This is a genomic window from Psychrobacter sp. Ps7 (genome assembly GCF_022129225.1).
Lineage (GTDB): Bacteria > Pseudomonadota > Gammaproteobacteria > Pseudomonadales > Moraxellaceae > Psychrobacter > Psychrobacter immobilis_A.
On sequence record NZ_JADQAH010000029.1, the window covers coordinates 1 to 42235 of the forward strand.

A 42235-nucleotide genomic window follows, 5' to 3' on the forward strand; every position below is an offset into this window, starting at 1 on the left:
TGAAATTGATGGGTGTCGAAGACGCGACCAGCTATGCGCAATCGCTATTTAATGATGGACGCGCGGCAATCATTCGTGAACTGAGTCATCATAAACCAAGCGGTAGCGAGCTTGGTAATGACGCAAACAATGATGCTTTACTGGCATTAATAGAATGGCTATGGGCACGTAAAAAATAGCCAAAAATTTAATCATCAAAGAACAGCAGTGAGTGGTCAACATGGACAGTAACCCTACCCCGCGTATTTACCTCGGCACTGGCGGCTATAGCGATACCGACCTACTCGGCACGCTGTACCCAACGAGCACCAAAAAGACGGACTTCCTACGTGAATATGCCAAGCAATATGGTGCGGTAGAGATTAATAGCACCTTTTACGCACCTATCGGACAAAAAGCCTTTGCAGGTATGGTCAATAAAGCCTATGCCGAAGCAAATAGTGAATTGAAATTTGCAGTCAAACTCCATCAAGACTTTACTCATGCACGTAAAGGCACTGCCGAGCACGCGCAAGCTTTCTTGACTGCGCTAACCCCACTTATCGAAGCCAATGCTCTAGCTCCACTACTATTACAATTCCCACACGGCTTTGATCGTACCCGTGAGCATCGTTTATATCTGGCAAATCTCGTTAGTTGGTTTAAGGATTATCCATTAGCCATCGAGTTCCGTCATAACGGCTGGCATACCCCGCAAGTGGTCGATAGCTTCGTCAAGCAAGGTTTGATTTGGTGTAGCGTCGATTATCCTAAGGTCAGCGGTCTGCCGCCATCACGATTGATATTTACCGAGCGAACTGGTTACCTGCGTATGCATGGTAATAATCTAAACTGGTGGGATGCGATGAGCGCTGCTGACCGCCATGATTATCGTTACTCTGAGGCTGAAATGAACGACTGGGCGCAAGCGATTGCCAATCAGCGTCAGCACTTTGATACGCTATATATCTTCTTTCAAAACACCGTCAATGCGCATGCTTATTATAATATTGCAATGCTGCGAGAAGCGTTGGATAATTTTGGGTTTGAGGTGTTGTGAAATTATATTTTCATATGAAATAAAATTGAGAATAATAAAATAATGAAACTTTAGTTTGCTATCTTACTCAATAAGGATCGTTTATGAAAGACGTACAACACTCAATATCAACGAAGTTAACAGCTGATGTGTTTAAAGCAATAAACACGGGAAATTCTGCTAAAAACATAATCAAAAAAAACAAAAGTATGCCTGATCGACTATTAAATATGGCAGGTCGACATGTGGGTATAAAGGAAGAACACTTGCCTATATATCGAAAATTAGTACGTGGTGAAAATAATGAGTTTCTTGAAAAACTGAAAGGTTTTAACCATCAATTACAACCCGGCGACTTAATTCTTGTTACTGGTATTGGCACATCTTCCAAGACACTAGTTAAATTGCAAAAGAGTTTCTATGAGAAAGCAAGGTCAAGTCATATTGCAGTAGCTCATTCCGAGTTTGTATGTGTTGATGCCATACCAAAAACAGGGGTCTCCTTAAGATTGGTTCCAGAAATACTTAGAAACGTTGAAAATAACTGGCGTGTCATTCGCCTAAAAAATATACCAGAATCAAGTTTTGAAAATATTAGTAAATCATGTATTTATTATACTGAACAACCATATTTAATATTTCTAAAACGTAAACCAGCTAAAAATTATTCTTACTGCTCTGAACTTGCTCGTAAAATATATATCAGTAGTGACATTAAGGAATGTGGTATCCCAAACAAACCTATCATAAAACCTTGCGATTTTGATAACCTCGCCGATAGAAACAGTGAATGGGAAGATATAACTGAATCGGTTAGAAGCTATATCGAATTCTGTGTAGAGTATGAAGGTTTTTTGATGTTTATGAGTAAATTACTACTAAACGGAATAAACCTTAACCGCCAAAGATTTGATGAGCGTATAGAAATTAAACGCAAGATAAGTAGGATGGTAAAGAAAGGTGAAATCACATCTCAAACTGCATCCAAAGTTAATGAAAATATAAAAACACGCGAAGACTCATTGAACTATAAATTTTGGAATAAATAGTTGAAATAGCAGTCTTATTTAACAGAATAAAAACCAAAAAAAAGGACGCCTCTCAGCGTCCTCTTTTTTAATCAAATACTTAGTTGTTAAAGATTACTCTTCAACACCAGCATCTTGACCTTTGTATTTAGCATTTGCGTAGTCCCAGTTCACTAGCTTGTCTAGGAACGTATCAACATAATCAGGACGACGGTTACGATAATCGATGTAGTACGCATGTTCCCATACATCACAAGTCAATACCGCGATTTGGTCATGTGCAAGTGGTGTATCAGCGTTAGCAGTTTTGGCGATTGACAGTTTGCCACCGACTTTATCAGCGACTAGCCATGCCCAACCTGAACCGAACTGAGTCAATGCTGCGTTTTTGAACTCTTCACGGAACTTGTCATAGCTACCGAAATCTTCTTCGATTTTCGCTTTTAGATCACCAGTAGGTTCGCCGCCGCCGTTAGTTGGCGTCATGCAGTTCCAGTAGAACGTGTGGTTCCATACTTGGGCTGCTTGGTTGAACATACCTTGCTTGCTGTCATCTTTAGCAGTTGCTACGATGATTTCTGGCAATGTTTTGTCTTCTAGACCAGAACCTGGTAGCAATTCGTTAAGCTTAGTCACGTAGGCGTTGTGATGCTTGTCATGATGGTATTCTAGCGTCTCGGCACTGATGTGTGGCTCTAGTGCGTCTTTTGCGTATGGTAGCTCTGGTAAAGTAATGTTTGACATAGTTATTTTATCCTTGCTGTTTTTAGCCGTCATTTGATAAAAACTCATTATAGAAACTGAATTTTACGCTATTTTTACATGATAAAAAACACTATAAAATGGCGGACTAAATTGGCTGAGTTTATTGTTTGAAATGAATATTATTGCTTAATACCGTTTATTGTTTAACACAGTATCACGTATTATTATGAATCCAAAATTAACTTACTTTTGTTACAGTTTGCTCAAAAGCCAAGTGCTTGACTTCATAAGCATTTATTAACTTAATATTCACAAGCCATAAGATATCATTCACTGTAGCTTGGCGGCTATTATAGCAACAGTGGCGACAAATATCAGTTACCAAATGTTATGGATAACACTGTTAGTATAGCCTTTGGTTGTCTATAGACTAAGCGCAGAATGCCTTGCCATGCCAATCGTGCTAGGGCACTTAGCTGACTGATAAACTGATGAAATTGGCATTAAGATACCGCTATAATTTAAAAACTGACCATACTTTCAATAATGATACTTTCACTAACCATATTCTTAATAATGACATAACGGAATAACCCTATGAGCACCACGAATACCTCACGATCCTCTACCCAATCGACCCTTGATAATCAATGGGTGCTCGCCAGTAATAATAAAGGCAAACTGGCTGAGTTTAAAAGGCTGTTTGCCGAGGCAGATTTGGATGTGACGATCATCCCGCAAGGTCAGCTCAATATTGACGATGCGATAGAAGATGGGTTGAGCTTTGTAGAAAACGCCATTATCAAAGCACGTCATGCCAGTCGAATTAGTGGTCTACCTGCGATTGCAGATGATTCAGGACTATGTGTGCCAGTATTAGGTAATGCACCCGGCATCTATTCTGCTCGCTATGCTGGTGAGCATGGCAATGATGGCAAAAACAACGCCAAACTCATCGCTGATTTGCAACCTATTCGTACTGAGCACGCTAACGAGCCTATTAAAGGATTATTTGTTTGCGTACTGGCGATGGTGCGCCATGCTGATGATCCGCTACCGATTATCGCGCAAGGTCTGTGGCAGGGTGAGATATTAGAGACAGCGCATGGTGACGGCGGTTTTGGTTATGATCCGCTGTTTTGGTTGCCAGAGTTGCAAGCTAGCGCCGCGAGCTTAAGTGCTGCTGATAAAAATAGCATTAGTCATCGGGGGCAAGCGATTCAGCAATTATTGACGCAGTTGCCGTTGTAGATAACCCTTAAATCTTATAGTGGATTCAATTTATTCCTTTAGCTATTAATGCTAATACAAGAAAGTCTAGCGCAGAGGTAAAAATCGTAGTTTAAGCGAGATTGACGATGTAGCAGATTCAAAGTGAATGGACGATAAAGAGATAATTTTTACTTTAATAAACAGATAGATTATACTGTTCTACTTTTAAAATTTTGTTGAAAGCCGTTATTTGTCTGTATAATTCACCAAAAAGCGTTATTATGCGGTGCATTAACGGTTTATGATTGATATCTGATAGCGCCTATCACTAAGATAACCGTTTCACATTTTAGTATCAGTCAGCGCCAGTGGTGACCAAAGGCGATTGCTCAAGGTACTGACATTGCGCGCTATCGCTATCCCCTATTTATTCCAACGGCAACCCATGGTACACGCCCGTAATTTGAGGCACGGTTTGTCTATTACCATTTAACCCTAAGTACTATTTAATCAAACGTACTATTTAATCCTAAAGGTGTAATTAACATGGCTACAGATTTACAAGTCACAACCAACAAGCTATCTAATAAAGAAACCCAGTTGACAGTTAAAGTACCTGTCGAAAAAATTCAAAACAAAGTCGAAGGTCGTATTCGCCAAGTTGCGAAAACTGCCAAGATTGACGGTTTCCGTAAAGGTAACGTCCCTATGTCACATATCCGTTCACAGTACGGTGCTGGCATTCAACAAGAAGTCATCAACGATGTGATCCGTGATACCGTTTTTGAAGCGATCAAATCTGAAGACATCCGCGCGGTTGGCATGCCTAACATCGACGACGTAAAACTTGAAGATGATTTCTTGGTTTATCAAGCCACTGTTGAAATCTTCCCAGAAGTAGACGTGCAAGGTATCGATGAGATCGAAGTTGAGCGTCACACGGCTAAAGTAAGCGAAGAAGACGTCGACACTATGATCGAAAACCTTCAAAAGCAACGTGAAGAATTCGTTGAGAAAAAAGGTAAAGCGGACAAAGGCAATCAAGTAACTTTTGACTTTGAAGGCTCTATCGATGGCGAAAAATTCGAAGGCGGTTCTGCTGAAGACTTCAAACTGGTTATCGGTAGCAACCAGATGATTCCTGGTTTTGAAGCGGGTATCAAAGGCATGAAAGCTGGCGAAGAGAAAGTTATCGACGTCACTTTCCCAGAAGATTACCAAGCTGAAAACTTAGCGGGTAAAGAAGCTCAGTTCAAAATCAATGTAAAATTGGTTGAAAAATCTAAGCTACCAGAAATCAACGAAGAGTTCCTTGAGCTATTCGGCGTGAAAGAAGGCGGCGTTGAGAAGTTGAAAGAAGACGTTCGCAAAAACATGGAACGCGAAATCAAAAACGCGGCTCGTAGCCAAGTTAAGCAAGCGACTTTTGACGCATTGCTAGAAAAGAACGAATTTGACGTACCAAATGCTATGCTAGAGCAAGAAATCGAGCGTCAACGCAACATGATGATGCAACGTTTTTCTCAGCAGTTTGGTGCCAATGCTGATAGCTTCGATAAAGACATGCTACCAAATGAGCTATTTGAAGAGCAAGCGCTACGTGCTGCTCGTCTTGGCATCATCGTTGCTCGCGTTATCGATACCAAAGGCTTAGAAGTCGATCAAGAACGCGTTGAAACCTTCATCAAAGAAGCCGCTGAAAACTACGAAGATCCAAGCGAAGTAATCGAGTATTACACCAATGACAAGCAGCAGCGCGCGAACATTGAGTCTGTAGTACTAGAAGACCAAGTAGTTGATTATTTAATCGAGCAAGGTAAAGTAACTGACAAAGAAGTTAGCTACCAAGACCTATTAGCTGCACAGCAACAGCAGCAAGGCATGTAATTTAGTGAGATAACTTAGCAATTTGCCATTCAATGGCAAATTGCTAATCTCAATCTAAACATGCTCTAACATAATGCTCTAACGCAATGCTCTAACATATGTGTTAGGGCATTTTTATTGGGGATTTATATGCTATCTTTATGGACAGTTTATAACCAAGCCCCTTGATAAATGGTTACAGACGCCTTATTAATAGCGAGTCAATCATTTTATTAATAGCACTCATGTTATAAATAGAAAATTATTTTTCACATGAAAAAGTTACTATTGCCTCAATAAAAAAGTTACCATTAGCTCAATTATTTTTAGCGATATCTAGCGCTTATTATTTCAGCCAGCGAATATTATTAAAAAGCGGCAACATCTAGCATGATGAGCAGCCATACAAGCGTAGCCGCTCGCTAGCTTCAATCCCTTTATTTTATGTACTTATAAACAGGACATCTTTATGACAGATTATGATCGCATCACTGCCAACCCACATTTTGATATGCTGATGAGTGCGCACAATGACGCACAAGGCATGCAATATACCCAAAGCGCCCCTCAAGCTGCGCATGCAGCATTAGTGCCAATGGTCGTTGAACAATCCTCTCGTGGTGAACGCTCGTTTGATATTTTCTCTCGTCTATTGCGTGAGCGCGTTATCTTTTTGACCGGTCAAGTCGAAGACCATATGGCCAATCTAATCGTCGCACAGTTGCTATTTTTAGAAGCAGAAAACCCAGACAAAGACATTCATTTGTATATCAATTCACCAGGCGGCTCAGTGAGTGCAGGCTTGGCAATCTTTGATACCATGAACTTTATCAAACCTGAAGTATCGACCATCTGTATGGGCGGCGCTTATAGCATGGGCTCGTTCTTGCTCGCGGCTGGTCAAAAAGGCAAGCGTTACTCTCTTGCCAATGCTCGTGTCATGATTCATCAGCCTTCAGGCGGCGCGCAAGGTCAAGCAACCGATATCGAAATTAATGCGCGTGAAATTCTAAAAACGCGTGCCCGTTTGAATGAGATTTTGGCAGAACGTACTGGTCAACCATTAGAGAAAATTGAAAAAGACGTTGAGCGTGACTTTTGGTTAGATGCGAAAGAAGCCAAAGAATACGGTCTGGTTGATGAAGTATTAGAGCGCCGCCCTACTTCTTTATAATTACCGCATAAGAGCAAAAGCTTTGATGGGCATCAAAAGCCTGAGCGTTATACGTTTTGGCTTTGATGTAAAAAATCAAAATATTTGTAAGTTTTAAATTTTAGGAGCGCCTTTTATGGCAGAAGATAACACCCCGCATTGCTCGTTTTGCGGCAAAGCCAAAAGCGATGTACAGCAGCTGATTGCCGCTGACGATGCCAATATCTGTAATGAATGTATTGAGCTATGTACCGATTTAATCGCTGATAGCGCTGAAGATGGCGATGATGACAGCGACATTGATACTTCTTGGGTCAATAAAAAGCTACCAACGCCAAAAGAGCTGCGTGCCAAGCTTGACGAATACGTCATTGGACAAGACGCTGCTAAAAAAGCCTTAGCAGTTGCCGTCTATAACCATTATAAGCGTCTAAAAGTTAGCCAAACCTTAGCCAATGACAGCAAAAAAGCGAAGATTGGCGCTGACGATGCCATGGTTGAATTGGCTAAGAGCAATATCTTGTTGATTGGCCCAACGGGTTCTGGTAAGACCTTGCTGGCGCAAACCTTGGCGCGTCTACTGGATGTGCCTTTTGCGATGGCCGATGCGACGACCTTGACCGAAGCAGGTTATGTCGGCGAAGATGTCGAAAACATCGTGCAAAAACTTTTGCAAGCATCAGATTATGATGTGAGCAAAGCGGAACAAGGCATCATCTATATCGATGAGATTGATAAAATCAGTAAGAAAGGCGACAATCCGTCTATCACCCGTGATGTGTCAGGCGAAGGCGTACAGCAAGCGTTGCTAAAGCTTATCGAAGGTACGGTCGCTGCCATTCCGCCACATGGTGGTCGTAAGCATCCACAGCAAGAGCTGATCCAAGTTGATACGAGTAACATTTTAATCATCGTCGGCGGGGCGTTTGCCGGTCTTGATGCGGTTATTCAGCAGCGTACAGAAAAAGGCGGTATCGGCTTTAACGCCGATGTCAGCTCAAAAGACGATAGCAAACGCAGCTCAGAATTACTGCAACAAGTAGAGCCTGAAGATTTGATCAAATTTGGTCTTATTCCTGAGCTCATCGGTCGTCTTCCTGTTCTTGCTGCGCTCACAGAGCTGGACGAGGACGCATTGGTGCAGATATTGACAGAACCAAAAAACGCTTTGGTTAAGCAATATAAGTATCTATTCGATATGGAAGGCGCTGACATTAGCTTTACCAAAGAAGCGCTCGATGCGATTGCCAAAAAAGCCATGGCGCGTAAAACAGGTGCTCGCGGACTGCGCTCTATCGTCGAAAATGCGCTCCTTGAGACCATGTACGAGTTGCCTTCTATGAAGAACGCCAAGACTGTCATCGTCGACGAGCAAGTGATTAATGAAGGTAAAACACCTGAAATCATCTTTTCTACCGACGACTCAGAGCAAACAGCAATCGACGCTTAGCGGTGGTTATCAGCTTTATTAAAACTGTCATTGAAGTAAAGGCGTCTAGCATATCTTATGCTAGACGTTTTTTTATGGCTGCTCACTTATGATCTTTTTATGACAGCCAATGTATGGGTAAAGTGACAGCGGCGTCTATCAATCGTTCATAGCTAAAATCACAAAGCATGCTAAGGTAAATGTGCTACCAACACCTATCACTGATGAAACAAAGGACTGTTTATCATGCTTAACAATGTTACTTCTATCGCAACCTCATTACGTCAACACTTGCCTTTTCATACCACGATAGACCAAGATATTACTCCTTATTATCATAATCATGTCGCGGCTATTACGGGTGCTGGCTCTGGTATGGGGCGCGAGCTGGCTATTCATTTGGCAAAGATGGGCTGCCACGTGGCGCTCTCTGATATCAACGCGGTGCAACTGGCACAGACCAAAGAATTGCTCGTCGGTTATGACATCAAAGCGACCATGACAGTACTTGATGTCTCAGACTATAAAGCCGTGGAAGCGTGGGCAGATAGCGTCATGGTAGACCATGGCAAAGTGAACTTCATCTTTAATAATGCAGGCGTGGCGCTATATTCGACCGTAGAAGGCAGTAGCATTAGCGAGCTTGAATGGGTAATGGACATCAATTTTTGGGGTGTGGTCTATGGCACCAAGGCATTTTTGCCATTGATTAAAAATAGTGTCAAACACAGCGAATCGCCGAATGGCAGCAAAAAAAACAAAACGCGCCAATTTAACGAGCATGGTCACATCATTAATATCTCAAGCCTGTTTGGCTTGACCGCGCAGCCGTCACAATCTGCGTATAACGCCAGTAAATTTGCTGTACGCGGCTTTACCGAAAGCTTGCGTCAAGAGTTAGATATTCAGCGCTGCGGTGTATCAGCGACCTGCATCCATCCCGGCGGGATTAAAACCAATATTGCCAATAGTGCCCGTGGCAATGATAGTATCAATGATATTGGCATGCGTACTGGCCCCAAAGCCATTCAGAGCTTTAATAAATTCCTGAAATTTGATGCAGGCAATGCCGCTTTGATTATTTTGCAGGCTGCCGCGACCAATCAACCGCGCTGTCTTATTGGCAATGATGCCAAAATAATCGACGCGGTACAGCGTGTCTTTCCAGCGACATACAGTCAAATATTGAACGATGTCCATACGCTCTCTCGTAAGCTCAAGCCACGCCGCCATAAAAAATCAAGCACGCCAAAATAGTATGTTTTAAGAGTATTTGCCCACAAAAAAGCGCTTAAATATTATCAATATTTAAGCGCTTTTTTGATCGATAGAATTTCAATACTGTCTTTCAATATCGTTCTTCATACGGTATGAAATTAATTCATATCTCTTTAAAGCCAAAACACTTTATCTATTTATATACTTTAATTATTTAATATTTGGTACAATTATGTTTCTAGCAACTTACAGATTGATGACTCATTCAGATTTTTTGCACAAAAATTAAGATTACTTCTGTCACTCTGACAGCTAAATTATCATAAAAATATATTATTACATATTATTTTTGATAATAAGGATATTCCAATGAAAATACTTTTAAGGGTCAAACCCTCTTCCTCCGTTTTACTGGCTGCTATCTTTGCTATTGGTGCGGTTAACCTGTCAGGCTGTAGTGAATCAGATACCAAGGCCGTTGACCGTGTCGAAGAAGCTGAAGCGTTAGCCCGTGTTAAGTCACTTGAGGCACGTGCCGCAGAAATTAAAGACGAGATGGCTGCAAATCCAAGCGCCAAACTGAGCGTTAGCATGCCAGATGAATCCACTATTCCAGATGATGAGTTCGGCGCAGCAGTACGTCGCGGCTTACAAATCGCCAATCATACTTATAAAGAAATGCCTGACAATGTCGGCAACCAGTTGAATTGTACCAGCTGTCACTTGGGTAACGGCTCAGAGGCCTATGCGGCGCCTTGGAATGGCATGCCGGGCATTTATCCTATTTATCGGTCACGTGCTGGTCGCGTGAATTCAATACAAGAGCGCATCAATGGCTGTTTTGAACGCTCAATGAATGGCAAAGCACTTGATCTAGGTTCAGATGATATGAATGCGATGGTGTCTTATATGAGCTGGCTATCGCAGGGCTTGCCTTATGGTGTCTCGCCTGAAGGTCGCGGTTTTGTTAAGGTAGACAAAACTTTAGAGCCAAATACGGACAATGGCAAAAAGCTGTTTGCTGAAAAATGTAGCGTTTGCCATGGTGAAAATGGCGAAGGTCAATATAACGACGATGGCACTTATATCTATCCAGCAGTAGCCGGAGACAAGTCCTTCAACGATGGCGCAGGTATGGCACGAACTTATACAGCAGCGGCCTTTATCAAGGGCAAAATGCCCTTTGGTCAAGGTAACTCGCTTAGTGACCAAGAAGCGGTCGATATTGCTGCTTACTTTACCCATCTGCCGCGACCTATCAAAGCCAACAAAGACAAAGATTGGCCCAATGGTGATGCCCCTAAAGATGTACGCCGCTAATTAAAACAAGCTCATAATTTATATAGTAAAAAAGCCCAGCTATTTAAATAGCTGGGCTTTTTTATTATTGATAGTTAGGACAGTTTGCGTCCTTTATCTTTAATTTAAGGCAATTTCATATCACCATCAACCAGCCAGCCCATGCGGCGCATTACATAAGCGACCACACCTGCAATTAGCGCAGGTAATACAAACATCAACAGGATAATCGCTGTCCATAATTGACCCGTACTCATGATGTCTTGTGACGCTTCAATCACTCCAAATACGCCGACCAATCCAGCGGTACCCATACCCGCACCCGTTGCCGTACATGCCAGTCCAAAACCTACTGTCGCAATAGGACCAACGATGGCGCTGGCAATCACAGCAGGCAACAACACCAGCGGTTTTTTTAACACATTAGGAATCTGTAGCATACTGGTGCCCAGACCTTGAGATATTACGCCACTGACGCCGTTGTCTTTAAAGCTTGCAACGGCAAAGCCAATCATGTGTGCCGCACAGCCTACTACTGCTGCCCCGCCTGATACGCCGCCAAGCCCAATTGCGATACAAATAGCAGCGCTGGACGTTGGCAATGTCAATAAAATACCCACTACCACTGCAATCACAATACCCATTAACAGAGGCTGTAACTCAGTGGCCGCTTGAATACCTTGACCAATGGCAGCGACCGCAGCGACGATAGGTGGATTCAATAGGGCGCAAACTGCTAATGCTACCGCGCATACCAATAAAGGAACCAATAGAATATCGAGCTTGGTTTTGCCAGCGACCCAAGTACCAGCACGACAAGCAAATACCGAGGTCAAATACGCCCCTATCGGATTCCCCGGTAAGGCGGCAAAGGTCGCAGGTCCACCTACTTGGGGCGTAAATAACGTCCCTGCCATTAATGCTTCAGAGTGTGCGCCAAGCATACCCGCCACCAAGCAGCTGAGCATGACGAGCGTCGGTGCTTTAAGGTAATAGGCGATACCTACTCCGATACCCGCACCCATTAGTACTGAGGCAAGCTTGCCCACCGCAACCAATGCGGGCAAATCTAACCAGCCACCGATTTGCGAGATGATTAGACCAGCAATCAACGTGACAAATAGCCCTAAAGCCATGCCAGTAAACGCATCAATAAAATACTTTTGGAAAAATGCTTTAATGAAGCTGGTAGGCGGTGTTGCTAAATGAGAGACAGTCATAGCCACGCTCTTTATAAAATTTTTGATGAAAGGTAATAAACCAACAGAAAAATAACTTTGCTAAAAATCAGAGATAAAAAAAACGTCATTGCGACGCTTTTTTTATTATTCATAAAGAACTATAACTGTTATTAAACAGCGCAACTTAACGACGCTGTTCAACGATGATGGAATCAATACCGTTATTCTGTAGGCGCTGCTGAGCAGTGGTTACTGCTTGGCGGTTATTCATCGGGCGAGAAATAACTTGATAGATTGGCAAACCATTACCCGTCGTATTCTTGACCACGCGAGCGTCTACACCTGCCATCAACACTTGAGCACGGCGGCGATCTGCTTCATCCGCATCACCGAAGCTGTTGATCTGCAAAATATAAGTTGCCGCAGGTTTTGCAGCCTGAACGCTAGCAGTACCTGCGCCTGCATTATTGGTGGACGTATTATTGCTACTAGCAGGCGTCGATCCATCATAGGTCGCGTCTTCTTCAACGATCACAATGTCATCGCCGCTATTACTGGTAGCAGCGTTATTGCCACGACTGGGCGCAATAACCGTGTTTTCAGAGATACCAAAGTTACCAGTATCATCATTGCGACTGGCTGAGCCATCCTCAGGTTGAGTCACCACCACATCAGGCTCAAAGGCACTGATATCCCCTATGCGATCATTGCCTGTCTCAGCAATATCTTCATCAGGAATAGTCGCCATCTCTTGATTGGGCAAAATATCATAGAACTCATAATCACCATTATCAGTATCAGTGTCGACACGTGGCTGCACCTGACGATCAGGATCATTACCAGCGGTGCTGTCAGCGGGACTGAAATCAAATAATGGTGACAAGTATATAAATACCCCTATCATAAGGGTCAATACCGCCCCGACAAACATCCACAATAAGCCTGATACGCTACTTGTTTTGCGTTTTTCAGTCGCACCTTTAGGTTTTTTGGCTAGCATGGATCTGTTTCTCCCTACTGAATCTAACTATCATCAAATTATGGCTGGCAGTCATCTATACTCATACTACATGTTAGAAAGTTACTATATACTAGAAAAAAACTACATGCTAGATGGTGCCGACAACCCTAACAAACTAAGACCATTGGCCAATACTTGACGTACGGCTTTAGACAAACGCAAACGGGCTTGCATCAATTCCATCTCATCCGAGCTTGGTGTCTCACCTGAGGTCAAACTCACTGGCAAAATGCGATTACTGTCATACCAACCATGAAATAGCGCTGCCAACTCTTTAAGATAGTTGGTCAAGACATGTGGCTCATAACCCGTCGCGGCGCGTAATAATGTCGCTGGATATCCTGCTAATAATTTAATCAGCTCGTCTTCGTTTGGTGCACTAAGTAAGTTTTGGTGTTCTAAACCAATCGCATCATCTACCACAAGACCACTGTTTTGTAGTTTTTCTAATACTCGGCAAACACGAGCATGCGCGTATTGAATGTAATACACTTGATTGTCTTTGCTTTGTGATTTAGCCAGCTCCAAATCAAAATCAATATGCACTTCAGGCTTACGGGCGACATAATAAAAACGCGCGGCGTCGTTACCAACTTCGGTACGTAAATCACGCAGGGTGACAAATTGACCTGAACGCGAGGACATTTGCACTTTTTCACTACCACGCCATAGTGCAACAAATTGCACAAGCACCACATCTAAACGATCAGCATCAATACCAAGCGCCAATAAAGCAGCTTTTACGCGTGGCACATAACCATGGTGATCGGCACCCCAAACATTGACCACTTTATCAAAACCGCGATCAAATTTGTTTTTGTGATAGGCAATATCAGAAGCAAAATAAGTAGATTGACCATTGGCACGGCGCACAACACGGTCTTTTTCATCACCAAAATCGGTTGATTTAAACCAAATATTACCGTCTTTTTCGTATAGATAGCCTTTTTCATCTAAGGTTTGCAAGACTGGCTCAATATCGCTATCAATAGACCGTTCGCTAAACCAGCACTCGTAGCGCACACCAAAGTCATTTAAGTCATCTTTGATATCGGCTAAAATACTGCTCAATGCCGCATTTAAAAACAGCTCATAACCTTCACCAAGCAAGGCTTTACTGTTGGCAATCAAGCCATCAATATGCGCTTCTTTGTCACCTGATAGCAGTGTTTTTTCGCCGTCCGCATTGATCTCAAACTCAGCATCTGCTGGCACATCTTTAGCGATTGCTGCAAAGCTATGAACGTAATGATCACCGTGTTGCGCTTTTAACGTTTGGGCGATGTCACTGACATAATCACCTTGATAACCATTGACTGGGAAGATTATTTGCTCGCCATTGGTTTCCAGATAACGCAAATAGGTACTGGTCGCCAAGATGTCCATCTGCCGACCCGCATCGTTGACATAATACTCACGCGTGACGTCATAACCAATCGCTTCAAGCAGGTTTGCCACGCTCATACCGAACGCTGCACCGCGACCATGCCCAACGTGCAAACTTGACGTTGGATTGGCAGAGACAAACTCAACCTGAATTTTTTGCCCGTCAAACTGATCGCTTAAACCAAAGCGATCTTGCAAGGCAAAGATATCATCTAATACCGCAAATTTGGCTTCCGCATTTAAGAACACGTTAATAAAGCCTGGACCTGCAATTTCTACTTGGCGAATGTCTTGGTTTTCAGGCAGCGCATTGACGATTTTTTCGGCAAGCTGTCGTGGATTGACCTTGGCAGCTTTGGCCGCTGTCAGCGCGATATTACTGGCGAAATCACCATGGCTTAAGTCTTTAGTACGGGTGATTTGGCTATTATTTTGCCAATCGCTTGGTAACGTGCCATCTGCTTGTAGGGTTTGAATCGCATCGTTAAATAGTGATGCAAGTGTATCAATTTGGGCTTGTGACATAAGGATTTGAACTCAGTTAAATAAACAACAAAAACGGTATAAAAATGTGGCGAATGCGAGCAGCCAATAACTGCCTATTATAATAGCGACCGACATTGCAGGGGATAAAATAATACAAAAAAGATAAGTAACCTGTAAATATAACAATCTTTGCCCTGCATTGCACTATGTGCACCAAAATTAGCACTAAAATCTTACGGTTATGACAGTTAACACTGATAATTTAGGTGACTAGGGCGTGTCCTCATTGTAAAAATGGTGATAAAAAGGAGATAAATTGCCGTTAAATAAGGAAAGTAGCGCAAATAATATCGAGATATTGATAAGCTATTTGACGATGTTTGGCAAAATTTAGCCATTTTTAGCCATTTTTATCCCATTTAGAGGATAATCGATTGAATTGGAGACACGCCCTAACAGGCGTTGTCTGTGCTTTCATTCACGATAAGTCAGATTGAAATGCTTTAAATAGATCAGGATTTAGCGCTGTTACCGATCAGTCAGCCCTGCAAATTGTAGCGTTACTGTTGTCTCATACTTAGCAGCAGTTTATACCTGCTCGCTTCCGCGTTATAATAACGGTTTGTATTGCTGCCTGCTTTTTTCTGACTTATTTTATGGATTACTGCTTATATCATGAATGGTGATACTTCATTTTGAAGGCAATTATTATCAAAAGATCCATAAAATAATATAAATAAAGGCGGCGTTACTACTTTATAGGATTATGCCATGTTTGCTATTGCTGCCAGTACGGTTACCAGTTGGGGATTGTATGTTTTACTACCCATATTCATCGCCTTCTTATTTTTTATTATGTGGGATATCTCTAAAGAATCTCAAGCTGGGCGCGCGGGTACATTTTGGATTTTCTTAGCACTAGGCGCAGGGTTTGTGGGATTCTTACTCAAGCTATTGTTGGAAGTCGCTTTTAAAAGGTGGTTGATATAATTTTTATATAACTGGGCCGTGTCCTCACTGTCAATGATAGGTAATAAATAACTCACCTATCACTGATAAATAGACAGTTAAATGATCAATTAAAAAATGCATGGCTCATAACGGCTTCACTTTATAGTGTGTCAATCATTCCTATCAAAATATCACTCACTGAGCCTTGCTATCATTTTTTACGACTTCACTCACGTAAGTTGGTAAATCCCACGCACCACCAGCAAAACCGCGACACATTCCTGAGCTGGAATCTTCTGATTTGGCAAATGTTTGACCATTCCAAACCCATATCGCATGATTCCAGCAATCACCAACCCCTCGATCTTTATGTGTTGCCCAAATCTCGCCATCAGAATAGTCATTGCCTGCCGTAGTGATCAGTTTTGGCTTGCTTGGTTTGTCATGATTAATAAGCCAATAACCCGAACTCTCATTATAGGCGCCTTGCCAGCACAGATGGCTAGCAAGCGTATGGAGGGCATCTACGGGTGTAAACGTCCAATTCAGTCTATCAGAACCATACTCTTGCATTCGTTGGTACGCGTCGGTCTTTGGATTAATCAGCTCACAGTCTCCCATATCATCTTCAGAGCCTATAAGCTCCTTGGCATCAATATCGATCCACTTATTTATATTCGCTTGAAAATAGGCCCACTTTGACGAATCCAGTTGCTTATTGTCAGCATAGGCATATGCTTTTTTAATCACAGGTTTCGCTTTAGCAGATTTGGGTATTTGCTTACTAGCGTGATTTTTACTTACCAATGCTATTGGCGTGCCCACTCTGCCTTGTACCTCATCAAGTTTTAGCAGCACGGCACTCATGCCTTTGTCACTAACAGACCAATTTTTACCACCTGCTTTTATCTCTATCTTAGTATTTTGACGCGCATGGTTAATAAAGTGTTGCGTTTGCTTGGCGGTTAAATCGTACGCTGAACCATCAGCATCTGGTTGTAGCATGCCTTGGTTTTTGCCATTTAACCACAGTTCAGCACTATGGTAGGTTTTGTCTGAGGTTTCTGATAAAAACTGGATTTGGGCAATCGGCAAGGCTTTTTTGGGTATGACGGTTAATAAAATAGAAGCTGGCGTATCGAACATACTCTCATCTGCATAACCTGCTGCGCGACAAGTCAATGTATTATCACAAACCACTTGCCAATCGTCCTGCACAAAGCCCCACCCTTCAAATGGCGTACCATAGGCAGCATGAGCTGATATGGACGTCAATGGCAGCAAGCCCTTCATAGCGCTGAGCAAAATCGTTAATTTTTTCACTGTCCATATTCCTTATGAGTGATACAGTACGCACGCGCTACTTTTTGGCAATCAAAGTCGCACGCATCGGCGCAGGATAGCCTTCAAGCGTTTTGCTAGCATCATTAGGATCTAAGAAGTCGGCCAGCGAATGATAAGTCATCCATTCCGTTTTACGCTGCTCATCGATAGAAGTCGTTGCCACATCGACACAACGTACCTCTGAGAATCCTGCTTTTTCTAGCCAGCCTGTCAATGCCGCGACTGATGGTAAAAAATACACGTTATTCATCTGGGCATAGCGGTCGTGTGGCACCAGTACGGTATTGGCATCACCTTCGATAACCAAGGTTTCAAGCACCAACTCACCGCCTTTGACCAACTGCCCTTTAAGATGTTGTAAATGCTCAAACGGCGATTGGCGATGATAGAGCACCCCCATGCTAAATACGGTATCAAACAGCTGACTGTGCTCGGGCAAGGCTTCAAGTGGTACGGGGATATAATGCGTTTTATAGCTATCAGCAGCCCCGACAAAATGACGAATCGCCATAAACTGATGATAAAATAAGCAAGACGGATCAATGATAATGACTGTATCCGCGCCAGCGCCAGCCATACGCCAGCCGTGATAGCCAGAGCCACCGCCCACATCTAATACGCGACGACCTTTTAAATTACCCAAATGCGGTGCGACTCGCTGCCACTTCCAATCACTGTGCCATTCGGTATCAATCAATATTGGCGCGGCTTGTTGGTCTTCATTCTGACCACTATCAATTTGATTTTCGAGCTGACCACCAATTTGAAAAGGCCCTTTGCGCCACGGCATCAGCTGTTTTAATAATGCCATTGTTTGTTTGCGCTGAGACTCACTAAGATTTGCCTCAATCGTCAGGACATCACTGTTCAGATCGACATGATTGACCGTCAAATTCGGCAAGCGTGCTACCGATGCTTGATAAGCAGGTGCATGCGCGTAGTTGGCTTTGTCTTTGATATCATTTAACCATGTTGGCAAGCGCGTAAGCCATTCATAAGCACTCGGCTGCTGCTGTGCTAACTCCAACAAAGTTAAATATAATTCGCGTTCAGCGTGAGTAATAGTGTCGTTAAGCATAAGATTTCAGTTCGAGTTGATTTATATTTAAATGAATAAAATTAAGAAAAGGTTAAAATAAAAGAAAATGCACCTCAATATATGAATTCTTCAGAGGTGGTGAAATATGCGTGGCATAGGTTATCTATCTTTAATAACTCAGTTTACGTTTTGTTGTTACCTAATCTTAAGGTTTAAACTTATATATTATTCAAATGCCATTATATTTGCCGTTTCTAAAATTTGAGCTACAGCTCTATCTCTATATGGAACTTCTTCCATATAGCTGACATATCTCATGTATGAATTCCATTTTTTTTGCTGATCTTCTGATATAGCATAGTTAACCTTATTTTCATTGAAGTCGGTAGTCAGAGAAGCCATGATAAATTCGCATACTTCAGGTATTTCACGACCGCCCTCTTCAAGGTAAGGTAATTTTTTTACACCCAAGAAATCACCGAGCAAATCAGCATCAACAACGCCTTTTCTAATCTCTCTTAAAATATCAGGTCTAAAGCAAACTAGCATAACACCAACTAATCTCAACAACGAATAACCAATATATTCGTCAGGAATAAAACGATTCGAATTGGATAGTACTTGTACAACTTCTATATGTAGAACTAATGTCTCTATCTCTCTGAGAGAAAGACCTTGATGACCAATGAATTTTGCAATAAATTTTTTCAAAAGGGTATTTGATAGCAGGCTACTAGATAAGAAACCTTTTTCTCCTATCAGCTGGTAAAAGTAAGCATTAGCAGCTAAAACGGGATTTGTCATGTGTCGTTGAGAATGCGGTGACAACTCAAACCTAAATTTTATAAATTTATCCAAGTAGCGTTGTGCATCAACTGCCTGACCATAGCAATGGTTTATAGAAGCTCTCAACTGCTGAGTATTAGTAACAAGTACGAAGCTAACACCTTCAACATCAAAAGTATGCTTGATTATCTCAAGCATATCGACTGCGAAGTTTGGTCTACAGCGATCAAGTTCATCTATAAATATAATAATAGGGTCTTGGGATGCAATGGCAGTTAGAGCGGTTTGTAATGTTTTTAAACTCTTTTCTGCCTCCACATGATCTTTGAGTATCAACTCTGCTGCTTTATCTATTGAATCATCAGCTGTTTTTTGAATTACTTCATCAAAATCATTTGCAACGTCAGCAAAATCTTGTCTCAGAAGATGAGAAACACCAGCTTTAGCAACTGTTTTTAGGGTGTACCGTACAGCTGGCAATACTCTGTTTATAAAAGCTTTTCTACGTGGCCCTTCAGGTAAGATTTTAATAATTTCTGCTAATACAGTCATCAAAGGCTCATCAACATGATCAGCTTTGAAAGCGTCAATATAAATTATATTGTGTGTATCATCTTGCTTCATTAGATTTATAAGTTTATGGCAAAACTCGGTTTTACCTGTGCCCCAGCTGCCATCAATAACCATTGGTGAAATATCTATATTAGATTTTAGGAGCTTAATAGCTTTTTCAGCGATATTTTTACGTTGAAATTCGTCACGCCCACCTTGTCCATCGAATGTTTTTGCCGTAATGTCCATATCCATTTTATCGTTCCTTCTTAATTTCAATCTAGCTCAGCAAAAATATGCGATGCTGTAAAGCGCATCTAGCATACTGAGAAAATGAATGCCTATTTCAACTAATGTGTGAAACGCAGGTAATAGCAGATGGAAGGATCAACTCCCATTATGTATTCAAACCCCACTATTTAAACGCCACAATAGACACAAAGTTCAAAAACTGAAACCATGTGAGATGCCGCTGAAAGCCAACGTCATTCAAACGTGCATGATGCTCGTCTAACGTATCAGTAATTAATACGTTTTCTAACGCATTACGTTTGCCGCTGATTTCCATCTCGCTATAACCATTGGCACGTTTAAAATCATAATAACGCTCGACCAACCATGCATCATATTGCTCATCAAAAGCATGGGTTTTTTCAGTTAATACCAGTATCCCGCCTTCACTTAACGCTGCATAAATTTTCTCTAATACTGCGATTCTATCGGCAGCGGGCAAAAACTGTAGCGTTAAATTCAAAATCACCATATCGCAGGGTTCAAGTTCCATATCGCGAATATCAGCGGTAATCACTTCGATGTCATGCGCAGGATAATTGTCACTCAGTAGCGTGGTCGCTTCGGTCGTCATCGCTGGTGAGATATCAATCGCCTTAATCTGCAAATCTTGCGGCTCAAACTCGCCTGCCAACGTCATGCTTGCTGCACCAAGTGAACAGCCCAAATCATACACTCGACTGACGCGCTGACCACTATCGCTCTGTTGACGATACTTACAATGGCGTCGGGCAAATATGGGTAACATCGCTAGCACCTGACCATAACCCGGCACACTGCGACGAATCATATCAGGGAAACAAGCCACCACTTGCTCATCAAAAGAGAAGCGTGCCGCTTTATCGAGTGGCGTGGTAAACGGTTTGTCAAATAGGGTGTCGTGTTTAACAATAGCAGGCTTAGATTGACTCATGGTGCGACTCATTTTGTGATAATAGAACTTAAATTAGGAAATAATTGATGGTCTTGCTTGTCATTATTAGCTGAAAGCGGCACGACGTAGCAAAAGCCCATTATAACATTACTGTTTGTTACTTATCGCGGTCAGATGCCCTGCTAAGCTAAATACGTATTGCTAGGTAAAAAACACTTGGCTCATATTTTATATTTATAAAAATAGGAAAAATTATGCAAACGATCGTATTAGGTGGTGGCTGTTTTTGGTGCACCGAATCGGTATTTTTATCCGTAAAAGGTGTGCAATCTGTTGTCTCAGGCTACATGGGAGGTGACGCTGTTTCTGCCAATTACGAAGCGGTCTGTAGTGGCAATACAGGGCACGTTGAAGTCATTAAAGTTGAGTTCGATGACTCTATCGTCCCGCTAGAAGTGATACTTGATGTTTTCTTTGCCACCCATGATCCCACCACAATGGATCGTCAAGGCAATGACGTCGGTAGCCAGTACCGCAGCGTGGTTTTTTATACCGAAGAAAATCAGAAACCAACAATTGACCGCACTATCAACAAACTGCGCGATATGGGCGTCAATGTGGTCACCGAAGTACATCCAGCTGTTGAGTTTTATCAAGCAGAAGAGACCCATCAGGATTTCTTTAATAAGAATCCAGGACAAGGGTATTGCAACTTTGCCATACCGCCAAAGCTTGCCAAATTGCGTAAAGAGTTTAGTCAATATATGGTGAGCTAAACGACAGAATAAAGATATTTATTCATTTGAAAAAAGATTATCTAAGCATTTCATTACAGCCAAACGCTTATTGTATGAGCGTTTGGCTTTTTAACATCTTTAGCATTCTCACTCAAACAGTTATGATAGAAACAACTCAAATATAACCCTCAACGAATAAAGGCTAAGGTATGAACGCTGAATTTTGGCACAGCCGCTGGCAAGAGAAACGCATTGGCTTTAATCAGTCTGCGGTGAATCCATTATTAATGAGCTACTTTAAACAATTAAACGTGAAAGCTGGTAGCCGTATCTTTGTCCCTTTATGTGGTAAATCGATTGATATGGCTTGGCTGGCAGCGCAAGGCTACGACGTCGTAGGCGTTGAATTGGTGGAAACAGCGGTACAAGCATTCTTTACTGAGCAGAATATCTCCCCTACTGTGCACCAGCATGCAGACAATCCAGCCATTAAATACTATCAAGGTCAGTTGTCAGGACAAACCATTATCTTATGGGTTGCTGATATTTTTGCACTAACGACTGAGGATATCGGATCTGTAAAGGCGGTGTATGATAAAGCCGCATTGATTGCGCTACCGGCTGATATGCGTGTGCAATATAGTGCGCAAATGTACCAGCTCAGTGCTAATGCACCACAATTTATCATCACTCTCACTTATGACCAAAGCAAAAAATCGGGACCGCCGTTCTCGATCAGTAGCGAGCAAATACAGCAATATTATGGCAATAACTATCATATCAGCGAATTGGAAAGTGAACCTACTTCTATAGGATCGGCACCTGAGCTAACAGTCTCGGAGCATGTTTGGCTATTGAAACAAGTGGTTAAAAAATGAAATGAGTCGTTAATAAGCCCATTTGCGTAGTGATTAATCAGTACTAAATTATGATGGAGAAATTGAATGAAAATATTCGTTGGGCTGATAAGTTTAATCTCTATTTTGCTAGTCACGCTCGCAGGTCCGCTGTACAAATTTGGCTTAATCGATTTAGCGACTGCGTTTTCAGGGTTTAAGTTTGGTGTATTTGCTGGTATCGCAGCATTGGTACTATTAGTCATACAGCTTTTATTTAAACGAGACACGGCTAGCCTTGGTAGCGTATTAACATCGGCAGTGCTTGCTATCATTGCCATTGCTATTCCACTAAGCATGATGAATAGCGCTAAAAATGTACCGCCCATTCACGATATTTCAACCGACCTAGTGAATCCACCTGAATTTGTGGCTATTGCCCCACTGCGCGCTGATGCACCAAACCCAGTTGAGTATGCAGGTGTAGAGACTGCAACGCAGCAGCGCGCCGCCTACCCTGAATTACAAACATTACGCTATAGCCAGTCAAAATCTGAGTTGGTTGAGGCAACCAAACAAGCCATCGATAATTTAGGTTGGGAGCTTGTCAATATCGATGCTGACAAAGGCGTCATTGAAGCGACAGATACGACTGCTTGGTTCGGTTTTAAAGATGATGTTGTCGTGCGTATCACGGATAACGATAATGAACGTCTAGTAGATATTCGCAGTAAGTCACGGGTTGGTGGGAGCGATTTGGGCAAAAATGCGGCGCGGATTCGTAAGTTAATTGAAGAGTTGGATAGGGTTTTGGGAGAGTGATTAGGTTTCTAGAGAAGTAAAAGTGATTAATTGGATTTTTTTAGCACTTTATCCATTTTAGCCTATCTATCCTAAACCCTGTCCCAACCTCACGCCACCGTCAATTTATAGTAACAGCTTACTTCGATACCTTTTCTTTACCCATGAGATTGGTTACTCTAAGTCCATACTGCACCAATCCGCTTTGCTTTCTCTTTTAATAACTATTTCAACGTTTATAGGATATTTTCATGCGTTTGACCCCAGTTTCTACTTTATCGTTACTCAGCCTTGCTGTTGGGCTGAGTTTTGCTAGCACTGCTCAAGCAGCCAAACCACCAGCGCCAAACTTATCTAATGCCGAGTTTCAACAATGCTTAGACGGTTTAAAAAACTCTAGCAAATTTCGAGGGGTTGATAGCTCTACTTTTAATAACTATCGCCCTAGCCAGCCTGATCCTAGCGTGATTCAATCATTGAATTATCAGCCAGAGTTTCAAAAAGACGTTTGGGATTATTTATCTTCACTGGTCGATAAAGAGCGTGTAGAAGATGGCATCCGTGCCAAGCGCCAATGGGCGGATACGCTCCGTCAAATTGAATCACGCTATGGCGTCAAAGCCGAGCACGTACTAGGTGTATGGGGCGTTGAGTCAAACTTTGGGCAGACATTGGGCAAAAAACCTTTGTTTGAGTCTTTAGCGACGCTGTCTTGTTTTGATCGCCGTCAGAGCTATTTCCAAGGTGAATACGCCAATGCACTAAAAATCGTCCAAAACGGTGATATCGCGCCAAGTGATATGACAGGCTCATGGGCGGGCGCTTTTGGGCAAACGCAATTTATGCCAAGTACCTTTTTAGAGTTGGCAGTCGATTTTGATGGCGATGGTCGCCGTGATTTGGTCAATAGTGTGCCTGACGCGCTAGCCTCTACCGCCAACTTCTTAGATAAGCGTGGCTATCGCACGGGCGAGCCTTGGGGTTACGAAGTCAAGCTACCCAGTGGATTTTGGGCTGCGTCTGACCGTAAAAACAAGAAGTCTATCAGCCACTGGCGCAATCAAGGTATCACGCTCGCCAATGGCAGTCCATTGCCAAACGACTTGAGTAGCGCCGGGTTATTATTACCCGCTGGCAAAGATGGTCCTGCATTCTTGGTCGGTAAAAACTTCGATACGTTTTATTCTTATAATGCGTCAGAAAATTATGCATTAGCAATCGCCCATTTATCAGACTTAATCACCAAAGAGGACAGCAGCAAAACTGACTTTGTCACGGCATGGCCTACCGATGACCCTGGTATCAGTCGCCAGCAAGCTAAAGATATCCAGCAGGCGTTATTGAACGCGGGTTACGATATTGGTGGTGTTGATGGCATTATTGGCGACAATACCCGTATCGCGATTCAGCAATACCAATCTAGTCGTGGTATCTTGCCAGCGGATGGACGCGCAGGACAGAAATTCTACCGCGCAATCATTAGAGATGCTGGAAACACAGCCCCGAAAAGCACGCAATACGGCAATCAATACGGGCAGCCGTCGAATAGCCAGCCTTTAAACCCTGCCTCTGCTGATCGCATGGGACAGTTGATTCAGCAGCAAACGAGTACTCCTAATACTTACTCGACGCAGCCTTCTGTACAATCACCGACCTCTGGTAACACACGCTATCGCCGTGTCATCGGTAGCGACGGTGTGGTGAAGCTCGTTCGTGTTGACGAAGGTTCTTAGTATTCCGCGGATGTATCTTAGGTTAAAGCACATAAAAAAAAGCCACGTTAATAATAACGTGGCTTTTTCATGGGGTTCATTCTTTATTTTTTAGTCAATTTTTAACTTAAACGATCGGTGGTGGGTTCGGTTTACCATTGTCACCATCCCAGTTCTCACGTGCTTTTTCATCTAGATCAGCAGGTGTTTTTGGTTCCCACTTGCCGTTTTCTTTCCAAGTAGCATCGCCCCAATCAGCGTCTTCTTCTTTTCTGTCCAAGTCTTTGTAAGCTTGGCTAGGGTTGATACCGCGACGTTTCATGTCCGCTACTTGCTCTTCTAATGTATGAAACTGCTCGGCAGCATGCATAGATTCTTCTAAGCCATCAAGCTCTTTTTTTAATGCATCGTTTTTAGCGTTACTCATCAGGTGCTCTCCTTAGTCAGTATTATTATGCGATTTATATACATTCGACTTATATGTATACGATATATACGTCAGTAATTTTAATATAAATAATGTATTTATTATCAATCTCTGATTAGTCTCAATATTACCAGTGTTAAATGGATTCACAACCGTTGACGCGTATGCTTTGTATTACAAAACGTAGTCACAGCCACACGTGTGCTCTTTACAGCAGATAGGCTATGACTACTTTTAAATAAGGAAGGCAGGAATATTATTAGTGCAAAATACGAATCATTGGGAGTTATGATGGACTTCGTTCAATAGATTTTTTGCATGGAAGGTCAACTTCCAAAGTTCTTGCGAGACGCGAGTGCCATAGGTTGTGAGCTGTATCCAGTTTGCACTCACTAGCTGACGTTGTAGCTGGTTCAAATCATCTTGAGAAATTTGGCAGCGCGAGACGGCATGGACATTCGGCATCTCTTTTTTGATGTCTTGCTCAGCTTTTGACGCTATCAAGCGATTCACAGCATTTTGCAAGCCATAGCTCGAAAAGGTCGCTGGTATTTTCATCAAGGCGATCAATATCTCTTGCCATGTTAAGGTCAAGGGTCTGGTAACATCGGTTAGATTGCCACCTGCATAAGCTTGAGCACTATATTGAATATCAAAAGCTTCTAACAATACAATTGGCTTACTCACATCATCAGAGACGAACTCATCAGCAGGGGGGCTATTTTCCTTTAGCGTTTTGTCAGTAGACAATAGATCTGCAAACCGTTCCGCCACGGTTTGCTTGCTAAATTTAATCATCTCCTCATTAGCTCTCAGCCATCCACCAACGACCTGATGATTGGTCACTGCATTATAGTAAGCTTGTACAAGTAATGGCTCAATATCCGTTTCTGTATCATAATAATATATCGTATTGTCCTGCCGAGTTACCGACTTAATAAATTCTTGCAGTTGACGACTGATACTCGCATCTGGATGATGATTTTTGATTAAGATGATTAACGGTTTGAGCTTGGCTTTGGCATTCAAATAGCTCAAATGCATTTGGCTAACGCCATTCCTTTGCACGGTGCCATAACTGTCTCCAATGAGCATCAGTGCATAATCGCAGGAGTCGATACATTGTCGACCATATAGCGATGCTTTTGGCAATTGGCTCGACACATCATAGGTCAAGAAAGCCCGCGACTGAAAAAATATCGCCAAGCTGTCCAAGACCAACAATTGATCATTGTCAGCGCATATGATGTGAATATGATAGCGACGGTTTGGCACAATCACCTCTAAGCTTAGGTCATGACATAGAATAATATGATATAAAATAGAGCACAAATATCTTGTGTTGCACAGCCTAGCATAATCTTATAAAAATAAGCTCAATTTATTTTTAATATATCAATATTATGGTTATGGGTTTGATATAAACACCTTTAGCTGCGCCTATTCAGAACAGTATTGCAAGATGGCGTCTTTGCCAAGCAAACGCGCTATTAAAGTACCCAGTTTATCATCGAACTTAGTCGCATAAAAAATCAATGGCGGTCGAATGACAACTTTTGTTTTGTCAGTTGTTTCTAAACAATGATCATCTGGGGTATTGTCAACCAATGCAGACAACTGGTTTGCAGCCAATAGCTGCTTAACTCGCTCAGCAATGGCTTGTCCAGAATCAACGACCTGCATCGCCAATTGCTGCTGAGCGATCTCATCTAACAAAAACGTTTTGAAAAATGGATAGTGCGTACAGCCTAGTACCAATTGATCAACGCCATCATGAGCAAATAATGTGAGCTGCTGGCGTAATCTTAAAGCAGTATCATCCTGCTCTGGCATTCCCGCCTCTACCCAAGGTACCAATTGCGGATCAAAATATTTGGTCACTACCGTATTGTTGGGTTTAGCAAAGTGATCGATGACCTCATTAAGCAATGTGCCATTCAAGGTAGCTTTAGTCGCTAAAACGACCACGCGACCAGTTTTGCTCGCCGATATGGCGGGCTTTAGCGCCGGGACTAATCCGACGATAGGCAGCTGCGGATAACGCCGTCTGGCTGTTTCCAAAGCATAAGCTGAGGCGCTATTACAAGCAATAACAATGAGCTTGCAGCCCTGCTCATACAACCAATCAACGGCTGTCAAAGTCAACGCTTCAATATCGACGCTATCACGATTACCATAAGGCACATTTAAGGTGTCTGCATAATAGACATAACGCTCGGCAGGCAGATGCTGTGCCAAATGTAGATAAACAGAAAGCCCACCGACACCAGAATCAAACAATCCGATTGGCGCATTGCGTTTCTTATTATTTATAACTGTGCCGCTATTCGTTTTATGGATGTCAGCGTTAGCATTAGTTGCACTCTCGACATGCTCAACATGTTTAACATCAAAGCTATCTGAGCGCATTTTCACCCTATTTAAGCTATTACTTGCAGCAATATCCATCACTACTCTACTGCCATTTTTATATACATATTGTCATCTTTATGCTGTTTGCTGTTTGCTGTTTGCTGTTTGCTGTTTGCTGTTTAGCATACTACAGTAATTATCTGGTAATTTATCGCTATAGTCGGTTCAATATAATTTGGATACAAGGAAGGCAAGCAAAAGTACTACAAATAGTAGACTAAGCGAGTCTGACTCCGTATCTGATTTATATAGGATTGACTATATCTAAGCAGTAAATCATTTGACGGATACATAGCTTTAAGTCCTTACGTTAACTGGCTGGCATCGACAGCTCATAGGATTTTCCGCCACTTTGTAATGTCAGTATCGTCTCACCATTTTGCTCTGTCAATTCGCCAATTTCGGTCAAGTGATAAAAAGTATTACGCCCAATAAGTGCGTCCAAACCATTTCTAACGGGCATATAAGGACGTACCTGCATATCCATTGCTGTCTGCTGATCAATCGTATCATTGCCTGTAGGATTATACGCCTTTAATGTGATGGTGTGCTCATCATCTAAACGCACCATATCGCCAGTCGTCGTGGTAAATTCTAGCCAACGGTTATTGCCTTCGTTGACGATACCGACGTCATTGATTAATAAAGGGGCATCTTCAACTTGGATACGGATTTTCTGTACTGGCGTCTTCAAAAAATATTCAATGATGCCATTATTGTCTTCTTTCCATAAAATAGTCGCAAATAAGCTCACCAATGACTCTCTAGTCATTTGCCCGCCTTCATGCCACCACTCGCCATTTGCCTTTATGACCAGATCCATATCGGCCACATCTTTTGGGTGCCATTTATCCAATGGTGGGATGGCACGTCCTACACGTTTGCCTACGGTAGACTTTAGATACTGACTGAGAGAATCCATATTATTTAGCTCAGATGGCACGTCTTTCGGCGGTTTAGCTGCCGATTCATCATTTTGAATTATGTCTTCATTATTGTTATTCATCTTATAATCCTTTACTTAGCATTCAAAGTTTGGCAAATCTATTATTACTATAAATTTTAGTTTCGGGTATGATGAAAACATATCATCTTAGCACCCTCATTAGTTCAATCTTACCTTAACATCGATACTCATAAATGCGTATCGTGTTTGTAGGACTTTTCTTTTATAATGAGTAACGATTTTTTATTGAAATGGTCAAGTGGGTGTTGTGTTAATGACACATTTTACGTGATGTGTTGATATCCTTAAATACATGGATCTCAACAGTAACATGGTCAATTGATGTCGCAAAGACAGTTTTTATCGGGCAGCCATATGTCTGAGTAATGTTAGCGCCGCAAGTCTATTATTCAATTGTTAAGCTAATGATGCCCTGAGATAAGCCACTAAAAGTTTAGGAGTAGGTATGCAAGAGCAAGACAATCAAAAGCCAGTCATTGATAGTGACACTGTGAATACTGACCCATCAGTAGCGACAGAGACGGCAAATCTAGATAAAGCAGAGTCAGCCGTTGTGACCCAAGAAGCGCCAGCTGAAACAGTCGCTATCGACAAAGCGCCAGAGCCAGTAGTAGAAGCTGTCGCGGCAGAGCCTGAGATTGAACGTGAATCCATGGAATTTGACGTTATCATCGTCGGTGGTGGACCTGCTGGGCTATCTGCTGCTATCCGCCTGCGTCAGCTCGCTATCGCTGCTGGTAATGATGAGTTTATGGTTTGTGTGGTCGAAAAAGGTTCTGAGTTTGGTGCGCATACCTTATCAGGTGCTGTCATCGAACCACGCGCCTTGAACGAGCTGATACCAGACTGGAAAGAAAAAGGCGCGCCGCTTAATGTGCCAGCGACCGAAGATCGCTTTTATTATCTAAACTCAGCCACGCGCTCTACTAAAGTACCTGACTCGTTGATTCCAGGACCGATGCACAACAATGGTAACTATATTGTCTCCTTGGGCAATGTGGTGCGCTGGTTGGCGGTACAAGCTGAAGAGCTTGAAGTCATGATGTTCCCAGGCTTCCCTGCAGATGATATTTTATATAACGACGACGGTTCTGTACGTGGTGTCTTAACGGGCGATATGGGTGTGGCTGCCAATGGCGAAGCCAAGCCTAGCTTTGAGCCAGGTTATGAGCTACTTGCTAAATACACTATTTTTGCCGAAGGCAGCCGTGGTCATTTAGGTAAGCGCTTAATCAGCCGTTTTGATCTTGATAAAGACTCAGATCCTCAGCATTATGGTATCGGTCTAAAAGAGCTGTGGGACGTAGCCCCTGAGAAACACGAACAAGGCGTGGTCATGCACGGTCTTGGCTGGCCCTTGACCGAAACAGGCTCTACTGGTGGCTGGTGGTTGTACTTCGATGAAAACAACCAAGTAAGTTTTGGTCTTGTCGCTGACTTGTCTTACCACAACCCATATATGTCGCCATTCGATGAGATGCAGCGCCTAAAAACCCATCCCGTCATCAAAAACGTATTGGAAGGCGGCAAGCGTATCTCTTATGGCGCACGTGCTTTGACCAAAGGTGGCTTAAACTCTCTACCGAAATTTACTTTCCCAGGTGGTGTATTGGTCGGTGATGATGCTGGATTCTTGAACCCTGCTAAAATCAAAGGCACACACACATCGATGAAGTCAGGCATGCTAGCCGCCGAAGCTATCTTTGAGGCACTACAAGCCGATCGTCAGCATGATGAAGTGATTGCTTATACCACCATGTATAAAGAGTCGTGGTTGTACCAAGACAACTATGAGTCACGCAACTTCTCGCCTGCAATACATCGCATGGGTCTGTTTATGGGCGGTGCTTTTACCTTTATCGAGCACAACTTATTAAAGGGTAAAATGCCGCTTACCTTACATGACAGCCTGCCAGATTATGATCAGTTAGAGCGTGCCAATCACGCTTTTCAGCCAACCTACCTCAAGCCTGATGGCAAACTGGTATTTGACAAACTGTCATCGGTATTTATCTCTAATACTAATCATGCAGAAGACCAGCCGGTACATTTGAAACTGACTGATCCAACGGTACCTGTTTCAATTAACTTACCGTTATATGCTGAGCCTGCCCGTTTATACTGCCCAGCTGGGGTATATGAAGTGGTAAAAGATGCCGAAGGAGCTAAGTTTGTGATCAATGCGCAAAACTGTGTGCATTGTAAAACTTGTGATATCAAAGATCCTTCACAGAATATCACTTGGGTAACGCCAGAAGGTGGCGGTGGCCCTAACTACCCTAATATGTAAATATAAACAATATTAGGATTAATCGTTGATACTAAAAACCGCCCTTATGAATTCATAAGGGCGGTTTTTTTAACTTCGACACATGAAACAAGTTTATCTTTAATCAGGTGAGATTAATCTGTCCATGCATCACGATTGGCTTCGTTTTTCAGCTTTACAAAGTCATCAGGATTAAACTTGATTTGATCGCCAGTTTTACCTTCTTTGATTTGTCTTTCGTAATCACGCAATATGCGCAGCGCTACTGGTGACAAGATTAAAATAGCCACTAAGTTAACAAGTGCCATTAGACCCATTGATAAGTCAGCGAAGTTCCATATGGCAGGAAGACTGGCAATAGCACCCACAAATACCATGCCAAGTACCATAAAGCGGAATATCATGATCATGACTTTGGCATTTTTGGCACCAGAGATGAATTCAAGATTTGACTCACCATAGCTATAATTGGCAATGATAGAGGTGAAAGAGAAGAAGAAAATAGCAATCGCAACGAAGATAACACCCATATCACCCACATATTGCGACAGTGCCAACTGAGTCAGCTGAATACCTTCTTGCTCAACACTAGGATCGACCACACCGGACAAAATAATAATTGACGCCGTTGCCGTACAAATGACAAGGGTATCCATAAACACACCCAGCATTTGCATAAATCCTTGCACCGCTGGATGATCGGGATGACTCTTCGCCGTTGCCGCCGCATTAGGCGCTGAACCCATACCCGCCTCATTTGAAAACAGACCACGCTTGATACCGTTAATCATTGCCTGAGCAATACCATAACCAATCACCCCGCCTGCTGCTTGCTCAAAACCAAATGCTGATTTAACAATTAACACAATCGCCGCTGGGAATTGACTAAAATTCGTCACGATAATGAACAAGGCCAATAAGATATAGAGAATCGCCATCACGGGTACGATTTTACCCGCGATACGAGCAACCGAGCGCAAACCACCGAATACCACTGGCGCCACTAATACAACCAATACCAAACCTGTCATCCACGTTGGAACCCCAAATGCTTCGTTGGTCGCTTGTGCGATGGTATTTGACTGCACGCCATTAAAGGCTAAACCGAACGCTACTAATAAGCATAATGAGAAAAATATCGCTAGCCAGCGCTGACCAAGACCTTTTTCGATATAATAAGCCGGTCCACCGCGGTAAACATTGTCATTGTGCGGCACTTTATAGGCCTGTGCTAATGTTGATTCGATAAAGCTGGTCGACATACCGACGATCGCAGTCATCCACATCCAAAACACTGCACCCGGACCGCCAAGGTAAATCGCGATTGCAACCCCTGCTAAATTACCTGTACCGACCCGCGCTGCCAATGAGGTCATCAGCGCCTCAAATGAGCTGATACCGCCATCTTTACGCCCTTGATTGGACACGCGCAATAGCTGCCACATATGCCCAAAGTGGCGAAACTGAATAAAACGTGTGGCAATGGTAAAATAAAGACCCGCACCAATCAGTACGAACATCAGTAATCCATACCAAGGGTTACTCGCAATCAACCAATCATTGTTGCCCCAAATAATGCTGACACCATAATTGACGATGCTATTAAACCAACCTGCTATCCCTTCACCCATACTGCTATCCTCTCACTTACATTTTATACTGCTAGTATATTTTATGGATTGATGTGATTAATGATATTTAAAAATGCTTACTAATCCCTCTGCCTACTCATGAAACAGTAAATATCTGATCAATATACTGGCAAAGTAAATCACTAACATCCTGTCGCTACATTTTAACTGACTAGAGATTATTTAACTATTTCAAACCTCTATTATAGAAATTAAATAACTACGAACTTTTGTAAGGTATTTAGATAAAAATCAAAAAAATATTTTTTATATGAAATATTGAAGAAAACTTTTGAGACTAGGTACAACAGATAGATTTTAAAACGTATTCATATAAACACCATTCCAAAAAAAATAGTCACTGCCATAATATTTATTGAGTAAAGTATTGGCTATATTTATAGAATGAATGACTTTTATTGCTAATAATGCTCTAATACCTCTATAAAACTAAATCCTTAATATAAATAAGGTTTTAGCACAGCACCTGAGCAACGGCCTTTTTTTTAGCTGGTCTCTCTAACATAAGTTGACCATGGTTTCCATAAAGCAAACATTTAGTTACATAAAGTAAATAAAATTTATTTATTGTTAATTAAGTCAATATTGTATATATTCCCAATAAGTTCATAAATATTTCTTGCAATACTTATTGGCATGAATAATAAGTTGAAATATTAATACAATGTCATCAGGGATGATGAGCATAATAAGACAGAGGACTGTCAATCAATAACGACCCTCCTCCATAAATCCTCATCTCTATGTACTATAAATCCAGTCATTCTATAGCCCATAAATCTTGTTAGATGTTTAGGTTATAGTCGACCCACAGCCATATTTTACAATGTAAATTTTAGCAAAATCGAACCACAGAAAAGTATTTTTCGCAGTGCTTTGATTGATAGAAATCTGCTTTTTTTTCGATAATATTGGGTTACTTACTACTGGTTGGTCATTCTGCTTTATCAGCCTATAAACTGATTTTAGGATCCGTTTATAGACAACGTATCGAACTGTCTTCCATCATGTGATACATGCTAAAGCAAAATAACTTGTCAGGCTCAAATCAGTAATCTTGTTTTTATGTTAGGCAAAAGGAGTTGTCCTATGGAAAACCACAACGATCCATCCGGTTATTGGCGTGCCAATGTCCGTCTCATTTTAGGTAGCCTATTTATTTGGGCGCTATGCTCATACGGGTTTGGGATTTTGTTACGTCCTCTCTTAGCAGGTATTAAAATCGGTGGTACCGACTTGGGCTTTTGGTTTGCTCAGCAAGGATCCATTGGGGTATTTATCGTTTTAATTTTCTTCTACGCTTGGCGTATGAATAAGTTAGATAAACAATACGGCGTAGACGAGGAATAGCCCCATGAGTCAATTTACGATTAATATTATTTTTGTAGGTCTATCTTTCGCTCTATACTTCGGTATTGCAATTTGGGCACGTGCTGGCACAACGAGTGAATTCTACGTAGCAGGCGGCGGTGTTCACCCTGTCGTCAACGGTATGGCAACGGCTGCTGACTGGATGAGTGCTGCGTCATTTATTTCGATGGCAGGTATTCTTGCCGCTGGCGGTTATGGCGCATCAACTTATTTGATGGGTTGGACAGGTGGTTATGTACTACTGGCAATGCTCCTAGCGCCTTATTTACGTAAATTTGGTAAGTTTACGGTACCTGACTTCATCGGTGACCGTTTTTATTCAAAAACGGCAGCAATGATTGCCGTAGTTTGTTTGATTATCGCCTCAACGACTTATGTTATTGGTCAGATGACGGGTGCTGGTGTCGCTTTCTCACGCTTCTTGGAAGTTGAAAACACTACTGGTCTACTGATTGCTGCGGTTGTTGTCTTCTTCTACGCTGTACTTGGTGGTATGAAAGGGATTACTTATACGCAGGTAGCGCAGTATGTAGTTCTAATGATTGCATATACCATTCCTGCTGTTTTCATCTCACTTGAGTTAACAGGCAATCCAATTCCAGGTTTGGGCTTGTTTTCAAACCATGTGGAAGCAGGCGTTCCTATCTTAACCAAGCTAGATCAGGTGGTTACTGATTTGGGTTTCACGGCTTATACCGCTGACGTTCCTAACAAGCTAAACATGGTGCTATTTACCTTATCGCTCATGATTGGTACAGCAGGTCTACCACACGTTATCATCCGATTCTTCACCGTCCCTAAAGTCGCTGATGCGCGTTGGACTGCTGGTTGGACGTTGGTATTTATCTCGCTACTATACTTCACTGCTCCTGCCGTAGGTGCAATGGCACGTTTAAACCTGATTGATACGATTTATCCACAAGGGGTGGCAGAAGCACCTATAAACTATGATCAACGTCCAGACTGGATGAAGACATGGGAAGATACCGGCCTTATTAAATATAATGATCTTAATAATGATGGTCGTATCCAAATGTACAACGACAGTGGACTTGGTGCCGCTGAGCTTGCCTTGAGTGCTGCACAAGCGGATGGTGGCGATGTAGCCGCTGCCACTGCAGCTGTAGAGACTGCACGTGTCGCACAGGATCTAGAACTTGATGGACGCTTTACCGCAGCAGGCTGGAAGGGTAATGAGCTGGATGTCAATGCCGATATCTTAGTATTAGCTAACCCAGAAATTGCGAATCTTCCACCATGGGTTATTGGTCTTATCGCCGCAGGTGGTTTGGCAGCAGCGCTTTCAACAGCAGCAGGCCTACTACTCGCTATTTCGTCAGCGATCAGTCATGACTTGATTAAACGAAACCTTAATCCAAACATTACTGATAAAGGCGAATTAAGAGTTGCGCGTATTACGATGGGTGTTGCGATTGTAGTTGCTACTTGGTTAGGAATAAATCCACCAGGGTTTGCCGCACAGGTAGTCGCATTAGCATTCGGTATCGCTGGTGCATCGCTCTTCCCTGCACTGATGATGGGTATTTTCTCTAAACGGATCAATAATGTTGGTGCCATCGCTGGTATGCTAACAGGTCTGATTAGTATCCTTGTTTATATCTTTGTCTTTAAAGGTTGGTTCTTCATTAGCGGTACAGCGAACTTCCCTGATACGGCAGAGTATTGGTTGTTTGGTATCTCACCACTATCATTTGGTGCGATTGGGGCGTTGCTTAACTTTATCGTAGCGTTTGCTGTCTCTTATGCTACTGCTCCCCCACCATTACACATTCAAGAGTTGGTTGAAAGTGTCCGCTCTCCACGTGGCGCAGGCGGTGCAGTCGACCACTAAGTGTATAAATGAGAATATATCTTCAGTTACTATATATCACTCACAGGCAGTAGCTGCTTGTGAGTGATTTTTTTATCTCTTATTGATTATAAAAAATGTTAGATTTTTGCTTTATTGAATATACTTTATTAACTATGCTTAGGGCGTGTCCTCAATTAAATCGATTACCCTCTAAATGGGCTAAAAATGGCTAAATTTTACCAAACATCGTCAAATAGCTTATCAATATCTCGATATTATTTGCGCTACTTTCCTTGTTTGACGGCAATTTATCTCATTTTTATTACCATTTTTAAAATGAGGACACGCCCTAGTTAAAAGCGCTCAACTAAAAGTGCTTAACGCATTAAGGAAGATTTTATGCTTTTTGAGTTTATCGCTACCATTGCTGCCGCATTTGGCATGGCTGGTCTGGCACTCATTATAACTCACCTCAGTAAACTGGCTGGCAAACGCGCACCAAAGTGGCTTATTCCTTTGTTTGCTGCGATTGGTATGTTTGCCTTTCAAATACACCAAGAGTATAACTGGTATGGTCAGCAAGTGAGCAAGTTACCAGCAGGCGTGCAAGTCGTCAAAGTAGCAAAAAGCACCGAGTGGTTTCGCCCATGGTCTTATATCAAACCGCAAATATTACGTTTTATCGCTGCCGATACCGCCAACGCTAGCGTGCAGGTAGACAATCCAGATGTATATTTGGTTAATTTATATCTGTTTGAAAGACGCAGAAGTGTGCAGAAAGTACCACAAGTTATAGACTGTCGTATTCCTGCGCGTGCCGATTATGTCATACCCGAAAAAGACAGTAAGCTAACGATTGATGAACATGTCAAGCAAACAACAGCATGGCGAGAGTTGGCAACCGATGACCCGTTGTTCATTAGTATCTGTACTGATAAAAGCTAACCTCCTCATAAATATGCAAATAAAACCCTGCTAAAACATCTGATTACTAAGGGATTTAAGACAGCTTATATTATAGTCATGTATTCAGTTGCGCTGAGAAGTTGCGGTATAAGTATGCTTAGAATTAGCGCCTAACAGCAATCCAGCGCATAGACCACCGAAGTGCGCCGCAAACGAAATACCTTGTTGCGGCATCAATCCTTGCTTGATGGTCAACCAATAGCCAGTACCCATGACAATACAGGCAATCAAATAACCCCAACGCCGCGCAAATACAGCACCACCTATCATATAGCCGAGCATCGCGAAGCATAGCCCTGATGCGCCAACATGAATTGACAATGGCGAGCCAATGATCCAAGTGACCAATCCAGACGCGATAATGAGCTTAATCACTGTTCGATAAGCATTCTTCTCAAACAATCCAAACAAAAATAAAATCTGTAACAACGTCAAAGTGTTACCAAGCAAATGTGAAAAATTGCCATGCATCGTCCATGACGCAAATACTCCAATCATGCTGCCCACATCCAAGGCACGAGGCACAATCCCAAAGATATTCCACATGCCAAATAATGCCACTTCCTTTAAAAAAAACATGCCCCACATCGGTATTAATACAAAAGCATATAAGCCTATAACCTGCTTTATTCGTATCATAATCAAGCTAAGCAGTTGCTGCCAATTCATATAATGCCCTATTCTTTTAATCCATGTTTTTAGCGATATTTTAATGACTCAGCGTAGCAGTGGAGCGTGTTACAGGTGTAAAATCTAACAATGCAGCCTCTTTGCCAGTCATCAAATAACTGTCACTATGTAATAACGACGTCGAGTGATAAGGCACTAAAGCGGTGGGCACAAAACGACGAGCGGCATCGATATGTTTGATAGAATCATCAAAAAAGATATGAGGTGCAAACGTTCTAAGTACCGCTGTTTTTTCTAAACCTCCTAAGAAAAACGCCATATCAACATTGACGCCCCACTCTCGCAATGTCTTAATCGCACGCAGATCAGCAGGTGCGTTGCGAGCTGTCACCAATGCAATCTTTATTGGAGAATACTTGAGACCAGCAGGTAGACGTTCCTGTAAATTTGATATTTTAATCAACAATTCAGCATAAGGGCCTTTTTCAATGGGTAAATCACGCATCTGTATTTCGCGATCGTGAAAAGCACGCAGTCCTTTTTGCTTGTACAGTAGCTCACCTGAATCATCAAACAGCACCGCATCACCATCAAAAGCAATACGTAGCTGATCGGTATCTAACTCATAAGTATTGACAGGGGTTGCGTCGAGTATCGCACAAGCGCAGATATTGGCATCAGCCACTTGCTGGGCATCTTCGCGATTGGTCGTCAAAAATAGATCGACATTGAAGTCTTTAATATAAGGAGCCACAGGACTGCCTGAAATAAATGCCGAGCGTGAGATAGTCAGCTCATGTTCAAGAATTGCATTGAGGACTTGAATGCCCGTATCTGGACTACTCTTTGAAACAATGACCACTTCCACCAAAGGTGTCTCAACCTGTAAATCTTGCATGCCATCATTGCAATAATTATTCAGATTTAATAGAGCTTTAATTAATGGATAACCAGCACCAATACTGAGAGCATCGTTCTCACGCTTGGTCATATAGTCTCGAAACTCTTTTATGGCGCTTGCAGGTCTCTGCTCTAGCAGCTCTAGCAAATAATTTTCTGATTCTGTTAAATTAAAAAGTGCCGTTGCAGAAATCGCGACGATGAGCGTATTACTAAAATCGACTGCCATGATTTTCTCTACTTATAAAGTTATCTATTCGGAAATGCCAACCAGTTTACTACATTCACAAGCCCTTAGAATGATAAGAAAAGTTATCCACGTATAATGTCATTTAGTATAAAAACTACTTTTTAAGTAATCAAAATGACCGCTCAGAAAGTGTCTCATAATGTGACTTTATGTGGAATAATTTAACCATAGAATTATTACGCCGATTTTTTCTTTTATCATAAAAAAGCCATATTGTTATGAAAACAATATGGCCCTATTAATAAACAATACAAATGAACGACGCAGCTATGATTTTCTAAGCTTCCTTTTATCAATAGCGCTTACGTTAGCAGCACTAAAGATATTGCTGGAAAGGCGACCAAAATAACCAGTCGAATCAGATCAGAGACAATGAACGGTGCGACCCCGCGAAACATATCAGACAGCTTAATATGCGGTGCCATTGCCTTAATCACAAAGATATTCATCCCCATCGGCGGCGTAATCAGTCCAAGCTCTACTGTCAATACAGCGATGATACCAAACCATACGGGATCAAACCCTAACGCCACAATGATTGGATATACCACTGGAATAGTAATGACCAGCATCGCCAAAGCATCCATGAACAACCCTAAGAGGAAGTACATGATTAAGATACAGATCAGTACAATCATTGGGCTAACTGCTAATGTACCAATCCAAGTCGCTAGCGTATAAGACAAGCGTGAGACGGAGATAAAGTAACCCAAGGCTTCTGCACCCAGCAGCATAAAGAATACCACCGCTGATAATGCAAGCGTTTCAATCAAAGATTGCTTTAGACCTTTTATACGCATACCTTTGGCAAAAGCATAAGCCCAAGAAACAAACGCACCGACTGCTGCTCCTTCTGTCGGAGTAAATAACCCAAAGAAAATACCAGCGATAATCACAATGAAAATAAAGCTAAATGGTATGAGTCCCGTCAATGACAGCAGCTTGGCTTTCCAAGAAGTAGGCTCACCGCGACGCGCTAAATGCGGCTTCCAGCGTACCATAATCATAACAGTGATTGAATACATCACCATGCCCAAAATCCCAGGCAAGAAACCAGCGATGAACATGTCACCGACTGACTGCTGGGTTAAGATGGCATAAACCAGTAGCGCAATGCTAGGCGGAATCATAATACCTAACGTGCCACCCGCTGCTAAAATACCACAGGCAAAACCTGGTTGATAACCATACTTCTCCATTTGTGGCAGCGCAACCTTGGTCATAGTGGATGCTGTGGCTAAGGATGAGCCTGAGATAGAAGCAAAAATACCAGACGATCCTATGCCAGCGATACCCAAACTGCCCCTCACTCCCCCAAAAATAGTTCGGGTAGCTTCAAACAATTTCCCTGCCATCCCTGAATGGGTAGCAAAGACTCCCATTAAAATAAATAAGGGAATCGCACTAAAGTCATATTTGGCTAACACATCTACCGGAATATCTTTAAGCATTTGTAATGCACCACTGGGTGCCGTCACTGCGCCAAAACCAACCAATCCAACACCTAACATGGCAAGCGCCACTGGAACTCGCAGGACAACAAGCAGGATCATGACGATTAAGCCAATGGCTCCAATAATTTCTGGACTCATGCGCCTGTCTCCTCGGCGTCAAAGAACTCGCCCGTTTTAAAGATATTGATGGATTCGATTAATGAGCGAATGGCGAGTAAGAGACTTAAAAATGCACTAAATGCATAGATGGGCATCATTGATAATCGAAGGTCTTGAGTGACTTTGCCGTATGCTATGGCATCAACAGCACTCTCATAAAGCCCCCAAGCAAAAACGATACCGATGATAAAAAAGCCCATCATAAAGACGCCCATCATATAGCCTTTAACGGCTTGCGGCATTTTTTGGGTAAAGACATCAACGATGATTTGTGAGCGTTCGACGAAAGCGCCAAAGGCAGCAAGTAAAGCAAAGAGCATGAAGTAAGAAACGATCTCTACACTGCCTTTAACAGTAAAGCCAAACTCACCACCAGTCAGCTTGAAAATATAACGAGCAGTCACATCGAGCATCGTTGTGAGGACAATAATAATAAGACTGACACCACCAATAAACTGGCATAATCTAGAGATTAAAATGCTGATTTTTACTAAAAATGCCATGTGACACCTCCAATGGGTTATACCACTTTACAAGCGGCACTGGCAGCTTTTGCTTTCTCATAGACACTATCAGCATCTAAACCCAAAGCATTGACATCACTTAGATATTTTTTAGTACCCTTTTCAAGTGGTCCTTTCCAATCAGGATCATTCAATGGATCAGGAATTTCAACGATCTCATCGCCTTTAGCTTTAGCAGCTTGAATGGCCATTTGATCATGCTTATCAAACACTTCACCAACTTTATTCGCCAATGCCATTCCTGAGTTTTTATCCAACACTTGCTTTAAATCATCAGGTAAGTTGTTATATTTATCCTTATTCATAGTAACCATCAGCGCCGAACTATAAAAAGGAATGTTGGTATGATATTTGGTGATTTCGTCAATTTTGAACGCTGTTACGGCCTCCCATGGAAAGCTCAACCCATCGACGACGCCGCGCTGTAGCGAGGTATACATATCATTAGCAGGCAATCCTACTGGTGACGCCCCAGCACTCTCGATAATGTCACCCGCGACCGCAGAAGGGCGGCGGATGCGCATGCCTTTCATGTCTTCAGGAGTCCGAATCAACTTATCCGTAGTATGCAGTGAGCCAGGCCCAGCACCATACATAAATAGCAAATGAGAATCTTCGTATTCACTAGCAAGCGTGCCATCCTCATAAAGAGTCTGAAGCATACAACCCATTTGAGTCGCTGAGTTTGATAAACCAGGAAGTTCAGTGATTTGAGTTAAAGGAAAACGACCACTGGTATAACCATGTGCTTGTGAGCCGATATCTATCGTACCTTTAGCAGCAGATTCGTACGTAACATCTGCTTTGGCAAGACCCGCGGAAGGATACAACTCTACTTTTAAGCGACCATTAGAATCTGTTTCAATTTGCTTTGCCCAAGGTTCAAAAACCTCTGTGCTGATAGAAGAGGTTGCTGGCCAAAAGTGAGAGAAGCGTAAAACGGTCGTTTCTTGAGAGGTTGCTGATGAGCCATCAGTCGTGTTAGAAGATTGGTTAGAGCAGCCTAAAAGACTAACAGCCGCTAAGGCACCAATTGAAAAAAGAGGAGCTAGCTTCATTATCAATTCCTTTTGATAATCGTGAAAATAGGAGTAATACATCACTGGTAAATAATCCAATCTATACCAGATGTAATAACTTACAAGTTTCAAATATATCTTTTACATACCTGTAATAAAAATCTAGTTTAAAATTAGCAGCTATAATGATATAAGTCAAATCATTTTGATGGCAGGACTAGAAAATATATTCATAAAATTGCATAGCATTTAAACAAAAAAATCGTCAATTCAAATAGAAAATACACTTATAGAGTGTGAATTATAAAAGTAAGTTAGATTAAGTGTAAAATTATACTTAATGTCCCAACCCCTAGACAAAGAAAACCCCCTTACACTTTCGCGTAAGGGGGTTTTACTTTGAATAGAGAGCTGACGATGACCTACTCTCACATGGGCGAACCCACACTACCATTGGCGCAATGATGTTTCACTTCTGAGTTCGGGAAGGGATCAGG

The 42235-nt window shown here is 42.2% G+C and carries 35 protein-coding genes and 1 rRNA gene; 17 read left to right on the plus strand and 19 right to left on the minus strand.

The window, feature by feature from the left end:
• The first annotated feature begins 220 nt into the window (after positions 1–220).
• Positions 221–1039, plus strand: a complete 819-nt coding sequence (locus I3257_RS10040) for a DUF72 domain-containing protein (protein ID WP_201560824.1) — start codon at positions 221–223, stop codon at positions 1037–1039.
• Between the two features lie 83 nt (positions 1040–1122).
• The gene (locus I3257_RS10045; RefSeq protein ID WP_201560825.1) at positions 1123–2067 is read left to right on the plus strand and encodes a hypothetical protein; all 945 of its coding nucleotides are present in this window, start codon (positions 1123–1125) and stop codon (positions 2065–2067) included.
• A 93-nt stretch (positions 2068–2160) separates the two neighbouring features.
• Here the strand turns inward: I3257_RS10045 and I3257_RS10050 are convergent, their stop codons facing one another.
• Positions 2161–2790, minus strand: a complete 630-nt coding sequence (locus I3257_RS10050; protein WP_045448006.1) for a superoxide dismutase — start codon at positions 2788–2790, stop codon at positions 2161–2163.
• Between the two features lie 558 nt (positions 2791–3348).
• On the opposite strand from I3257_RS10050, the gene rdgB reads away from it, so the two are divergent.
• The 6 genes from rdgB to I3257_RS10080 all read left to right on the plus strand — a co-directional run bounded on the left by rdgB (position 3349) and on the right by I3257_RS10080 (position 10949).
• Entirely contained in the window at positions 3349–4002 is a 654-nt protein-coding gene (gene rdgB / locus I3257_RS10055; RefSeq protein ID WP_238049663.1) for an RdgB/HAM1 family non-canonical purine NTP pyrophosphatase, read from the plus strand.
• A gap of 507 nt (positions 4003–4509) precedes the next feature.
• Positions 4510–5850: a trigger factor gene (gene tig / locus I3257_RS10060; protein ID WP_087814794.1), complete on the plus strand. Its 1341-nt coding sequence runs from the start codon at positions 4510–4512 to the stop codon at positions 5848–5850.
• A gap of 448 nt (positions 5851–6298) precedes the next feature.
• Positions 6299–7003, plus strand: a complete 705-nt coding sequence (gene clpP, locus I3257_RS10065; RefSeq protein ID WP_270896824.1) for an ATP-dependent Clp endopeptidase proteolytic subunit ClpP — start codon at positions 6299–6301, stop codon at positions 7001–7003.
• 115 nt (positions 7004–7118) lie between these two features.
• Entirely contained in the window at positions 7119–8432 is a 1314-nt protein-coding gene (gene clpX / locus I3257_RS10070) for an ATP-dependent protease ATP-binding subunit ClpX (protein WP_238049664.1), read from the plus strand.
• Between the two features lie 225 nt (positions 8433–8657).
• A complete protein-coding gene (locus I3257_RS10075) occupies positions 8658–9668 on the plus strand; it encodes an SDR family NAD(P)-dependent oxidoreductase (protein ID WP_269135354.1) in 1011 nt (336 codons plus the stop codon).
• Between the two features lie 330 nt (positions 9669–9998).
• Positions 9999–10949, plus strand: a complete 951-nt coding sequence (locus I3257_RS10080; RefSeq protein WP_201560829.1) for a c-type cytochrome — start codon at positions 9999–10001, stop codon at positions 10947–10949.
• Positions 10950–11053: 104 nt separating this feature from the next.
• Here I3257_RS10080 and I3257_RS10085 read toward each other — a convergent pair whose 3' ends face one another.
• From I3257_RS10085 to argS, 3 genes are all read right to left on the minus strand, one after another.
• Positions 11054–12148 (minus strand): PTS sugar transporter subunit IIC, encoded by a 1095-nt coding sequence (locus tag I3257_RS10085; RefSeq protein WP_238049665.1) that lies wholly within the window; start codon positions 12146–12148, stop codon positions 11054–11056.
• 145 nt (positions 12149–12293) lie between these two features.
• Positions 12294–13109, minus strand: a complete 816-nt coding sequence (locus tag I3257_RS10090) for an SPOR domain-containing protein (protein WP_109592480.1) — start codon at positions 13107–13109, stop codon at positions 12294–12296.
• Positions 13110–13211: 102 nt separating this feature from the next.
• Positions 13212–15041, minus strand: coding sequence for an arginine--tRNA ligase (gene argS, locus I3257_RS10095; protein WP_201560831.1), 1830 nt, complete (start codon positions 15039–15041; stop codon positions 13212–13214).
• A gap of 732 nt (positions 15042–15773) precedes the next feature.
• Between argS and I3257_RS10100 the strand changes: the two genes are divergently transcribed.
• Positions 15774–15992, plus strand: a complete 219-nt coding sequence (locus tag I3257_RS10100; RefSeq protein ID WP_045448016.1) for a DUF2788 domain-containing protein — start codon at positions 15774–15776, stop codon at positions 15990–15992.
• A gap of 156 nt (positions 15993–16148) precedes the next feature.
• Here I3257_RS10100 and I3257_RS10105 read toward each other — a convergent pair whose 3' ends face one another.
• The 4 genes from I3257_RS10105 to cmoA form a co-directional block, all read right to left on the minus strand.
• Positions 16149–17276 (minus strand): DUF1176 domain-containing protein, encoded by a 1128-nt coding sequence (locus I3257_RS10105; protein WP_238049666.1) that lies wholly within the window; start codon positions 17274–17276, stop codon positions 16149–16151.
• 37 nt (positions 17277–17313) lie between these two features.
• The gene (gene cmoB / locus I3257_RS10110) at positions 17314–18375 is read right to left on the minus strand and encodes a tRNA 5-methoxyuridine(34)/uridine 5-oxyacetic acid(34) synthase CmoB (protein WP_201560833.1); all 1062 of its coding nucleotides are present in this window, start codon (positions 18373–18375) and stop codon (positions 17314–17316) included.
• A gap of 186 nt (positions 18376–18561) precedes the next feature.
• Complete coding sequence (locus I3257_RS10115; RefSeq protein WP_238049667.1) at positions 18562–19929, minus strand: KAP family NTPase; 1368 nt, start codon at positions 19927–19929, stop codon at positions 18562–18564.
• A gap of 160 nt (positions 19930–20089) precedes the next feature.
• Positions 20090–20890: a carboxy-S-adenosyl-L-methionine synthase CmoA gene (gene cmoA / locus I3257_RS10120; protein WP_193216937.1), complete on the minus strand. Its 801-nt coding sequence runs from the start codon at positions 20888–20890 to the stop codon at positions 20090–20092.
• Between the two features lie 203 nt (positions 20891–21093).
• Here cmoA and msrA point away from each other — a divergent pair, with 203 nt between their 5' ends.
• The 4 genes from msrA (at position 21094) to I3257_RS10140 (ending at position 24946) form a co-directional block, all read left to right on the plus strand.
• A complete protein-coding gene (gene msrA / locus I3257_RS10125; protein ID WP_193216936.1) occupies positions 21094–21615 on the plus strand; it encodes a peptide-methionine (S)-S-oxide reductase MsrA in 522 nt (173 codons plus the stop codon).
• 170 nt (positions 21616–21785) lie between these two features.
• Positions 21786–22454 (plus strand): thiopurine S-methyltransferase, encoded by a 669-nt coding sequence (gene tmpT, locus I3257_RS10130; protein ID WP_193216935.1) that lies wholly within the window; start codon positions 21786–21788, stop codon positions 22452–22454.
• Positions 22455–22520: 66 nt separating this feature from the next.
• The gene (locus I3257_RS10135; protein ID WP_238049668.1) at positions 22521–23234 is read left to right on the plus strand and encodes a DUF1499 domain-containing protein; all 714 of its coding nucleotides are present in this window, start codon (positions 22521–22523) and stop codon (positions 23232–23234) included.
• A 230-nt stretch (positions 23235–23464) separates the two neighbouring features.
• Complete coding sequence (locus tag I3257_RS10140; RefSeq protein ID WP_238049669.1) at positions 23465–24946, plus strand: lytic murein transglycosylase; 1482 nt, start codon at positions 23465–23467, stop codon at positions 24944–24946.
• A gap of 106 nt (positions 24947–25052) precedes the next feature.
• On the opposite strand, the gene I3257_RS10145 is transcribed toward I3257_RS10140, so the two are convergent.
• The 4 genes from I3257_RS10145 to I3257_RS10160 form a co-directional block, all read right to left on the minus strand.
• A complete protein-coding gene (locus I3257_RS10145) occupies positions 25053–25352 on the minus strand; it encodes a hypothetical protein (RefSeq protein ID WP_238049670.1) in 300 nt (99 codons plus the stop codon).
• 276 nt (positions 25353–25628) lie between these two features.
• Positions 25629–26627, minus strand: a complete 999-nt coding sequence (locus tag I3257_RS10150; protein WP_238049671.1) for a DUF4062 domain-containing protein — start codon at positions 26625–26627, stop codon at positions 25629–25631.
• Positions 26628–26792: 165 nt separating this feature from the next.
• Positions 26793–27800, minus strand: a complete 1008-nt coding sequence (gene murI / locus I3257_RS10155; protein WP_238049672.1) for a glutamate racemase — start codon at positions 27798–27800, stop codon at positions 26793–26795.
• 274 nt (positions 27801–28074) lie between these two features.
• Positions 28075–28770, minus strand: a complete 696-nt coding sequence (locus I3257_RS10160) for a DUF1285 domain-containing protein (RefSeq protein ID WP_238049673.1) — start codon at positions 28768–28770, stop codon at positions 28075–28077.
• A 613-nt stretch (positions 28771–29383) separates the two neighbouring features.
• Here I3257_RS10160 and I3257_RS10165 point away from each other — a divergent pair.
• Positions 29384–31021, plus strand: coding sequence for an electron transfer flavoprotein-ubiquinone oxidoreductase (locus tag I3257_RS10165; protein WP_201540786.1), 1638 nt, complete (start codon positions 29384–29386; stop codon positions 31019–31021).
• 113 nt (positions 31022–31134) lie between these two features.
• Here I3257_RS10165 and I3257_RS10170 read toward each other — a convergent pair whose 3' ends face one another.
• On the minus strand, positions 31135–32631 hold the full coding sequence (locus I3257_RS10170) for an alanine/glycine:cation symporter family protein (protein ID WP_060491926.1): 1497 nt from the start codon (positions 32629–32631) through the stop codon (positions 31135–31137).
• A gap of 1110 nt (positions 32632–33741) precedes the next feature.
• Between I3257_RS10170 and I3257_RS10175 the strand changes: the two genes are divergently transcribed.
• The 3 genes from I3257_RS10175 (at position 33742) to I3257_RS10185 (ending at position 36781) form a co-directional block, all read left to right on the plus strand.
• Positions 33742–34002: a DUF4212 domain-containing protein gene (locus tag I3257_RS10175; RefSeq protein ID WP_045448034.1), complete on the plus strand. Its 261-nt coding sequence runs from the start codon at positions 33742–33744 to the stop codon at positions 34000–34002.
• 4 nt (positions 34003–34006) lie between these two features.
• On the plus strand, positions 34007–35875 hold the full coding sequence (locus I3257_RS10180) for a sodium:solute symporter family protein (RefSeq protein WP_201540773.1): 1869 nt from the start codon (positions 34007–34009) through the stop codon (positions 35873–35875).
• A 360-nt stretch (positions 35876–36235) separates the two neighbouring features.
• Positions 36236–36781: a hypothetical protein gene (locus I3257_RS10185; protein ID WP_060491928.1), complete on the plus strand. Its 546-nt coding sequence runs from the start codon at positions 36236–36238 to the stop codon at positions 36779–36781.
• A gap of 84 nt (positions 36782–36865) precedes the next feature.
• Here the strand turns inward: I3257_RS10185 and I3257_RS10190 are convergent, their stop codons facing one another.
• The 6 genes from I3257_RS10190 to rrf form a co-directional block, all read right to left on the minus strand.
• The gene (locus I3257_RS10190) at positions 36866–37471 is read right to left on the minus strand and encodes a rhomboid family intramembrane serine protease (RefSeq protein ID WP_238049674.1); all 606 of its coding nucleotides are present in this window, start codon (positions 37469–37471) and stop codon (positions 36866–36868) included.
• 40 nt (positions 37472–37511) lie between these two features.
• On the minus strand, positions 37512–38561 hold the full coding sequence (locus tag I3257_RS10195) for a 5'-nucleotidase (RefSeq protein ID WP_238049675.1): 1050 nt from the start codon (positions 38559–38561) through the stop codon (positions 37512–37514).
• A gap of 323 nt (positions 38562–38884) precedes the next feature.
• Positions 38885–40174 carry a TRAP transporter large permease gene (locus I3257_RS10200; protein ID WP_045448043.1) on the minus strand — a complete coding sequence of 430 codons (1290 nt, stop codon included), beginning with the start codon at positions 40172–40174 and terminating at the stop codon, positions 38885–38887.
• A complete protein-coding gene (locus I3257_RS10205) occupies positions 40171–40698 on the minus strand; it encodes a TRAP transporter small permease subunit (RefSeq protein WP_201560843.1) in 528 nt (175 codons plus the stop codon). The genes I3257_RS10200 and I3257_RS10205 overlap by 4 nt, the downstream gene beginning before the upstream one ends.
• 17 nt (positions 40699–40715) lie before the next feature.
• The gene (locus I3257_RS10210) at positions 40716–41777 is read right to left on the minus strand and encodes a TRAP transporter substrate-binding protein (protein WP_045448046.1); all 1062 of its coding nucleotides are present in this window, start codon (positions 41775–41777) and stop codon (positions 40716–40718) included.
• Positions 41778–42147: 370 nt separating this feature from the next.
• A 5S ribosomal RNA gene (rrf, locus tag I3257_RS10215) occupies positions 42148–42235 on the minus strand; the annotation flags it as partial.

Coding starts and splice junctions, on each gene's coding strand:
- tig (WP_087814794.1), top strand. CDS start 4,510: ATGGCTACAGATTTACAAGTCACAACCAACAAGCTATCTAATAAAGAA.
- I3257_RS10160 (WP_238049673.1), bottom strand. CDS start 28,770: ATGAATAACAATAATGAAGACATAATTCAAAATGATGAATCGGCAGCT.
- I3257_RS10145 (WP_238049670.1), bottom strand. CDS start 25,352: ATGAGTAACGCTAAAAACGATGCATTAAAAAAAGAGCTTGATGGCTTA.
- I3257_RS10135 (WP_238049668.1), top strand. CDS start 22,521: ATGAAAATATTCGTTGGGCTGATAAGTTTAATCTCTATTTTGCTAGTC.
- I3257_RS10045 (WP_201560825.1), top strand. CDS start 1,123: ATGAAAGACGTACAACACTCAATATCAACGAAGTTAACAGCTGATGTG.
- I3257_RS10195 (WP_238049675.1), bottom strand. CDS start 38,561: ATGGCAGTCGATTTTAGTAATACGCTCATCGTCGCGATTTCTGCAACG.
- I3257_RS10185 (WP_060491928.1), top strand. CDS start 36,236: ATGCTTTTTGAGTTTATCGCTACCATTGCTGCCGCATTTGGCATGGCT.
- msrA (WP_193216936.1), top strand. CDS start 21,094: ATGCAAACGATCGTATTAGGTGGTGGCTGTTTTTGGTGCACCGAATCG.
- I3257_RS10075 (WP_269135354.1), top strand. CDS start 8,658: ATGCTTAACAATGTTACTTCTATCGCAACCTCATTACGTCAACACTTG.
- I3257_RS10100 (WP_045448016.1), top strand. CDS start 15,774: ATGTTTGCTATTGCTGCCAGTACGGTTACCAGTTGGGGATTGTATGTT.
- rdgB (WP_238049663.1), top strand. CDS start 3,349: ATGAGCACCACGAATACCTCACGATCCTCTACCCAATCGACCCTTGAT.
- I3257_RS10190 (WP_238049674.1), bottom strand. CDS start 37,471: ATGAATTGGCAGCAACTGCTTAGCTTGATTATGATACGAATAAAGCAG.
- murI (WP_238049672.1), bottom strand. CDS start 27,800: ATGGATATTGCTGCAAGTAATAGCTTAAATAGGGTGAAAATGCGCTCA.
- I3257_RS10205 (WP_201560843.1), bottom strand. CDS start 40,698: ATGGCATTTTTAGTAAAAATCAGCATTTTAATCTCTAGATTATGCCAG.
- I3257_RS10050 (WP_045448006.1), bottom strand. CDS start 2,790: ATGTCAAACATTACTTTACCAGAGCTACCATACGCAAAAGACGCACTA.
- cmoA (WP_193216937.1), bottom strand. CDS start 20,890: ATGAGTCGCACCATGAGTCAATCTAAGCCTGCTATTGTTAAACACGAC.
- I3257_RS10175 (WP_045448034.1), top strand. CDS start 33,742: ATGGAAAACCACAACGATCCATCCGGTTATTGGCGTGCCAATGTCCGT.
- I3257_RS10115 (WP_238049667.1), bottom strand. CDS start 19,929: ATGGATATGGACATTACGGCAAAAACATTCGATGGACAAGGTGGGCGT.
- I3257_RS10210 (WP_045448046.1), bottom strand. CDS start 41,777: ATGAAGCTAGCTCCTCTTTTTTCAATTGGTGCCTTAGCGGCTGTTAGT.
- cmoB (WP_201560833.1), bottom strand. CDS start 18,375: ATGCTTAACGACACTATTACTCACGCTGAACGCGAATTATATTTAACT.
- clpX (WP_238049664.1), top strand. CDS start 7,119: ATGGCAGAAGATAACACCCCGCATTGCTCGTTTTGCGGCAAAGCCAAA.
- I3257_RS10080 (WP_201560829.1), top strand. CDS start 9,999: ATGAAAATACTTTTAAGGGTCAAACCCTCTTCCTCCGTTTTACTGGCT.
- I3257_RS10140 (WP_238049669.1), top strand. CDS start 23,465: ATGCGTTTGACCCCAGTTTCTACTTTATCGTTACTCAGCCTTGCTGTT.
- clpP (WP_270896824.1), top strand. CDS start 6,299: ATGACAGATTATGATCGCATCACTGCCAACCCACATTTTGATATGCTG.
- I3257_RS10090 (WP_109592480.1), bottom strand. CDS start 13,109: ATGCTAGCCAAAAAACCTAAAGGTGCGACTGAAAAACGCAAAACAAGT.
- argS (WP_201560831.1), bottom strand. CDS start 15,041: ATGTCACAAGCCCAAATTGATACACTTGCATCACTATTTAACGATGCG.
- I3257_RS10165 (WP_201540786.1), top strand. CDS start 29,384: ATGGAATTTGACGTTATCATCGTCGGTGGTGGACCTGCTGGGCTATCT.
- I3257_RS10085 (WP_238049665.1), bottom strand. CDS start 12,148: ATGACTGTCTCTCATTTAGCAACACCGCCTACCAGCTTCATTAAAGCA.
- I3257_RS10180 (WP_201540773.1), top strand. CDS start 34,007: ATGAGTCAATTTACGATTAATATTATTTTTGTAGGTCTATCTTTCGCT.
- I3257_RS10200 (WP_045448043.1), bottom strand. CDS start 40,174: ATGAGTCCAGAAATTATTGGAGCCATTGGCTTAATCGTCATGATCCTG.
- tmpT (WP_193216935.1), top strand. CDS start 21,786: ATGAACGCTGAATTTTGGCACAGCCGCTGGCAAGAGAAACGCATTGGC.
- I3257_RS10040 (WP_201560824.1), top strand. CDS start 221: ATGGACAGTAACCCTACCCCGCGTATTTACCTCGGCACTGGCGGCTAT.
- I3257_RS10170 (WP_060491926.1), bottom strand. CDS start 32,631: ATGGGTGAAGGGATAGCAGGTTGGTTTAATAGCATCGTCAATTATGGT.